Source organism: Ruegeria sp. E5, from assembly GCF_056534105.1.
This window is the reverse complement of sequence record NZ_JBQFPA010000001.1, coordinates 1522166-1579300: the sequence shown is the minus strand read 5'-3', so window position 1 is coordinate 1579300 and position 57135 is coordinate 1522166. Positions and strand designations below refer to the sequence as shown.

Below are 57135 nucleotides of genomic sequence, written 5' to 3'. Positions count from 1 at the left end.
TACTGATGATCCTGTTCAATGCACGCGCGATCTCGAACGCTATTCGTGGCGGGCGTGCTCCGGATCAGGTGTCTTGGATACTGAAGTTCATCTCTTTCGCCTGGGCGCCGGTTCTGGTGCTTTATATGGTGTTCAGCTGGTTCAAACTGGCCGTTGATCTGGTGCTTGAGGTTCAGGATTCGATCCCGATCGTGGCCAGCAGCTATGCCATCTTTATGTCCGTCGTCGTGGCCTACGGCGCGATGAACTATCTGCTTGAAAGGTATTTTGATCGCAATCGCAGAATTGAGGTGATGAATGCCGACGCAGAAGCGGCTGAGCAGATCGAGGATGAGCTGGTGGCTGATACGCCGCAGGCCGAAAAGCGCAAACACGCCATTCTGACATACGAAGACCTTGCCCGTCGTGTGGCAGGCATTCTGGCCTTTGTGGTGGGTCTCTATGCGCTGGTAGTGATCTGGAACCCGCAGGCCAATTGGTCGGATGACTTGCCGATCGAGCGGGCGCTGGATGTGATGGTGATCCTGTTTATGGGTTACATTCTGTTTCACTTCTTCCGCGTCTGGATCGATAGCAAGATCGCGGAAGAGACGGATGACGGCGGTGCTGAAGCCGAGCTGGGCGACGAAGGAGGCGAAGGTGGGCAGAGCCGTCTTGCAACTTTGTTGCCTCTGTTCCGCGGGGCCATTCTGGCTGTGGTCGTTGTGACCATCGCGCTGATTGTATTGATGGAACTGGGGATCAATGTCAGCCCGCTGTTTGCCGGTGCAGGTGTTGTGGGTCTGGCCGTTGGTTTCGGGTCGCAAACCCTGGTCCGCGACATCTTCTCGGGTGCGTTCTTCCTGATGGATGATGCTTTCCGAAAGGGTGAATACATCGACATTGGTGATGTGAAAGGGACGGTCGAAAAGATATCGGTCCGGTCCTTCCAACTGCGCCACCACCTTGGTGCGCTCAACACGATCCCATTTGGAGAGATCAAGGTTCTGACAAACTATTCCCGCGACTGGGTAATCATGAAGCTGCCGTTGCGGGTGACCTATGACACCGATGTCGAAAAGGTGCGGAAGCTGATCAAGAAGCTGGGTCAAGAGCTGCTGAGCGATCCGGTGATTGGTGATAACTTCATTCAGCCGCTGAAATCGCAGGGTGTGATCGAGATGCAGGATTCGGCGATGATTATCCGGGTCAAGTTCATGACCAAACCGGGTGATCAGTGGCTGGTGCGCAAGAAAGTCTATCAGGATATTCGTGAGCTGTTTGCCCGTGAAGGCATCCGGTTTGCGCATCGGGAAGTCACCGTGCGACTGGCGGATGACAAAGAGGCCGAGGACCTGACTCCCAAACAACGCGAGGCTGTCACAGGGGCCGTTCAGGCCGCGATTGACGAAGACTATCTGGACGATATCGGCCCCGGCGGTGGTGATGATCGCTAGGAGGGCTCCCGCCCCTTTGGTTTGCGTCTCTGGCGAGACGTCAACCAAAGCGTTGGGCCGGGCCGCGCGTCCCGCGCGGCGGCAGCTTTAAGCGGTAAGTGACGGCCAAGTGGGCTGCGAAGTTCCCAGTTTGGACGCAGGCAAAGCCCAGTGCATCTTTGCGGATCCAACGGTTAGCGCCGGCTTCAATCGATAGCCGGGCCCCCACCCGGAAGGTTCGAGCGCATCCGCATAATCGACAGGCAGCGACTCGGTAATTTCGTCACCGGGCTCGCTCTTGGCGAGGGTGCCCAGCAATTCGGCGGTGCGCGCCAGCGAGAGCCGGGCATCCATGACGGCCTGACCGGATGCGGCTTCGGCGAGCGCCGAGAGCAGGGCGGCTGCCATCAAGTAGCCAGTTGCGTGATCCAGTGCCTGAACAGGCAACGGAGTTGGCTTGTCGACCCCCGCCCAACCCATCCCTGCATGTGCGATTCCGGAACTCATCTGTACAAGGCTGTCAAAACCGCGGCGCGCTGCCCATGGTCCTTGCCAGCCATAAGCGTCGAGCGTGACTTCAACCCTGTTGGGGGCAAGCTGATCCCGCGTGTTTTTGCCCAGACCGAGTGCGTCCAAAGCGCCGGGCCGATACCCGTGGACAAATATGTCCGCTTGGGCCAGCAGCTCTTGCAGTTTTAATTTTCCATCGGGTGATTTCAGGTTCAGATAGGCGCAGTGCTTGCCGAGAGAAATGTCAGGAATGACGCCAGGTTCATCCCAGCCGGGTGGATCGATCCTCAGGACCTCGGCGCCAAAACCCGCAAGTGTTCGTGTCGAGACTGGCCCGGCCAGAATGCGGGTCAGATCGAGCACACGCAGCCCAGAAAGAGGTCGCGCGGCAGTCGCCTGAGGCCGATCACGTAGTTGAATATTGCGTGGCCCCTGCCATCCGATCAACGGCTCGCGGGCCAATATGCGTCCTTGCGGATGGTCATGCCACTCAGAGCGGCTGCGCATTGCGGCAGCGACGCCGCCCTCGGCGACAATCGCGGCTTCCAGTTCAGAGATGCTCCAATCCCGAACTGCGCGCGATACCAGCGCACGGTCCGGCGCGACTTGCAAAACATTAAGGGCGGCGGCGCGATGACTGGGCAGGTTGGTGTGCAGCCTGATCCACCCATCAGAGGCCTGATAGTCGCCAGCAATCGCGTCCCAAAGGCTGGGCATATCCCACCCTTCGGGTTTGAAGGAAAAGCCATACCACAAGGAGGCCAGTCGATGATCTACGGCCACCTCCAGAGGTGCAGGCGCCAGGTTCAAGGCTGTCACAAGGCGCGACAGCTCCTGCCCGACTGCCGCAAAACTGGCCGTCGCCAGCTCCGAAACCGCGAAGGCGCTGGGCCGCGCACCCGCCCCATTGACCCTGTAGGTGTCAGTTGAGGGGAGGGCGGACAGCAAGCTCATTGCTGATAGGGATCAAGGCTGTCGCGCAACCCGTCGCCAAGGAAGTTGAAGGCCAGCACGACGACGATGATTGGCAGCATCGGGATCGCGGTCCATGGATAGATTTCGATTGAGGCGAGGTTCTGCGCATCGTTCAGCATCACGCCCCAACTGACCGCCGGGGCGCGCAGTCCAAGGCCAAGGAAGCTGAGGGCGGTTTCGCCCAAGATCATCGCAGGGATTGATAGCGTGGCCGAGGCAATCAGATGCGACATGAAATTGGGTAGCAGGTGCTTTCGGATCACACGACCCGAACTTGCGCCCATCATCTCGGCCGCGCGTACGTATTCCTCTTCTCTAAGAGACAGGAATTTTGCGCGGACAGATCGGGCAAGGCCTGGCCAATCGAGAATACCGAGGATGATCGAGATGATGAAGAATACCGCGACCGGGCTCCAATTTGATGGCACCGCGGCGGATAAGGCCAGCCAGAGGGGAAGTTCCGGCAGCGAGCGCAGGATTTCGATCACACGGTTGATGGTCCAGTCGATGCGCCCTCCGAAATACCCGGCCATTGATCCGAACAGGATGCCGAGGAAGAAGGATACCGAAATGCCGATCAGGCCCACTGTCAGCGACAGTTGCGCGCCATATAGAATGCGGCTGAATACATCGCGGCCCAGACGGTCCGAGCCCCACAGAAACAGCGTGGCCCCTTCGGGTGCGCAAAACAGGTGCGTATCGGATTTGATCAAGCCTGCGAGTTTGTATTCTGACCCTTCGCAGAAGAACTGGATTGGGCGCGGGTCTTCCGTGTCAGCGACGAATTTCCACTGGAAAGTTTCAAGGTCTGCCTCTGCAACTATTGGATAAACGTAGGGGCCGATGAACTTCCCCTCATGAAACCAGTTGACCGACTGGGGTGGAGCATACAGGTGCTCTCCGTTCCGGTCATTGGGGCCGTAGGGGGCAATAAAGCCCGCAAAAGGCAGCATCAAGTAACAGAGCAGCAAGAAGAGGCCAGAAATCAGACCCAGCTTGTGGGTCCTGAACTTGCGCCAGACCAGCACCCAATTAGGGGCATCGAGATCTGCGCGCTCAAGCTGCTGAATAGAGGCCTGCGGGTCAAATGGTGCGTCGTCGACATAGCGATCATCTGGTTTGTCGGTCATGCTTCGCGCCCCTCATAACGAATGCGCGGATCAAGCATGACCAGCAGGATATCGGAAATCATGGTGCCGATCAGCGTCAGCAGAGCCACGAACATAAGAATGAAGGCCGACAGGAACTGGTCCTGCGTTTTCAAGGCAGTCAGCAGGGTCGGGCCGATTGTTTGCAGACCCAGAACTACCGAGACCAAAACCGACCCTGAAACCATCGAGGGCAGCAGGTTGCCAATGTCGGCGACAAACGGGTTGAAGGCCACGCGCAATGGGTATTTCGTCAGCATCCGCGATGGGGACATGCCCTTGGCGATTGCTGTTTCGACATAAGGTTTCCCTAGTTCATCCAGCATATTGGCGCGCAGGCGCTGCATCATGGCCGAAGCACCCGAGGTTCCGATGACGAAGGTTGGAACGATCAGGTGGACAAGGATGGATTTCAACTTGTCCCAGCTCATCGGTTGTCCCTCAAAGGAAGGGTCCATCAGGCCGCCGATGGGCAGGTTGAAATAGCGATGGCCATAGTAGAATAGGATCAGCGCCAACAGGAAGTTCGGGGTCGCAAGACCCAGATAGCCTACAAAGGCCGAGGTATAGTCGATCCACGTCCGTGATCTGGCCGCAGCGATGACCCCCAATGGTAGAGCAACGGCATAGACGAATAAAATGGCGGCCAGATTGACTACAACCGTCAACCAGAGCGTATCGCCCACGATCTCGCGCACGGGGCGGTCGAATTCGAAGGACCAGCCATAATTGCCCTGTAACAGGCCCTCGAACCCATGCGGTCCGGGCCAGAAGCCCATCCAGATCAGGTACTGCTCGGGCAACGACCGGTCCAATGAGTATTCCTTGCGCAGAAACTCGGCCTTGGCGACACCGGCGGACTGTCCTGAAGCCTGCAGTTCGGCGATCTGGTTGCTGAGATAGTCGCCGGGGGGCAGGTTGATGATCACGAAAATCAGAACCGACACCACCAGCAATGTCAGCAGCATCGTGAAAAAGCGATACACCGCGTAGCGCAGCATGACCATTTAGCTGCTCCTGAATTAGTCGGCGAAGAAGAACTCGTCGGGACGGTGAATGCCGAAATGTGCGCCGGGTTCCCATGCCCACATGGCCTGCTCAGGCACATTGCGCAGGCGGTTCGACACGACAATAGGCTGCGGTGCGCCGTTCAGGATGCCGATCGCATAAAGCTGGTCAGCGTGAATTTTCAGCATCTCAGACCAGACTGCGCCGCGTTCTTCATCCGTGGAGGCGATTTCCCAATCGTGGGCAAGCTTCATGAGAAGTTCGGCCTCGGGCATGTCTGGTGGTTCGCCCGACCCTCCATTTGTCTGATAGTATTGGCCCCATTTAGGCCATGCCAGAAAGACCTGATCGGTCGGGGCGAGATAGGCCGGCGATGTGTGGCTTTGCGGAATGCCGTCATCCCAGCCGAACCAGACCGACGCCATTGTATTGCCCGAGAAGACCCGGTTGCGCAGAATGTCTCGATCCAATGGTCGCATGACCAGTTCGACTCCGATCTCACGCCAGGTATCCGTGACGATCTGCAGGGCATTTTCAACCTCTTGCCGCTCACCTGCGGTTTCGATGATCAGCTCCATCGGACGCCCGTCGGGCAACAATCGGATACCATCTTTGTCACGCTCGGTCAGCCCAGCCTCATCAAGCAGAGCATTCGCCTTGTCGATGTCATACTGTGCCCAAGCCTGCGCATTCGCTTCGTCGTAGAAGGGCGATGCGGGCAGAACCGACATCGCGCCGGGTTGGGCCAGCTTGAAATAGAGCGCCTGATTGATCGTCTTGCGATCAATGGCGAGCGACAGTGCCCTGCGTACACGTACATCGCGCAGAACCTCGCGCCACGCATCGTCAGTGTAATTCAAATTGGGATAAATCGCGATCTGCGACGCGACGCCTGTTTTCCACAGAAGCGTCTTGTATCCACCTTCAGCCTCGCCCTTTTTTAAGATCGAGGCATCACGGAATGCCAATCCGCGACCTTGCAAGTCGGTTTCACCCGCATTTGCTTTGGCCGCGACCAAACCCGGTGCGACGATTTCCATTTCGACTACGTCGATATAGGGCAGCTGAACCCCATTTGAATCCACCCGATGGTAGTAAGGGTTGCGGACAAAGTTGTGCCGGATTTTCTTGCCCGAACTTGCGTTGAGCCATGGTTGCAACGTCGGAAGTTCATGATTGTCGTACTTATATAGATTGTCCAACTTGTTATGCAGCGCCGCCCAGCTTTTTACCCGCGCATCTTCGACCTTGAATGCCAGTTCTTCGGGGTCTGCAAACTTCTCGTGATATTGCTTAAGGAACTCAGACGGGCGATAGATAAAGGGCGGCCGCGCCTGAGCAAGTGATTGCAGGAAATTCGGGTTGGGGTCATCCCATTCGAATACAACCGTTGTTTCGTCGGGGAAGGTGACGGTGGGTGTTTTGCCTTCAACCAGCAGGAAATCTGGTGGGCCTGAAGGGCTGAGCAATTCGTTGTTGGCCACATCCTCCCACCAATACCGGAAGTCTTCGGATGTGAACGCGGATCCGTTTGACCATTTGTGGCCGGGTCGCAGGTTCAAAGTAAATTTGCGATTGTCTTCGTTTTCGAAAGAAGCCAGCAAATCCGGGACGATGTTGTAATCCTGATCGAAACCCACAAGCCTTGCGTAGCCATAGACCACCATTTGCCGAATATCTTTGGACCGGGTGACCATCGTGCGCAGTGTACCGCCGGGTACGCCGAATTCGCGACCTTTGGCGGCTAAGTCCACGATCAGCGGTTCTTGCGGAATACGTTCAGCAACCGGTGGCAGGTCGCCGCTTTCAACCTCGGTTTGCCAGAACGCGTTTTCCTGAAGATTAGACGGAATTTCTGCCACAGCGGGCAGCATTCCTGCGATGGCCAGCGACGCGGCCAGAATCAATCGGTGAGTGGTCTTAAACATGGCAACGTACCTTATGGCCGGGCTCCAACTCTACCAAAGAAGGTATCACGGAGTCGGAAAATCGAAAGGCGTCATCCCAACTGTCGGGTGAACCGGCACCAAGCGCAACCAGTTTCAGATCAATCGGGCGATTGATATCTGGTTCCGGCTGGGCGGCAATCAGTGCCTTGGTATAGGGATGACGTGGATTGTAGAACAGAGTTTCGGGTGGGGCTTGTTCCACCACAAGACCCCGGCGCATGACGGCGACCTCGTCGGCAATGCGCGCGACGACGGCCAGATCATGTGAGATGAACAGGTAAGACAGGTTCAGACTGTCCTGCAGTTCTTCGAGCAGGGTCAAAATTTGCTCTTGAACGGATACATCCAGCGCCGAGGTTGGCTCGTCACAAACAATCAGCGCCGGGTCCAGCATCATCGCGCGGGCGATAGATAGGCGCTGTCGTTGTCCACCAGAAAACGCATGCGGATAGCGTTTGAGCATATCGGCATTCAGCCCGACCCGCTGCAACATCGCAGCCGCTTTGTCGCGCTGCTCTGCCACGGTGCCGAGGCGGTGTATCTCCAACGGCTCGGTCATGGCATCCTGAATGCGCATACGGGGGCTAAGAGAGCTATAGGGATCCTGAAACACCATTTGCGCCTTGCGCTGAAACGCGGTGCGTTCGGTCCGTGTCATACTGTGAACCGTTATCGGTTCGGAATCCCTTGTTGTTCTGAACAGAACTTCGCCGCCCGGGTCGGGCAGTTCAGCGCCCAGAGCGATTCTGGCGGCGGTTGTTTTGCCAGACCCGCTTTCGCCAACGATTGCAAGCGTCTTGCCGCGCGCCAGCTTCATATCTACGCCCCGGCAGGCATGGATCAGTTTGTCGGCTTTCCAACCTTTGCTCGATCGCATCGTGTAGGTCTTTGAGACCCCGGTCATCTGCAGAATTAGGTCCTCGTCGGGCATCGGTATGCCGACGGCATCCTGATCGGGTATCTCAGGCGCAGCGTCGAACAGCTGCTGCGTATAGGGGTGCGCCGGATCGTTCAGAATTGGTGCTGCCGGGCCAGCTTCCATCACGCGGCCTTTGTGCATGACGACCACCCGCTCGGCCATGTTAGCAACTACACCCAGGTCATGGGTGACAAGGATCAGCGCCATACCGGTCTCGCGCTGCAGCTCTTTGATCAGCCCAAGAACCTGCGCTTGGGTGGTAACATCCAGCGCTGTTGTCGGCTCGTCCGCGATGAGCAATTCAGGCTTGGACACCATGGCCATGGCAATCATGGCACGCTGGCGCATGCCGCCGGACAGCTCGAACGGATAGCTGTCGTAGGCGCGGGCAGGGTCGGGGAAACCAACCCTCTCAAACTGGGTCAGAACTTCTTTGCGGGCCTGTGCATCGGATGCGCCGCGATGCAACCAAAGAACTTCGCTGACCTGATTTCCGATTTTGTGAAGCGGTGACAGAGATCGCATCGGTTCCTGAAAAATCATAGAAACCCGATTGCCGCGAATACCACGCATCTGTCTTTCACTCAGTTCGATCAGATTAGCGGTGCCTTTGGAATCGTTCAGCGTGATCGTTCCGCTACGGATCTGGGCGGTACGCGGCAGAATACGCAGTGCAGCGCGACAGGAAATCGTTTTGCCCGAACCGGATTCTCCAACCAATGCAAGTGTCTGCCCGGGTTCGACCTCGAAGCTGACATCTTGGACAACGGATGGACCCGTGCCAAAGCCGATGCTGAGATCCCGAACGGACAACAACGCACTCATGCGGGTTTTCCACCCGTCTGGCCGCTAGAAAACATCGGCTTTGTGAACTCCCTGTCTTTTTTGAGCAGTTTCGCGCGGTTGGGGCGGCGTAGTCAAACACCTTCTTCACCCGAATTGTCGCGGAATCGTGAAACTCGGGCCGTATGGCTACACAAAGTCTTGAGTTTTTGCCATCAAAGGCGCAATCGCCCCCCGACTGGTGTCGAATGATTTTGAAAGAGGTGCCCCGTGTCCGAGCAACAAAGCCGATTGGATCTGTTCATTGACCGAATGGTCTCGCAACGTGCTTGTCTGGACTTTGCCATCGCGCAGACCACGGGGCAGCCTGGTCCGGTTTTTGAGCTGGGATTGGGAAATGGGCGCACATATCACCACATGGTTAAGCACATTCAGGACCGTCCCGTTTATGTTTTTGAACGGGCCGTTGCGTCTCATCCCGATTCGACACCGCCCGATGATCTGGTGATTCTCGGTGATGTGCGCGAAACATTGCCTGCTTCGGTCACGCGATTTGGCGCGTCAGCCAGTCTGATCCATGCCGATCTTGGGGGACACAACCGGCAAAAGAATGATGCTTTTGCCCGCCTCGTCTCACCTTTGATCGAACCGCTTCTGGCGCGGGACGGACTGATGGTTTCCAGCGATCGTATGTATTTCGAAACACTGACCGAGGTGCCGCTGCCAGAAGGGGCGGTCGACGGGCGCTGTTTCATCTATCGGCGTTGATCTGCCGTAGGTTCACTGTGTGATCCGACTCGCGCTGTAGTACCGGGCCGGTCTAACGTCTGAGGCGTGAAGCTTTGGAGGGGACCGTCAAAAATGCTTTTCTACGATTGCTCGACCGCGCCAAGCCCGCGCCGTGCTCGGATGTTTATCGCGGAAAAGGGGCTGAAGATTGACACCCGCGATATCTCAATCGCCAAGGGTGAACAGCTTAGCGATGCTTTCCGGGCTGTGAACCCTGGTGCAACGATTCCTGTGCTTGTTACGGATCAAGGTACCACGCTTACAGAAAATCTTGGCATCGCCACCTATCTCGAGGCGCGCTTTCCGGAACCTGCCTTGATGGGGCAAACGCCGGATGAAAAAGGCGAAATTCTAATGTGGAATGCCATCGCCGAACAACAATGTGGCGCACCAATCGCGGAAACTTTGCGAAACACCCATCCTTCGTTCAAAGACCGCGCGATCACCGGGCCTGCAAACCACGCGCAAATCCCTGAACTAGCGCAGCGGGGGGCTGAGCGGGTGCGTGCCTTCTTCGATTTGCTTGAGGCCCGTCTGCAAGTGAGCGGTTTCGTTGCGGGTGACATGTTTTCACTGGCCGATATCACCACATTTGTGTTTGTCGATTTCGCACGTGTCATCAAGATGCGTATCCCAGAAGAGAACACGGCCACACGCGCCTGGTTTGATGCCGTTCAGACACGCCCGAGCGCCCGGCTTTAAGCTGATCCGGGTGCTGTCCCTCGAACTGTACAGAAATGTCTAGACAGAAGTGAACAGTGCCTCTAGCGTCCTCTGCGAGTCATGCAGGGGAGCGCAGGATGAAATCTCAGTATCGTGTCGTAGTCATCGGTGGCGGCGTTGTCGGCGCCTCGGTTCTGTACCATCTCGCCAAGTTTGGCTGGTCAGATGTGGTCATGTTGGAAAGGCGGCGTTTGGCCTCGGGGTCTTCGTGGCACGCGGCGGGCGGTATCCATGCGTTGAACGCCGATCCGAACATGGCATCACTTCAGGCCTACACGATCGATCTGCTGAGCGAGATCGAAAAAGAATCGGGCCAAAATATCGGCCTGCACATGACCGGTGGACTGACGCTGGCAGGCACACCCGAACGGTGGGAGTGGCTGCAGGCCAACTACCGCATTTTCCAGTCTATTGGCATCGACGACTGTGAGTTGTTGTCGCCAGAGGAGGCGCAGAAACGCTGCCCGATCATGTCCACCGACGGCGTGCTGGGCGCAATGTGGGCGGATCGCGAAGGTTACATCGACACCACCGGTACGGTTCAGGCTTATGCAACAGCGGCCAAGAAACGTGGCGCGGAATACTACGAAGAAACCAAGGTCGAAAGCCTGACACAGACTGCGGATGGTTGGGAAGTTGTGACCGACAAAGGCACTATCACTTGTGAACATGTGGTCAACGCTGCTGGCCTCTGGGCCAAACAGGTGGGGCGCATGGCCGGAGTGGAGCTGCCGGTTTCGCCGCTGAAACACCACTATCTGATCACCGATACGGTGCCTGAGGTGGCCGAGGCGGATTTCGAGATGCCGATGACGGTTGATCTTGAAGGCTTCACCTATATGCGACAGGACCAGAAGGGCGTTCTGGTGGGCATCTACGAGGTCGATCACGAGCACTGGGCTATGGACGGTGCGCCGTGGAACTACGGTGAAGAGTTGTTCCAGGAACAGCTCGACCGGATCGAGAACGAGCTGACGCTGGGCTTTGAACGGTACCCGTCGATCCAGAATGTTGGCATCAAAACATGGGTGAACGGCGCGTTCACCTTCTCACCCGATGGCAACCCGCTGGTCGGTCCGGTCCCAGGCAAGCGCGGTTATTGGTCAGCTTGTGCGGTGATGGCCGGATTCCTGCAGGGTGGCGGCGTTGGTAAGACGCTGGCCGAATGGATGATCCATGGCGAGCCTGAGGCCGACGCATGGCCTATGGACGTGGCGCGCTATGGCGATTTCGCTCAGAACAAACGCTACATCCGCGAAACAACCGGTCAGTTCTATTCTCGTCGTTTCGTGATGACTTACCCGAACGAGCAACTGCCCGCAGGTCGCCCGCTGAAGATGGCCCCAGCCCATGATGCAATGACCGAGGCGGGGTGCAAATGGGGCGTCAGCTGGGATCTGGAAGTACCGCTTTACTTTGCGCCCAAGGGCTTTGAAGAGACGCCGACGCTGAAACGCTCGAATGCGCACGACATCGTAGCTGAGGAGTGCAAAACCATCCGCGAAGGCGTGGGACTACTGGATATCTCGGGCTTTTCGCGCTTCGAGGTCACTGGGCCAAATGCCGAGGCTTGGCTGAACAGGATCATGGCGTCGAAACTGCCTGCACCGGGGCGTGCCAAACTGGCTCCGATGCTGGGTGAAAACGGTCGCCTCAAGGGTGATCTGACCGTGCTGAACTGGGGCGACGGGACCTGGTGGATCATGGGCAGCTACTATCTGCGCGCATGGCATTTGCGCTGGTTCAATGATCACATGATGGACGCCGTGAATATCCGCGATCTGGGCGAGGTATATTGCGGTTTTGCCGTGGTTGGGCCGAAATCGCAGGCTGTGGTCGAGAAACTGGCAGAACAGGATATCTCAGGCCTGAAATTCATGGGCTGCGGCGACTTTGATATCGGTCTGGTGCGTGCCCGTGTGGCGCGTATGTCGGTGACGGGCGAAAAAGGGTATGAGATAAACTGCCGCTATGGCGACCACATCAAACTGCGCCGGATGCTGCTTGAGGCTGGGGCCGGGGACGGTATCCGCGAATGCGGATTCAACGCGATGCTGTCGACGCGGCTTGAGAAGAGCTTTGGTATCTGGTCTGCAGAATTCACTCAGCTTTACACGCCAGGCATGACCGGAATGGATCGCTGGATCGACTGGAACAAGGATTTCGTTGGCAAAGAGGCTGCGCTGGCTGAACGCGACGGCAACGGTCCGGCGCAAGTTCAAGTGACGCTTGAGGTTGATGCGCTGGACGCAGATGCCAGTGGGTATGAACCGATCTGGGCTGGGGATGAGCGCGTTGGATTTGTGACTTCGGGTGGCTATGGCCACTACACGGGCAAGTCGCTGGCCATGGCTTTGGTCAACCGCGACAAGGCTGAACCGGGCACCGAGTTGTCGGTGCATGTGGTCGGTGTGGAACGACCCGCCCGCGTAATTGCGCCGTCGCCTTATGACCCGCTGGGCAAAGCGATGCGAGGTTGACCATGTCGGACTTGGGCCAAAGACGCCGACGGCGCGGGCGCGGGGCAGATGCCGCCCCGCAACCTAGCCGTGATGTGAATTATCGCCAGCTGCGCAATCCGTTTCCGCAGATGGAAGTGTTCCCGACGGATCAGATTGCAGATATGCACGACACCGCATTGCGCACGCTGGAAGAGTTGGGCGTGAAAGTTTTATTGCCCGAAGCGCGTCGAATCTACGCGCAGGGTGGCGCCCGCGTGGATGAAGACAGCGAAATGGTCTTCATCGGGCGGGATATGGTTGAGGCTGCGGTGGCCTCAGCTCCGAAATCCATCGCCTGCCGGGCGGGCGCTCGGCACCGGGATTTCACTTTGGAGCTGGGCTCTTTGGTGTTCCAACCCGGCGCTGGCGCTCCAAACGCGACCGATCTGGAACGCGGTCGTCGGCCAGCGAGTGGGCAGGATTATCTGGAGTTCCTAAAGCTCACTCATCACTTTGATGTCTTCCAGATGATCTCGCCGCAGGTCGAACCGCAGGACGTGCCAACCAATGTGCGGCACTATTTCACCACCCAGGCGCAGATGGAGCTGACGGATAAGTTCCCGTTCTTCTTCTCGCGGGGCACGCCGCAAGTGATGGACTGCTTCGAGATGCTCTCGACGGCGCGGGGCCTGTCTGATGAGGAGTTCCGCGCTAACGCCCATTGTTACACGATTATCAACACCAACAGCCCGCGGACGCTGGATATTCCGATGGCTCAGGGGCTGATCGACTTTGCGCGCCATGGGCAGATGTCGATCATCACACCCTTTACCCTGATGGGCGCAATGGCACCGATCACGGTGGCCGGGGCCATCACGCTGTCCCATGCAGAGGCACTTGCGGCCTTGACGCTGACCCAGCTTACCAACCCCGGTGCGCCGGTGTGCTATGGGACCTTTACCAGCAATGTCGACATGAAATCAGGGGCGCCTGCATTCGGGACACCCTCGCATTTTCAGGCGTCTTTGGCGGCGGGCCAGTTGGCCCGGCATCTGGGCCTGCCCTGGCGGTCTGCGGCGGGGTCTGCGGCAAATATCAACGACGTTCAGGCCGCCAATGAAAACCAGTTCGGCCTGTGGGGCTGCCTGATGGCCGGGGCGACGGTCATCATTCATTCGGCCGGATGGCTCGAAGGTGGCCTGACCGTATCTTTCGAGAAGATGATCTGCGATGCCGAGGTGTTGAACATGGTGGCCGAGCTTTGTGCAGGGGCACAGGCCAATGGTGTAGAGATCGGGTTTGATACTGCGCTGAGCGAGGTTGAACCCAGCGGACATTTCTTCGCCACCAGTCAGACGATGGAGCGCTATAATACCGCATTTTATGAGCCGCACCTGCATGATTACGCAAATTTTGGCACCTGGACCGAGCGTGGCGCGATCGACGCCAACCACCGCGCGACAGGCGTATGGAAGGAAATCCTGGCAAATTTCAAAGCACCGGCATCAGATACGGATCGCCTTGGTGCGTTGAAGGATTTCATAGCGCGCCGTACAGAAGAGGGCGGCGCACCGCCGGAGAGTTGAATGAACACCAAACCCATCCTGCACAGGGACGATCCCGAAGCTGAGCCACTGATTGGTAACGTCAAGGTCACGCGCGATGATTGGCTGAACGTGGCCATGGACGTCCTGATTTCGGACGGGGTCGAGCAGGTGAAAGTCATGAACCTTGCCGAGCGGATGGCGGTCTCGCGCTCATCATTCTACTGGTATTTCAAGTCGCGGCAGGAATTGCTGGATGCTCTGCTGGCGCGGTGGCAGGCGACAAATACCGCGGCCTTGATCGCTCAATCCGAATTGCCTGCTGAAACGATCACGGCTGCGGTGTGCAATGTTCAGCGCTGCGTTGTGAATACCGAACTATTTGATACGGCGCTTGATTTTGCTGTGCGGGATTGGGCACGAAGATCGGGAAAGGTGCGGCGTATGCTGGACCAGTCCGATGCCCGTCGCCTGGCCGCGCTGCGCGCGATGTTCATCCGGTTCAACTATGATGAGACCGAGGCAGAGACGCGGGCGCGGGTGCTATATTATATGCAGATCGGATATGATCTGGCGCAGTTAAACGAACCATTGGCGATCAGGCTGTCGATGGTTCCACACTACCTTTATGTTTTTACAGGGGTCGAACCGCGACCCGAGGAAATCACCGAATTCAGCGCGTATGCGAAACGTTTCTGGGAAGGGGCAGGACATGAACCAACCTGACGCAATCATCATTGGCACCGGTGTGATCGGAGCCGCCATCGCGTTCGAGATGTCCAAGGCTGGTTGGAAAATTCTGTCGTTGGATCGCAATGCGCAGGTTGGGCATGGCTCGACCGCAGGCTCTTGCGCGATAATTCGGATGCATTATTCGACCCTCGATGGAACCGCGTTCGCCTGGGAAGGCTATCACTATTGGCGTGATTGGGCGAACTATCTGGGCTTGCCCGACACAGCCGATTTGGCGCAGTTTCGTGAGACCGGGTGTTTGGTCGTCAAGACCGAGGCCAATGGGTTTCTTGAGAAACATAAGAAGTACAGCGCCGAACTGGATTGTCCGTTTGAAGAATGGACACCTGAGCGGATTACCGAACGTCTGCCGATCTATTCTCTGGACAGCTTTGCCCCGGCGCGGCGCATGGATGATCCGGAGTTCGGCCAACCGAACGGAGATCGGATTCAGGGCGCAGTATTCTGGCCGAAAGCAGGTTATGTGACCGATCCGGCCTTGTCGGCGCAAAACCTGATGGATGCCGCCAAGCTGCATGGTGCCGAAGTGCGAACAGGCGCAGACGTACGCGAAATCCTGTCGCAGCAGGGGCGCGTCGCAGGTGTCAGACTTGCCTCTGGTGAAGAAATCCACGCCAAAGTGGTGGTGAATGTTGCCGGTCCCGGGTCAGCGCTTGTCAACGAAATGGCCGGGGTTCTGGGTGACATGACCATTCAAACCCGCCCGCTGCGGCAGGAGGTGGTGCATGTACCCGCGCCCGAAGGATTTGATTTCGAAACGCAAGGAACAATTGTCTCGGATAGTGATATCGCGCTGTATTGCCGTCCAGAACATGGCAATCATATTCTGATCGGTTCCGAGGATCCGGCTTGTGATCCGCATCAATGGTGCGAAGATGATGTAAGCTATAACCACGATTTTACGGATCAATGGACCACGCAGGCCATGCGTTATGCCCAACGGGTCCCTAGCCTGGGGATACCCTCCAGAACCCGTGGGGTGGTGGATTTGTATGATGCCTCGACTGACTGGATTCCGATCTATGACAAGTCCAGCCTGCCGGGGTTTTACATGGCCTGCGGCACCAGCGGTAACCAATACAAGAACGCGCCGATTGCAGGCAAAATGATGGCTGAACTGATCGACTACGTCGAAGGCGGTGCGGATCATGACGACAAGCCGATGCAGTTTGAACTGCCTTACATTGGACGCACAATCGACACCGGTTTTTATTCCCGCAAGCGACCGGTCAATACCGATAGCAGTTTCTCGGTGCTTGGTTAACGCGCCATCGCGCGCGCGTTCTCATAGCTTTCTTCCCGTACTGGACCGAAACCGCGTATCTGGTCCGCAGCTGACAGCGCGTCCAGCCACTCGGCCTCGGAATGGGCGGAGGGGTTTGTCAGATACATGTCCAACAGCGATTGGTACCAGTTTAGGATATCTCGATGCAGTCGCGCTTCGGAGTGATAGCCGAAGGGGTTCAGGACCGAGCCGCGCAAACCACGTAGACGGGACAGTCCCCGCAGAACCGGGCGCATCCATGGGCCCAGTGCAAACTTGAGGGGGCGGCCCCGTTCGTCCTTGCGCCAGCTGAGCATTGGCGGGGCGAAGTGGTAACTTGTTTTGAAATCTCCCTCGAACTGTTGCTTCAGTTCGTTGTCGAAGTTTTGGGTCGTTTGCAGCCTGGCTACTTCGAACTCGTCCTTATAGGCCATGAAGCGGAACAGGTTACGGGCTACGGATTCTAGAATATCGTCGGATATTTTCGCGTTCGACGCGCGGATTGCTTCAATCTGTTGTGCATAGCGATCCGCATATGCGGCATCCTGATAATCTGTCAAAAACGCCACCCGACGCGCAATCACCTGATCCAAGGTGCAGTTTGCCTCTTCGGGTAGTGCCAGCCCGTGAATGCGGTCGGGGTCAGCCGCCAGACAACGCCCAAGAGCAAAGGCCAGCCGGTTTTTTTCGACGGCAACACCGTTCAGCAAGATGGCCTGAGCCAATGCAAGATGCGACACCGGAACCAGCTCGTTTTGCCATGCATAACCCAGCAAAATGACGTTGGCGAAGACGGAATCCCCCAGTAGCGCCTCAGCTATTGCATTTGCGTCAAGGCTGGCGAGATTGTCCACCCCAACCACATCTGCGATCGCCTGTTCCCGCTTATCGACCCGCAATTGGGCATCGCGACGCAGGACAAGATCGCCGGTGGGCATCTCAGCCCTGTTCAGCACAACGCGTGTCCCGCGGGCATAATGAGCTGAGGCTTTGGGGGCCGAACTCACCACCACATCACAGCCAATCACCGCATCCGCAGCGCCTTGATCTATGCGTACTTGGTTAAGCGCATCCGGAGCTGCGCCAAGGCGGATATAACTGAGTACCGTGCCGAATTTCTGCGCAAATCCGGTGAAATCCAGGACCGAGGCACCTTTGCCTTCCAGGTGCGCGGCCATAGTGATCAGGGCCCCAACCGTGACAACCCCAGTGCCACCCACGCCTGTCACAAGCAGATCAAACGGTGTGTCCAAAGACGGAAGCTTTGGGTCTGGCAGGTCTGCCTCAAGCGCGTCGAGGTCCAGATCTATGGCCCGCTTTCGCCGGGTTGCGCCTGCAACGGTCACGAAACTTGGGCAGAATCCGTTCAGGCACGAAAAATCCTTGTTGCACGAACTTAAGTTGATCTTGCGCTTGCGCCCCAGCGGGGTTTCTCGCGGCTCAACGCTCAGGCAATTCGATGCGACCGAACAATCGCCGCAACCTTCGCAGACAAGATCATTGATCCAGACGAAGGTCGAGGGGTCCTCCATCGTACCGCGCTTGCGGCGGCGGCGTTTCTCGGTGGCGCAGGTCTGTTCGTAAATCAGGACCGTAACACCGGGAATGTCGCGCAATTCGCGTTGCAGGCTGTCCATCTTTGCCCGGTCGTGGAACGTAGTGCCAGCCGGGAAATCGGATCGGTGAAACTTGGCAATGTTGTCCGAGACCAGCGCGATCCGCTCAACCCCCTCGGCCCGGCAGGTTTGCGCAATGCCTGCAACGCTGACAGGTCCATCCACTGGTTGCCCTCCGGTCATTGCGACCGCATCATTGTAGAGTATTTTATACGTGATATTTGTCCCGGCCGCGACCGCCTGACGGATCGCGAGCGAACCCGAATGGTACCACGTTCCTTCGCCAAGGTTCTGGAAGATATGCTTGCCGCCATTGAATTGTGAGGCCACCACATGGGGTACGCCTTCGCCTCCCATCTGTGCATAGCCGACCGTCTCGCGATCCATCCAAGATGCCATTACATGACAACCAATGCCGCTGGCAGCGGTGGAGCCTTCGGGCACCTTGGTTGAGGTATTGTGCGGACAGCCCGAACAGAAATAGGGCGTTCGCGTTGCGCCCGGGACATTGATCACGGGAGGTTCCGTCTCGGTCAGCGCGCGCGCTTTGGCAGGCAGGTTTTCTTCAGGGAAGAACGTGTTAAGTCGGGCGGCAACAATAGGGGCCAGCATCAAAGGGCTGAGTTCCCCGGTCCATGGGATCAGCGGTTCGCCATGGCTGTCATATTTACCTACCATCTTATGGGGTTTGTCGCCGGGCCAGTCATAGAAGTATTCTTTGAACTGGCTTTCGATGATGCCGCGCTTTTCCTCGACGACCAGAACCTCGGCCTTGCCTTTCACAAAGCGCAACGCGTTGCGACGGGCCAGCGGCCAGACCATGCCAACCTTGTAGATGTCGATCCCCAAGCGGCGGCAAGCGGCTTCATCAAGGTCCAGCAAACGCAGCGCCTCCATCAGATCGAGGTGCCCCTTGCCGGTGGTCACGAAGCCGAACTTCGCGTTGTCGATGTCATAAATACGCCGGTCGATGGGGTTTTCTTCGGCAAAGGCCCGAACGGCGCGCAACTTGTGCTGGATGCGGGTCTCGATCTCGGGCGAGGGCAAATCGGCAGTGCGGACGTGCAAGCCGCGTTCGGGCAAGTCGATCTGCGGCAGGGAAAAGCTGCGATCCGGGTGCAGATCGACGGACCGCGCGCTTTCGACCGTTTCCGAGACCGCCTTGAACCCGACCCACGTGCCTGAGAAACGGGACAGAGCGAACCCGTACTCGCCGAATTCCAAATATTCCTCGACCGAGGCTGGGTTCAATGTCGGCATGAACCACGACATGAAGGCCACATCCGACTGATGGGGCATCGAAGAACTGACGCAACCATGATCATCGCCTGCCACGACCAGCACGCCACCTTTTGGCGCAGACCCATATGCATTCCCATGTTTCAATGCATCGCCTGATCGGTCGACACCGGGGCCTTTACCGTACCACATCGAAAAGATGCCCTCGACCTCGCAATGCGGGTCCAAAATGGCCTGTTGCGCACCCAGAACCGCCGTTGCGCCGAGGTCTTCGTTTACGGCGGGCATGAACGTGATGCGATCCGTCTTCAGCCGGTCCTTTGCGCGCCATAGCTCAAGATCCAGCCCGCCCAGTGGCGATCCGCGATAGCCCGAGACAAACCCCGCCGTGTTCAGCCCGGCCTGACGATCGCGTCGGGCCTGGTCCATCATAATCCGCGCCAAGGCTTGCGTGCCTGTTAGAAAAACCCGGCCCTGCGTCAGGGTATAGCGGTCTTCAAGCCGATAGGTGCGGGGGGAGGGTTCGTGGTGGCTCATTGCTACGCGTCCATGGGTTTTTGTCTTTGGTGTTCGGTTATTTTAACCCCCCGCAGGTGAATTTCTGTTTCAGAGTTTGTGCGAGCTCTGCAAATTATGATAGAATTCACCAGATTTAGTTAAAATTACGGATTAATCTTCCTAAGATGGGCATACTTGATGATCGGGACCGCCGCATTCTGACGCTGCTTCAAAATGACAGCCGGGTTTCAAACGCCGAATTGGCAGATGCTGTCGGCATGTCAGCCTCAGCCCTGTGGCGCAGGGTGCGCGCGCTGGAAGAGGCTGGGGTGATCGAACGGTACGGCGCTTTGGTGAACCCTGCCGAGATGGGGTTGACGTTCGAAGCAATCGTGCATGTTCACCTGACCCGGCATGACCCGGACAAGATTGTCGACTTCATCCGGGCCGTCGAGATCAGCCCCGAAGTGCAGGAATGCTACGCCACGACTGGTCAGGCCGATTATCATCTGCGTGTCTTGTGCAGGAATCTGTCTGCTTACAACACGTTTCTGGAAGATTTCTTGTTTCGATTGCCCGCCGTCGCCAGCGCGCAAACGAATGTCGTGCTGCGGACGATCAAGCGGAACCGACCGGTGGTACCCTGAAGCTTAAGCCGCGAAAGCCACCCAAGCCCAGGCCATGCCAATATAAGTAAGGTTGTGAAATAACTGATCCAGACCAGCGGCACGCCAAAAAGCGGCCTGATTGGGTTGCAACTGTTTGCGGTCAGAATAGTTGGCTTTGGCAAAGTCGATGTGGAAATGCACGATCCATTCCAACGCAGCGATGATCAGTATGAATTCAATCGGGGCGCGAAAGAGCGCGAAAATCACGACCGAACCCACAACATGCACAGCAGCATGTTGCGCGCGCCCCATGTGGAAATACGTGCCTCGCCCGGAAAGCATCTTGGGCGTCTGTAAATAATAGTCGGCGAACATGTGTTTGATCTGAAGCAGGCACAGCAACAGAAACACAGCGCCAAAGCTGGCAGGCAAATGAATCCTCCCGATATCGTCCTGAATCAGGAGATTAGGGGGTAAACGCGAAACGCGCAAATGAACTTGTTCACACAACGCAAATTAGGCGCAAATCGGAAATTCATTTGCTTCCGAGGATACGATTGCGGTAAATTCGGCCCGTTGTATTCACGCCAAAATCAGTGATTTGAGCGGCGGATCGTTAGTAGGGGCGGGTTCAATAGAACGATCGATCTTTCAGTTCATCTGGAAATACTCGAAGCGCGACCAGTTGATTTTGCTGGCCGTGACGTCGACCTTGTTTCCTTTGCTTTACCTGACGTTGGAGCTGCCCAAGCGCATCATCAATGACGCAATCGGCGCGACAAGTCAGATTGTCGATGTCTGGGGTTATAGCCTGACGCAGACCACTTTTCTGATGATCCTGTGCTTTGCCTTTCTGGCTGCGGTGCTGGCGCACGGGCTGATGAAGATGCGTATCAACACCATGAAGGGTGTTCTGAGCGAGCGTATGCTGCGTCGCTTTCGCTATCAGTTGATCAACCGCGCGCTTCGCTTCCCACAACCATATTTTGAGCGGGTCAGTCAGGGCGAAATGGTCTCGATGATAACCGCTGAAAGCGAACCGATGGGTGGGCTGATGGGGGATGCGATCAGTCAGCCCGTGCTGCAGGCCGGACAAATGATCACGATCCTGTCCTTTCTGTTCCTCCAAAGCGTTTGGTTCGGACTGGCCGCGGTGGCGTTGATCCCGCTGCAGGCCTGGCTGATCCCGCGATTGCAACGCCAGATCAATCTTCTGAACAAGAAGCGCATTCAAGAGGTCCGCGTTTTGGCTGCCCAGATCGGCGAGAACGCTGCCGGTGCTTCGACCCTGCGCGCCAATGGCGGTTGGCGTTATCGGCGGGCGATGATCTCGGATCAGCTGGGGCGCCTGTTCGCCATCCGCTTTGAGATCTATCAGAAGAAGTTCTTTATGAAGTTCATCAACAACTTCATATCGCAGCTGACGCCATTCATGTTCTACCTTGTCGGTGGCCTGCTGGTGTTGCAGGGGTCTGTTTCGCTGGGTGCTCTGGTGGCTGCGCTGGCGGCTTACAAAGACTTGAGCTCACCCTGGAAAGAACTGCTGACCTATTATAATCAAACGCAGGACATGTCGCTGCGATGGGATGTTGTGATTGATCGTTTCGCACCGGATGGAATGATTGATGAGGCCCTGTTTGACGGAGAGCCAGCGGATCGTCCACAACTGAATGGCGATATCGTACTGAATCAAGTCTCGGTTCGTGATATCGACGGCAATCAGGTTTTGGATGATCTGGACCTGACGTTCCCAGCAGGTAAAACGGTCGGCATTTCGGCCACCAGCGAGGAAGATCGCCATGCGCTGACCGAGTTGCTGACCCGCGAGATACTGCCAACCTCTGGCCGTATTGAAATCGGCGGCATCAATATGGCTGGCCTGCATCAAAGCGTTGTTGCCCAACGAATAGGTCTAGCAACCTCGCGCCCCATAATGTTTCAGGGCACGTTGGGTGAAAATGTGATGATGCCGATGCGGTCACATCCATTGTCCAAGTCCACCGAGGATCCGGATTTCCCCGAGACGCTGAGGGCAGGCAATAGTGCTGATCCATTCAACGCCGAATGGCTTGACCCCGGAATGGCGGGTTTTGACGATACGGCGCGGCTGCGCGATTGGTGGCTGAAACTGATCGATGGCATGGGCTCGGGCGCGGCGTTGTTTCAGCGCGGTGCCGAGCAGGTGTTTGATGCGAATGAGCGCCCGGAACTGGCAGCAAAGCTGGTCGAATTGCGCCCTCGGGTTCAGAAGGCGGTGCGCGAGGCCGGGCTTGATCAGCAGGCGCTGATTTTCGATCGCTGCGCGTATAACCCTGCGCTACCCGTTGCTGAGAACCTGTTGTTTGCCACCCCCTGCGTTCCGGTGACGCGACAATTGCTGGCACAGCAGACCGTGTTTCTGGGCCAGTTGCGCGAGTTGGGGTTGGATGAAACCCTGATCAGCCTGACACGCGACGTAATTGAGATGCTGCGCCAGATATTTGGGCTTGATGGAACAGATCATCCTTTGTTTCGCAAGCTGGGGCTTGAGGCCCAGACCTACGAGGCCGCGGTTGAATTGGTCGAGCAAACCCGGAAGGAAGGCGCAAACGGGCTGGATGACGAACAATTGGCTAGCTTGCTTTCGGTGCCATTTGTGATCTCGGCCGAGCAGATTGGCCCGGCGTTTTCGGATGAGCTGAAGAACCGCATTCTTGAGCTTCGCCACAGCCATTCGGCCAAATTGCTGGAACCCTTGCACGATGTATTCGTCCCGTTGGATGAAGATGCCTTTGCACCCGGTTTGACGGTCATGGAAAACGCACTGTTTGGCAAGGTCAGCCAGATCGGCGGTGCGCGGACCGACGAGGCGCGCAAACTGATCGTCGATGTTCTGGCCGAGAACGGGGCGCGACCGATGGTGGTGGAACTGATCTATGATGTTCCGGTCTCGATTGGCGGCCAGAACTTGCCTGCGGTATTTGCCGAACCGCTGGCCTTTACCCGCGCTGCGATCAAAAAGCCGGATATTCTGATCCTGGAAACCGCGCTTGCCAGCTATGATATGGAGACACAGGTCGCAGTTTATAAAAATCTGCGTGAATTGCTGCCCGAAACTACTGTAATCTATCTAAATGATGCGTTCGAAAATCCAGATGTTTTCGACATGTATGTTGAAATCCGTCAGGGCCGGGTCGTGACGGGTGAAGGCCCAACCGACGTCGACGGCGACGGTGCGGCGTCTGCCGATCTGGTACGCAAATTGCGTGCGCTTGAGCAGACCCCGTTGTTCTCTGGGCTCGACCGTCGCCAGCTTCGACTGCTGGCCTTTGGTGCGCGCTGGTTCGAAGCGAAACCTGGCCAGGTGGTGTTTCTGAAGGATGATCAGCCAACCGATGGCGCCTATGTCATCCTTGAGGGCGAGGCAGGATTGTACCTGCCGCATTCGGGCGAGGCCGATCAACTGATCACAACGGTTGGTGCGGGCGCGTTGGTGGGAGAGCTGGGGTTGATCCGAAAAGAGCCTCGGGCGTTGAGCATGGTGGCTGAAACGGAACTGTCCTGCCTACGGATCGGTGAGGAGGAATTTCTGGCGGTCGTCGAGAACGATGCAGCCACAGCCTTTAAACTGTTGCAGGTCATCGCGGGGTATGTCTCGAACTGATCGGCCTGCTCGCCAGTCGATTGTTACCCTTCGGTTGCGGGTGCCCCGCCTTGAAACGCATTCCCATTTGCATAGTCACATGGTGTTTCCTGCATCTGTAAGTGCAGCCCGTCACCTTTGTAGGGATGGGCTCGGGCAAGGCCTTCATCGACCTCGATACCAAGGCCGGGCTCGATCGGAGGAGTGACGAACCCCTTCTCGACGCGGATGCTTCCCTTTATCAGTTGATCGTGGAATGGGGTCTCGATGCTTTCAAGCAGCAGCAGGTTCGGGATCGACGCCGCAAGATGAATATTCGCCGCCCACTCGATCGGTCCCGCATACAGATGGGGTGCCATCTGGGCGTTGAAAACCTCGGCCATTGCGGCGACTTTCTTCATCTCCCATATACCACCAGCGCGACCCAGCGCAGGCTGAAGGATTTCGGCGGCCTTGGCGCGCAGGACCGCGCCAAATTCCGCCTTGGTTGTCATCCGTTCACCGGTTGCGATAGGGATACGGACAGTGCGCGCCACACGGGCCATATCCTCGATCATGTCGGGGGGTGTGGGTTCTTCGAACCACAGTGGTGAAAAGGGTTCCAGCGCTTGGCCCAGACGTATAGCTCCGGCTGTGTTGAACTGACCATGAGTACCGAACAGCAGATCGGCCTTGTCTCCAACTGCCTCACGGATCGCTTTGCAAAACGCTATCGACATTGAGATATCGGACATAGCGGGCATGTGCCCACCGCGGATCGTATAAGGCCCGGCAGGATCAAACTTGACGGCGGTATAGCCGCGCCGGACCATTTCAGCAGCACTTTCTCCGGCCTGCTCAGGTGAAGTCCAGAAGTCCGTCAGGTTATGCTGAGGAAGTGGGTAGAGATAGGTATACGCCCGGATACGGTCGTTCATCCGCCCACCCAGCAGCGCATAGACCGGACGATCACGATCCTTGCCCAAAATGTCCCAGCAGGCGATTTCGAGCCCCGAGAACGCACCCATGACGGTCAGGTCTGGTCGCTGAGTGAAGCCGCTGGAATAGGCGCGGCGGAACATCAACTCGATATTCTCGGGGTTTTCGCCCTGCATGTGCCGTTCGAATACATCGCGAATGACATGGGTCATGGCTTCGGGACCAACCGAGGACGCGTAGCATTCCCCCCAACCGATCACGCCCGTATCCGTGGTGACCTTGACCAAAATCCAATAGCGCCCACCCCAACCCGGTGCCGGAGGCGCGGTGACAATAACATCGAGATCTTGCAGTTTCATCGGGTGTTCCTTTTGCGGGGTTCAGTCGCGATCAAACGAGATTACATTGCGTTTAGCCGCACCGGACTTGGTGTCTTCGATGGCCTCATTGATCTGCGACAGGGTCCAGCGACCCGAGATCAACTCGTCCAGTTTCAGCCGCCCCTGTTCATACAGATCGATCATCCACGGGATGTCGCGCTGGATCACTACATCGCCCATTTTTGAGCCCACCATGCCCTGGCCAAGCGCGGCCAGCACGACGGGTTCGTAGCTGGACATGTCACCAGAATGGGGCATCCCGATCATGATCGCCTTGCCGCCCCGACCAAGGTAACGCGGGGCCTGATCATAGGCCGGGATTGCACCAACAGTAATCAAGACGGCGTCTGCGCCACGTCCGCCCAGCGCCTTGTAGGCGGCTTTCCACGGCTCTTTCTGGCTGGCCAAAACACCATGGGTCGCGCCGAACTCCATTGCGATATCCAGCTTATCCTGTGTCATATCGACCGCAACGATACGGCGAGCTCCGGCAATACGTGCGCCTTGGATTGCGTTCAAGCCGACGCCCCCGGCGCCGATGACAACCACGTCCTGCCCGGGGCGAAGCTGGGCGGCGTTGACCGCTGCGCCAACACCGGTGATCACCCCGCAAGACAGCAGGCTGGCAAGGTCCTTGGGCAGGGTCTCAGGTATGCGGACGATCTGTCGGTGGCTGACAACTACCTTTTCGGCAAAGGCCCCGCATGCCATGGCCTGTTCCAGCGCATCACCGTCGGCAGTCTGCAGCGGACCTTTCACCGTGTCATAAGGTGTTTCACAAATGGTGGGCATGCCACCGGCACAGGACGGGCAGGACCCGCAGGCGCGGATCAAGGTTACCACAACGGGATCACCAAGTTTGAAATCCCCTGCGCCTTCACCAACAGCAGAAACGATGCCAGCCGCTTCGTGCCCGTAAACCGCGGGCAAGTGGCCGCCCCATGCGCCGCTTGCAAAGGAAATGTCCGAATGGCAAATCGCCACTGCATCCAGCGTGACCTCGACCTCGCCCATGCCGGGTGGTGCAATCAGGATGTCTTCGATGACCAGAGGTTCGCCGAAGGCCCGGCATACGGCTGCTTTGATGGTTTGCATGTGTTTTCCCGCTCCCTAACGGGATCACGGTGACCCGTCCCGGCGGGACCTGCAAGGTGGAAACCGTCACGGATGTGTCGTTGTTCTGCCAAAGTGGGGTAGACGCAAAAGAATCCACCTATTGATAAGCATTGTGTGGGTCATCGGTTCAGTGTGCGACAACCAAACAGATCGGCGCACGGCGTATCGGGGTCGGGACATCGACGGTGGCTGGCTACATTCGTTGCGAGATCTGGTGCATCAACCCGGCAAGATGCTCAGGATGCGAAAAAAACGGCGAATGAGAGCTGTCTATCGTAAGGTGCATATCAGGGTCCGCGCAGCCCGCCATCTCGGCCTGATATTCGGTCGGAACGATTCGGTCATCGGTAGTTCTGATGTACCCTTTTGGAACGCGCGCGAAGTTATCGCCGACGTCTAGGGGGGTAGTCTGCGGTGCAATCGCCTGGGGGCACAGGCGCGCGAATGCATAGGCAACCACCTCGCGCGCGCAGTCGTGATAAAGCAGGTCGTGCACCTGATCCGGTACCACCGAATACGACAACCCGTCGCCGGATACTTCGACGGCATTTCCGATCAGTTGGCGTGGGGCTCGTTTGCGCATTTCGACCATAGATAGCCCGGATTTCGGAACATAGGCACTTAGATAAATCACACCTCGCATGGCGTTCGGGTCGGTCTCGGCAGCCGCACTTACGGGATATCCACCCCACGAGTGCCCTAAGATGATAGTCTTTGGTGTCGAAGCCTTCAGCACGGCATCTCTGCACGTTCCAAGGGTTACATCGCGGATAGGCGTCGGGTCCGAGCCGTGGCTTGGCATATCGATGGCGCGGGCGGTATGTCCGAATGTGGTCAATTCTGGGATCATATCGCGCCAGCACCAGGCACCGTGCCAAGAGCCATGTACAAGCAAGAAATCTGCCAACAATCCCTCCTTCAAATATGTCCGATCTCGGTCAGAAAATCACCAATCAATTGGGCAAAGTCCTGAGGGCGCTCGACGCAGGGCAGGTGGCCTGCCTTTCGGATCAGCGCAAAGCGCGAGCCAGGGATCAGATCGACCGTTTCGCGCACCAGATCGGGCGGGGTTGAGCCGTCTTCGCTGCCCGCAATCCCCAAGGTCGGCAGGCGCAATCCGCTGGTTGGCGTATAGAAATCGGTGCCAGAGATTGCAGCGCAACAGCCCAGATAGCCATCGACCGGTTGTCGGACCATCATGTTGCGCCAAAGCGTCATCTCGGCGCTGGTCCGGAATGATTTCGAGAACCACCGATCCATGGTGGCATCCGCCAGTGCCTCGATCCCGCCTTTACGGACAGCATTCATACGCTGCTGCCACATCATGGGAGTGCCGATCTTGGCGGCCGTATTCGACAGCACCAGCGCGCGGATCTGATCCATACGCTTGACCGCCAGACCCTGCGCAATCATGCCACCGACGGACAGACCCACGAATACGCAATCCTTGACCTCTAGATAATCCAGCAATTGCTCGGCGTCGCGCACCAGATTTCCCATGGAATAGGGCGCTGAAGGTGCTGATGACAATCCGTGCCCGCGTTTGTCGTACCTAATGATGCGCAGGCCTTTGGGCAGTAGCGGCAATATCGGGTCCCACAGCCGCATATCTGTGCCCAGTGAATTAGCAAACACGATGGGGGCGCCAGCGTCGTCGCCATCAATTCGGTAATGTATCCGAACATCTTTGAGGTCAGCGATATGCATGTTTAGCGTCCCCGTCTGCTCAGGGTGTCGGTTAAAACGACTACAACCGGATTTTGCACCGGCTGTAAGCGATTGTCAGGTAAGGAATTCCAACGCCCGTTCAAAGATCTGCGGATCCACGTTGCCGCCCGAGGCGACTACGATCACCGCATTCCCATCAATCTGATCCTTGCGAAACAGGGCAGAGGCCAGCGAAACCGCTCCTCCGGGTTCCAGCACGATCTTCAGACGCAGAAACGCAAAGGCCATGGCGCGTAGGGATTCCTGTTCAGATACCGACAGACCAGGGCCGCAAAGCCGCTGCAGGATGGGAAAGGTTATCTGCCCCGGCTGTGGTGTCAGGATTGCGTCGCAGATGTTTCCCGAAGTAGCGTCGTTGCTTTGGATCGTCCCGCTTGCCAGCGAGCGTTTCACGTCTTCGAACCCTTCAGGCTCGCATGGACGAGGGCGCAGACCGGGCGCGTGACGCTCTAACGCCAGCGCGATACCAGATGTCAGCCCGCCGCCGCCACAGCAGATCAGAACGTCACCTTCGGTCACGCCCAGCGCCCGTGCCTGACGTGCCAGCTCCAGTCCCGTTGTTCCCTGGCCAGCGATCACTTGCGGTTCGTCATAAGGCCGGATCAAGGTCAAACCGCGCTCGGCAGCCAATGCCTCGCCGATGTCTTCGCGGCTTTCGCTGGCGCGGTCATAAAGGACGACCTCACCGCCCAGCGCGCGGGTGTTTTCAATCTTCAGCTTCGGCGCATCCGAGGGCATGACGATGACGGACGAGATTCCATGTTGAGCCGCTGCATAGGCAACACCCTGTGCGTGATTGCCCGAGGAATAGGCGATGACGCCCCGGTTGCGCGCCGCCTCATCCAATGCCGAAATAGCTGACCACGCGCCGCGAAATTTGAAGCTGCCGGTGTGTTGCAGGCATTCGGGTTTGATCAGCACGCGGCGACCCGCGATTTCATCCAGGAAAGGCGATGACAGAAGCGGCGTCTCGCGCACGTGACCTTTCAGCCGCTCGGCGGCGGCTTCGATCATGTCTATGTTGCTCATTTGGCGTCCAGTATCTTGCGGATCAGGTCTAGGGATTGGGGCTCGTTCAGGAACGGGACATGTCCTCGGTCCGGCACTTCGGTCGAGATCAATTCGGGGTGGTGTGCGTGCGTCATTTGCACTGTGGCCGCGCTTAAAAGGTCAGAGTTTGCGCCGCGGATCACACCGGTGGGGATCGTACGCAGGGCGTCGAACAAAGGCCACAGGTCCGGTGCCGGGGTGATGGCAGCCTGCTCGATCAACGCTTGTCTTAGCGCCGGGTCATAACGCAGTTCTAACCCGGTATCCGTCTGGATGTACTGATGTTCTACCTGCTGTCTCCAGACATCTTGAGCGACGCCGGGGAACTGTGGTGCCATCATCGCGTGCAGGACCTGCGCAGCCTCATCATAGGTTTGTGAACTTGGGGAATTGCCGACATAGTCCATGATCTTGGCAATGCCGGCGGGTTCGATTACCGGACCAACGTCATTTAATATAACACCTGCCAGACGGTCAGGATGGCTGGCGGCCAAGGCCATCGCGACCAGCCCTCCGCGTGACGTGCCCAACAGGGTCACCTTTTCCAAGCCCAGATGATCCAGCAGTTCAATCGCATCCAGCCCCTCGCGCAGGATGTTGTAATTCATGTAGTTCGCATCAAAATCGGACTTGCCGCGCCCGCGATAATCCATCGCAATCATACGAAGATCACTCATATGTGGCGCAAGAAATGAAAAGTCGCGGCAGTTGCGCGTCAAGCCAGCCAAGCAAAGCAGAGGATGGCCCGTGCCGGTATCTTCATAGTACAGGCGTTTGCCGTCCGAGGTGGTGAAATATGCCATCAAAGCCCTGCCAATTGAGGGATCGTCGTCAGGTCTGGCAGCACATGTGCAGGTTTCCACGGCAGACGGTCCATTGGTTCGCCAGCGCGGTTGACCCAAGCTGTGACAAATCCATAGCCACTGGCCCCGGCAGCGTCCCACCCGTTTGAGCTGACGAACAGCACTTCATCGCGCGCGCAGCCGAAGCGGTTCTGCACGAGATCGTATACGCTGGCATGGGGTTTGAAGACCCCCACGCTTTCGACCGACAGAACATCATCCAGCACATCACCGATCGCGGCAGACTGCACCGCCCCGTTCAGCATCGGGGGTGAACCGTTGGACAGGATGGCGGTCTGCAACCCACCGGCCTTCAGCGCCTTCAGCATATCGGGGACCTCGGGATAGGCCTGCAACTCCCAATACAAATCGAGCAGACGCTGCCGAAGGGTGTTATCCCCCTGAAGGCCTACCGCTTCCAAGGCCCAATCCAGCCCATCTTGCGTGACATCCCAAAAGTCACAATGCGCATCAGCGACAGCACGCAACCATGTATATTGCAGTTGCTTCAGACGCCAGTGATTGGCCAACTCGGGCCATTTGCTAGCCAACGCTTCAAATCCGGGCTCTGTTGCGGCCTGCCTGGCGGCGGCGGCCACGTCAAACAGAGTACCATAAGCGTCGAATACACACGTGGTGATAGCCATCCGATCCTCCCCTGATCGGGCGCAGGTAATCACAACCGGTTCCGGGGTTAAAGAGGGCAGGGTTTACAATGCTATGTCAGCCTCTAGGCTGCGCCGTTCATTTCTTTTCAGGCCGGAGGCCATCATGACCGCAATCAAACAAGGCGACACGGTTCGCATCCACTACACCGGAACTCTGCTGGACGGCAAAGTCTTCGACAGTTCCGAGGGGCGCGATCCGTTGGAGTTTGCGGTTGGTTCCGGGCAGATCATACCCGGTCTGGACGCTGCCCTGCCGGGCATGGAGATTGGCGAGAAGAAGCGTGTCGAGATCGATTGCGTTGACGCCTATGGCCCGATCAATCCGGGCATGCGGCGGCAGATCCCGCGTGAAGGCATCCCGGATGACATTCCGCTTGAACCCGGCACGCAGTTACAGATGCAAACTCCTGACGGTCAGGCATTGCCAGTGACTGTCGTCGAGGTAGATGAGGCGACAGTGACCTTGGATGCAAATCATCCACTAGCGGGGCAAGATCTGGTCTTCGATATCGAAATCGTTTCGATCAACTGATGCTGATTGGATCAAAGGCCCGGGATATGTGACAACAACGGCTCAATCGCATCGCGCACGGGCGGTTGGGTCAGAAACACAAAGGCAATCAGCAGCGATGTGAGAATCAGCAGCAAAAGACGCGCACGTCCGCTTCCTGATTTGCGTTTCAAAGCTGGCGAGCGCGTGTTGCTCGCAAGGATTTGTTCAAGTTTGCTCATATCGTAATCCCTGCGGGGCAAAGATGTTCAAATCTTGGCACCCGCAGGGAAAGATATAGTCACATGGCCTCTGGCTGGGGCATGCCCAGAATATGATACCCGCCATCGACGCGGATGATCTCACCCGAAGTATAGCTGCCGGCGTCGGACGCAAGATAAACGGCGGTGCCTCCGACGGCCTCCAGCGTGGCATTCGAACGCATCGGTGCGTTCTGGTCGCAGAACTTGTAGGTCTTGCGTGCACCACCAATAGCTGCACCCGCCAATGTTTTCATCGGGCCGGGCGAGATGGCGTTCACGCGAATACCCTCAGGGCCCAGATCGTTCGCCAGATAGCGCGTCGCCGATTCCAGCGCAGCCTTGGCGACGCCCATGACATTGTAGTTTGGTACAACCTTGTTCGATCCCTGATAGGTCAGTGTCAACAATGTGCCGCCATTGTCCTTCATCAGCGGATAGGCGCGACGGGCAACTTCGATGAACGAATAGGCCGACACATCCAGCGAGTGTTTGAAGTTTGCCCGCGTGGTGTTCAAGAATCGACCGGTCAGTTCGGACTTGTCCGAATAAGCGATAGCGTGGACAACAAAATCTATTGTTGGCCAGCGGGCGGACAACTCGCCAAACGCGCGATCCAGTGAATCATCATCGGTCACATCCGCGTCGACCATGAAGTCGCTGCCCAAGCTTTGGGCCAGCGGTTCGAGCCGTTTGCCAAATGCCTCGCCCTGATAGGTGAAAGCCAGCTCAGCGCCCGCTTCGTGCATGGCTTTGGCGATGCCCCACGCGATAGAGCGGTCATTAGCCACGCCCATGATCAGGCCGCGTTTACCCTTGAGAATATCCGACATCTTGTTCACCCGTTATACTTCGACAGAACCATGGATCCGTTGGTGCCGCCAAAGCCGAAGCTATTGGTCATCACGCTGTCCAAGCCTGCGTTTTCAACCACTTGAGTTGCAATTTCACCGGGCAGGATGCCGTCGGCAAGTGTGTCGACATTGATCGACGGAGTAATGAAATCATGTTCCAGCATGAGCAGGCAGAAGATCGCCTCAAGCGCCCCCGCTGCGCCTTGCGCGTGACCGGTCATCGATTTTGTCGATGAAATCGGAGGCACACTGCCTTCACCAAAGATACGGCGTACGGCTTCGACTTCTCCGACGTCGCCCACTGGGGTCGAGGTGCCGTGGGCATTGATATAGCCGACCTTGCGGCCTTCGGGCACGGTCGACAGCGCCAGACGCATCGCGCGCTCGCCGCCTTCGCCGGATGGTGCCACCATGTCGTGCCCATCAGATGTCGCGGCATAGCCGGTTACTTCGGCATAGATTTTCGCACCGCGCGCCAGCGCATGCTCGAGGTCTTCCAGAACCACGATGCCGCCACCGCCGGAAATCACAAATCCGTCGCGGTTCTGATCGAATGCGCGCGAGGCTTTATCAGGTGTGTCGTTGTACTTGGACGACATCGCACCCATCGCGTCGAACAGGCAGGACAGGGTCCAGTCCAGCTCTTCTCCTCCACCTGCGAACATCACATCCTGCTTTCCCAGCATGATCTGTTCAGCCGCATTGCCGATGCAGTGCAGCGAGGTCGAGCAGGCCGAAGTGATCGAGTAGTTGATACCTTTGATTTTGAACGCGGTCGCCAAGTTCGCAGAAATCGTCGAACACATGCACTTTGGCACTGCAAACGGGCCGATCCGTTTGGTTGCGCCGGTTTTCAGCACGGTTTGGTGCGCAGTCAACATCGCGCTGGTCGATGGTCCACCCGAACCTGCCACCAGACCTGTGCGCGGATTGACCACCTGATCTTCGGTCAGCCCGGCGTCCGCGATGGCCTGATTCATCGCGATATGGGCATAGGCAGCACCCGGACCCATGAACCGCAGGGTCCGCTTGTCCACGTGATCGGCCACATCGATTTTCAGCGAACCGGCGATCTGGCTGCGAAAGCCGTGCTCGACCATCTGTTCGCTTGCTACGATGCCGGATTTGCCTGCTTTGAGCGAGGCGAGCACCTCTTCGGCATTGTTCCCGATCGAGGACACAACCCCCAGACCGGTGACGACTACTCGACGCATGTGCGTACTCCTTATTGCGGCCGGTCAGGCTCAGGCGTCTGACAGAACGACCTTCATATCCTTGACGTCGTATATCAATTCGCCATCGGCTTCGACGATGCCATCTGCCACACCCATGGTCAGGCGGCGCGTCTGGATCGCCTTTTTGAAATCAATCTTATAGGTCAGCATCTTCCGGTCCGGGCGCACCATGCCGGTCAACTTGACCTCTCCGACGCCAACGGCCATGCCACGTCCTTGCCAGCCGCGCCAGCCGAGGTTGAAGCCGGTCAGTTGCCACAAACCGTCCAGGCCCAGACAGCCGGGCATGATCGGATTGCCAGGGAAATGGCAGTCAAAGAACCAAAGCTCAGGTGTGATATCGAATTCGGCCAGCACATGACCCTTGCCATGCGCTCCACCGTCGCCGGAAATCTCGGTAATGCGGTCCATCATCAACATCGGCGGAGCCGGCAACTGCGCGTTGCCAGGGCCAAATAGTTCGCCGCGGGCGCATTTCAGCAGATCGTCCTTGTCAAAACTGCTCGGGAATTGGGCCATTCTGCCGCCTCTCCTGCCTGGGTCCGTTTATTACATCTGGCCTCGTCTATCACCCGTATGCAAGGTCCTGCAAGACCAGCACTCCATATCTTGTTGTGACTACAATATTCTTTGCGAATGAATTTCATTTGAAATTGCAGGCAGGGCGCACTTATATTAAGGGCAGCAAAACACAGGTATCGGATTCATGACACCTCAGAGCCGTGAGATCGCTGCAAATTGGTTGGTTGACGCAGGTTTGCGCCCCACGCGCCAAAGGGTTGCTTTGGCCGAATTGCTTGTGGGCGACGGTCTGCATCGTCATGTGACAGCGGAAAGCCTGTTTGAATCCGCAAAAGCCAAAGGTGACGCGGTTTCGCTGGCGACCGTATACAACACATTGCGGGCGTTTTGCGATGCCGGGGTGCTTCAAGAGATCACTGTTGACGGGTCCAAAAGCTATTTCGACACCAACACGCATGACCATCCGCATTTCTATTGGGAAGACGAAAGCCGTCTGAGCGATGCACCATCCGATCAATTGGTAATCCAACAATTGCCGGAAGCTCCTGAAGGCGTCGAAATCGCATCGGTCGATGTGGTGATCCGCCTGCGGAAGAAGTAACCTCTAATCCTTAAATAACAACGTAACCAACGCATGCTCAGCCTGCGTGATCAGCGGATCAGTCGGCCCCGTGCCATGCCGTGCCAATACAACAGATTCGGTTGCATCTGGATCGGTGATCGGCAGGCTTATCACGCGGACCTGATCATAACTGAAGCCGTTTTTAGGGCTGGTATAGCTTATCCCGATGCCTTCCCCATGAGCGGCCAGACTGCGCGAAAGCTCCAATGATTCCGCTCGGTGCGAGATTGTGGGGTTCAAACCTTTGCGTCTGAAAAGCGCGAGTACATGCTGTGCAGACAAACCCTCTTTAGACAGAATCAGTGGATATGACGCTAGCTCGGTCAGGGTGAGCTGATTGGCCGCCGCCAGTGTATGATCAGGTGAAAGCAGTGCGTGTGGGGTGCTGTCGAACAACTTCTTGCAGGAAAAACCGGCATCCATGCCGAGGTCATAGGTGAGTGCAAAATCGTATCTGCCATCGATCAAGCCGGAAGTCAGGCCTTCGAACGTCTCAACCCCGTGTGTCAGGGCGACGTCGGGCAAAGCTTCTTGCAGGCGGTGCAGAGATTGGGCCAGAAGAAAGGGTGCCAGATCGACAAAGCATCCCAGGCGCAATCGGCGTTCGCCGGTTATCGGCTGCTTTGACTGTTCCAAAAGCGCAGCTCGCTTCAACAAGGCCTCAGCCTCTACGATGAATTTGCGGCCCTGCGGGGTCAGCGCCATCGCGGCACCCCGTCTTCGCGCAAACAGTGGATATCCCAAACGTGATTCGACCCGGGTCAGCGCATTGGACAAGGCAGGTTGCGAGACATTTAGGCGTTGTGCCGCAGCAGACAGGCTGCCATGCCGACCGATGGCGCAAACATATTCGTATTGGCGCAGAGTGAGGTATAACATAGAGTTAATACCTAAATTGAAAGATATGATTTGAACAGATGTCTTATTCATGCGCAGATCGGGCGACAAATCTAAGGAGACCGCAATGACTCACCCTCTTGTTTCTCAGGCCATGATCGACAACTTCCAGACGGACGGCGTTGTGTTGATTAAAGGCCTGTTCGCCGATCATATTGAAACCCTACGGGCCGGGGTTGCCGCGAATATGGCCGAGCCGGGTCCTTATGCTTCGGAGAACAGGAAAGATGGCGAAACCGGCCGTTTTTTTGACGACTATTGCAACTGGTCCCGTATCCCGCAGTTTCGTGAAGTGATCGAAAAATCTCCTGCTGCTGAAGTAGCGGCCGACCTCATGCAGTCGCAATCTGTGCAGATGTTCCATGACCATGTTCTGGTGAAGGAACCCGGAACCTCGATGGCAACGCCGTGGCATCAGGATGGGCCATACTATTTTGTGGATGGTCAACAGAATATCAGCTTCTGGTCACCGTTGGATCCGGTGAAACAAGCGACCTTGCGCTGCGTTGCCGGTTCGCACCGCTGGGAAAAAGAAGTGCTACCTACCCGCTGGGTCTCGGAAGAAGGTTTCTTCCCTGACGAGGGCCAGTACATGCCGATTCCGGACCCAGATGCCGAAAGGATGAAGATTGTAGAATTTGAAATGGAGCCCGGTGATGCAGTGGCCTTCAACTATCGCACGCTACACGGGGCCCGAGGCAATACTTCCGATAGCCGACGCAGGGCATTTTCGCTGCGATTGGTTGGTGATGATGCACGTTATGTCGAGCGTCCAGGCCGGACTTCGCCGCCATTTCCGGGACATGAAATGGTGCCTGGGCAAAGGCTGCGCGAGGACTGGTTCCCAGTTCTGCTACAGCGTTAGAACCTAGAACCACTGGCCCGATTCGATCAGGCCCAGATCCAGCAATTGGCGCGAATCCCACTCGAACGGAGTTGAGTGGTTCCAGCAGAAGTTGGAGATATCAAACGTCGATCCGGCGTTCGTCTTCAATGCTTTGGCCGCCCGGAACGAACAGATCGCGGCGGTCAGGTTGTTGTGCCACGGGCAGGCATAGGTGTTGTATTCCGGCTCATTGAAAGTGTGATCAGGCAGAAGTTTCAGATCGGCTTTTGCTTTGAACAGCGAAATCCGATCGATACGGCGTCGTTCATACGGGATATGATCTTCGAACCGCCAACGCAGACCACCGGACATATCCAGTTGCCGCTCTAGCGGCTTGCCAGATGCGTCATGCCGCGTGTGGGCGTAGTATCCGGTCTTGTCCAGCATTGCGTGGTCGGGGGCCACTCCGTTTGGATAGGCCGTCAGATCATTCGCATAAAGATCGATCACATGGGTCAGCATGGCCTGGCGCCGTTCTTCAGAATGGAAGGCCAGCAACTCTCCGACCGAGCGGGTCTCGCAGAAAGGGTAGAACAGATATTCAGAGTTGTAGCAGTAGTATACCCACGTGCCTTGAGCCGCCTGAATGATCCGATTGACGGCCTCAAATACGACGGTTCTGGGCGCGCAGGTCATCGTCACTCGATGAACCCTTTCCCCCAGCGCTTCATCCAGCGTGAATTCCTGGGGCAGGAATGTGATCACGGATTTGAACCCCAGCTTCAAATGATGGTGCAGCGTCCCTTCTAGCTCGACATCATCTTCGGCAAATATCAGTGCCACGGGTCCCTTGCTCAGGATCGACCGATCGGATTTCAGAAGGTGATCAAGGGATTCGTACTGCATCGTTGGTTTCGTTGCCGCCTTGCTGGAAATTCCCGCCAAATTCGGGTAATTGCGCCAGCATTGCAAGCGGCGTTCGATACGTATAGACGACGCCGACCCAGCGACTGCAAAGGCCAACCCATGTCTGAACCGAAAAAGCTGTTTATCAAGACCTATGGCTGTCAGATGAACGTCTATGACAGCGAACGCATGGCCGAAGCGCTGGGCGGACAGGGCTATGTCGAGACCAAATCGCCCGATGATGCGGATATGATCCTGCTCAATACCTGCCACATACGAGAAAAGGCAGCTGAGAAAGTCTATTCCGAACTGGGCCGTTTCAAGGGCCTCAAGGCGGAAAAGCCGGAACTTAAAATCGGTGTCGCAGGTTGCGTCGCTCAGGCCGAAGGCGAGGAAATCATCCGCCGCCAGCCGCTTGTCGATCTGGTGGTGGGGCCGCAAAGCTATCATCGCCTGCCCGAGATGGAGGCGAAGACGCGCGCGGGTGAAAAGGCGCTGGATACCGAGTTCCCCGAAGAAGACAAATTCGAAAAGCTCGAGAACCGCCCCAAGGCCAAGCGCGGACCGACGGCATTCCTGACCGTGCAGGAGGGGTGTGACAAGTTCTGTGCCTTCTGCGTTGTGCCCTATACACGCGGGGCCGAGGTCAGCCGCCCGGCAGATCGCATCCTGCGTGAGGCCCGCGATCTGGTTGAACGCGGTGTGCGTGAGATCACGCTGCTGGGGCAGAACGTAAATGCCTATCACGGGGCTGGACCGGACGGAGACATGACCCTTGCCGGTCTGATCTGGGAATTGAACAAGGTCGACGGGCTAGAGCGCATACGCTTTACCACCTCGCACCCGAACGACATGGATGATGCGCTGATCGAAGCGCATGGCACCTGTGAGAAGTTGATGCCATATCTGCATTTGCCGGTGCAGTCGGGGTCGGACAAAATTCTGAAGCGGATGAACCGCAGCCATACGGCTGAAAGCTATCTGCGATTGATCGAGCGTATCCGAGAAGCGCGCCCCGATATTCTGATGTCCGGCGATTTCATCGTGGGCTTCCCGGAAGAAACGGAAGAGGATTTTCAGGCTACTCTGGATTTGGTCGAAGAGGTCAAATACGGCTACGCCTATTCCTTCAAATACTCGACGCGACCCGGCACACCTGCAGCAGAACGGCCACAGGTCGAGGCCGAAGTGGCGGATGAACGCCTGCAGCGCTTGCAAGGGTTGATCACGCGCCACCAGCGCAAGATTCAGGACTCGATGGTCGAAAGGACTGTTAATGTCCTGTTTGAAAAGCCTGGGCGGCAACCGGGCCAGATGGTTGGAAAATCCGAGTATCTGCATGCGGTTCACGTCGCGGACGCTGATATCGCGAGCGGCGACTTACGTAAGGTAAGGATAAAATCGTCTGGCGCGAACTCGCTGGGTGGTGAGTTGGTCTGATCCCTTGTGGCTGGCCCGCAAAGGGTTTTCGCCTTGAAATTTAACCCTTGATTTATGGCTTGGAACTATGTTCCGAGGAAGGCTAGATTTTTCTGGGCCAAATTTTGGGTGTCGACAAACTCATCGACCCCGCCTGAAGGCCCGCCTTTGCGGAGGGTACGAGTAGTGAGCTGGATACGTTTTCCGAGTGTAAACCTTTCCCGTGTTTTGTCGGCGACTGTCGTGTTGCTATCTTGCGCTGCCCCGACTTTGGCCGGCGATGTCGTCGGGGAACTCACTGAGCCCGACGTAATCTCGTCTCAGCGTTTCGCGCGCGACGTCAATGCGTTCTATCTGGGGGTCAGCGCCGGACATGCCTCGGGCGGTTCGGACGAGTTTGGCCTGCGCGTGAACGACGGAGACACGTTTGCTGCGGGCGACCTTAAGCCAAGCGGAAATTTCGCAGGTTTTCGCGGTGGCTGGCGCGGTATTCTGCCAGCCAGAGGTGGGCGCGACTATGTGTATGGGCTGGAAGTCGGCTATGACTTTGGCACGCTCGATGACATCACCTCGTCCCGATCCGGCGGGGCAGAGGTCAGCGGCAGATCCGCGATATCGGATGTTTTGTCCATCCGCTTGCGGAACGGGCTGACGAACCGCAGCGGCAGTGTCCTCTATTTCGTGACTGTGGGTTATGTCCGCGGCGATATCACCACGTCAGGTTCACTAACTGATGCAAGCGGGACAAGCCGATTTGAGAGCGAGGACCGCCGACAAGGTTTCTCGGCCAGCTTGGGCGCTGAACACAAACTGAACGAAAATTGGTCGATCACCGGCGAGATCGAGTATCTGCAGTTCGAATCAAAAACGGTCGAACTGGGTCCGTCATTCTCGACCAAATCGACGCCAAGCTATCGCGGACTACGGATCGGGTTGAATTATACATTCTGATACCCGTGCGATTGGCGTTCATAGATGGCTGTTTCAGCGTTCATCGGCGCATTTGTCATGCGGTGTGCAAATTTTGAAACTGCCGCTTGCGTCTACCTCTACAGTTTGTCTACGCTCAAGATGAAACGCCAAGACAGGAGAACGGATTGGCCATCGGTGCCCTGACCCCACCGCAAGATGACATGCCCCAGCGTGAGGCGCTTGTTGAATTCCCCGACAACAGATTATTGATCGATTTATGCGGTGAATATGACCGCAACCTGACCGATATCGAACAGAAGCTCTCGGTGCAGATTGTGCGACGCGGCAATCAGCTTGTCGTGCTAGGCGACGAGGATTCGCAAAAGCAGGCGATTGAGGTTCTACAGGCCCTCTATACACGGCTCGAAGGTGGGCGTGATGTGGAAGCCGCAGATGTCGACCGCGAGTTGCGCATGGGCAATTCCGAGGTCGGAACTGGCACGCGCGATGGTGACCAGCTTGAGATGTTCAAGGGTGGCACGGTCGAGATCAAGACACGCAAAAAACTGGTCGAGCCGCGCACCGAAGCCCAGAAGGCATATGTGCAGTCGCTGTTCAACAACGAACTGGCCTTTGGCATTGGTCCCGCGGGCACCGGCAAAACCTATCTGGCCGTTGCGGCCGGGGTGTCCATGTTCATTGGCGGGCACGTTGACCGCATCATTCTCAGCCGTCCGGCGGTCGAGGCCGGTGAAAAGCTCGGTTACCTGCCCGGTGACATGAAGGATAAGGTCGATCCCTACATGCAGCCGCTTTATGACGCGCTGAATGATTTCCTGCCCGGAAAACAACTTGCCAAGCTGATCGAAGAAAAGCGGATCGAGATTGCTCCGCTTGCCTTCATGCGCGGTCGTACGCTGGCAAATGCATTTGTGGTGCTGGACGAGGCGCAGAATGCCACAACGATGCAGATGAAGATGTTCCTGACCCGGCTTGGTGAAGGTAGTCGGATGGTTATCACCGGCGACCGGTCTCAGGTTGACCTGCCGCGCGGTGTGCAATCGGGTCTCAAGGATGCCGAACGGTTGCTGAAAACGATCCCGAATATCAGCTTCAACTATTTCACCTCGAAAGATGTCGTCCGCCATCCGCTTGTCGCCGCCATTATCGAGGCGTATGAGGCCGATGCGGGGCGCGAAACCGGATAACTTTCAAGGCGCCGATTGAAGCTGGGCTCGGAGCCAAAGGTATGAATCTGGAAATCACGCTTGAGGATGATCGCTGGCGCGGGCTGGAGCCTTTGGCCACGCGCGCAATTGCTGCTGTTCTGGAGTATTGCGATCTTGAGGCGGATCAATGCGAAATCAGCTTGCTGGGCTGCGATGATGCACGGATCGCTGAATTGAATGCTGAATTTCGTGAAAAATCCACGCCGACCAACGTCCTCAGCTGGCCTGCCGAAGAACTGGCCCCGGATCGGGCGGGAGACACTCCGCCGGCTCCGCAACCTGACTTTACTGGCGAAATCGTGCTGGGCGACATTGCGATCTCGTATGACACCTGCGCGCGCGAAGCAGCTGAAGCCGGCAAAAGCACCGACGATCACGTGACGCATCTGATCGTTCACGGTACACTACATTTGCTGGGGTATGATCACATTCGTGACCTCGACGCCACTTTGATGGAAAGGGTCGAGGTCGAGATACTTGGCAAACTGGGTATAGATGACCCATATAATGTATGACATGGGCACCTTTGCCCGATCATTTGGAACAGGATAATGGGCGAAACAGACGGCAGTTCTAGGGCGGCGCATGGCGCGCATTCTCAGAACAGCAGCAATGACAGCGACGAGAGAGGCGGGCTTTTTTCTCGACTCATCGACGTATTTTCTTCTCAGGGCGAAGAGACCAGCCAGCTAAACGGGGCAGAGGTCGTCAGCGCTCAGCCAAGGGGCATGATCAACCTGCGCAGAATGCGGGTCGAAGATGTTGCGATCCCAACAGCCGAAATCGTATCGGTCCCCTCGACAACCCCGAAAGACGAACTTGTCCAGATTTTCCGCGACAGCGGCTTGTCACGCATTCCGGTTTACGATGGCACTTTGGATACGCCCTTGGGGTTTGTGCATCTCAGGGACTTTGCGCTGACTCATGGCTTTAACGGCAACTCCTCCGAGTTCGATCTGAGGTCGATGCTGCGGACATTGCTGTTCGTGCCACCATCGATGCCAATTGGCGTTTTGCTGACTAAGATGCAGACAGAACGTCGCCATATGGCTCTGGTGATCGATGAATACGGTGGAGTCGATGGTTTGCTGACTATCGAAGATCTGATTGAACAGGTTGTCGGAGAAATCGCCGACGAACATGATGCCGACGAAGATCAGCTATGGATACAAGAGAAACCCGGCTGCTACGTGGTTCAGGCGCGTGTACCACTTGAAGAGTTCGAGGCCGAGATTGGCCGCTCTCTGACCAGCCACGAAGATGTAGACGAAGAAGAGATCGACACATTGGGCGGTTTGGTCTTCATGCTCTCGGGGCGGGTTCCGGCGCGTGGTGAGGTTGTATGCCACCCCGAAGGTCCCGAGTTCGAGGTCATTGACGCAGACCCGCGCCGCATAAAACGGTTGCGTGTCATGCTGCCGGATATTGTTGCATGAACCCTGCCGAGGGGTGGCCCTTTTGGCTGCGGTTGGTGCTGGCGGCGCTGTTGGGTGTCGCAGCGGCCAGTGGTCAGGCACCATTGGGATATTGGCCAATAAGCTTGCTGTCGCTGGTGCTGATAGCTCCGTTGTATCTGAGCACTGAGACAAATCGCCGAGCGGTTTTGCTGGGTTGGGTCTTCGCAACGGGCTATTTTGCGCACGCATTAAGCTGGATTATCGAGCCGTTTCTGGTTGATGTCCAACGCCATGCGTGGATGGCCCCTTTTGCTCTGATCTTCTTGTCGGGCGGGTTGGCCTTGTTCTGGGCGTTGGCCTTCGGAGTTTCGAAACGTATCGGTGGAGCGCCCGTCTTGCAGGGGGCTTTGCTGTCTGTAACGCTGACGCTGGTCGAGTTTGCGCGTGGCTACATTCTGACCGGATTTCCTTGGGCAGGCATCGCGCAGATTTGGGTGGATACGCCATTTGCCCAGACTCTGTCACTTGTCGGCCCTTATGGATTGGGAGCGCTGACACTGCTTGCCACAGTGCCATTGGGCGCAGCCTTGTTCAGCAATCGTACCCGAAGCGGCATCGTTGTACCGATCGCGTTGACCGCAGGCTGTGCGGTATTGGCTTTGATCTATGCAGCGAACCGACCTCCTGTCATGCCCTCTGGTCATATCGTGCGGCTGATTCAACCCAATGCACCCCAGGACCAGAAATGGGATCCTGCCTATGCGTCAGTGTTTTTCGCACGCCAACTTGAATTCACAGCGGCCGAGCCCCGCCCGGACCTAATCGTCTGGCCAGAAACCTCGGTCCCGGCATGGTTGGGCAGCGCGCAGCCCTATCTTTCAGCAATTGGCGAAGCGGCACAGGGCGCCCCGGTAGTCCTGGGCATTCAGCGTGCCGATGGGCAGCAGATCTATAACTCGATGATCTATCTAAATGAGGAGGGTCAGCAAGACGGGCTATACGATAAACATCACCTGGTGCCCTTTGGGGAATATGTGCCATTTGGTGAAGTGATGGCACGGTTCGGTATCTACGGGATGGCCGCAACCACAGGGAATGGCTTTAGCGCGGGGCCAGGTGCCGCATTGATGGATGTAGGCGTGCTTGGCAAGGCGCTGCCGCTGATCTGCTACGAGGCGGTATTCACGCAGGATATTTTATCCGCGCCGGATCGTGCGGATTTTCTTTTGCAGATTACAAACGACGCTTGGTTCGGAACGCGTTCCGGCCCGTATCAGCACCTCGCCCAGGCGCAGATGCGTGCAATCGAACAAGGCCTACCGATGTTGCGCTCGGCCAATACCGGAGTTTCGGCAATGATTGGCCCATTGGGGCGGATCACCGAGGCGCTGGCGCTTGGGCAGGCGGGGTTTATCGACGCCGAATTGCCGCGTCCTCATGCCCCTACCGTTTATTCTCGAATTGGAGACAGTCCGGTATTTTTAGCTTTGTTGGTGCTATTTGCGCTGCTATGTCGGCACGCCCGGCGCGTAAACGACCAATTTCCGATTGACCCTGTCAAACGCTAAGCGTATTCGATCACACGCCTGCCACAACGGCTTCCTGACGTGGTGGGGAAATCTTAATGGAGCACTTTCATGTCCCGACAGAATTATATTTTTACTTCGGAATCCGTTTCCGAAGGGCACCCGGATAAGGTCTGCGATCGTATTTCCGATGCAGTACTAGACGCATTCCTGCGCGAAGAACCCGAGGCCCGCGTGGCCTGTGAAACATTTGCCACTACCGATCGTGTGGTTATTGGCGGTGAAGTGGGTCTGTCGGATCAGGACAAGCTGCATGATTATATGGCGCATATCGACGATATCGCGCGGGCATGTATCAAAGATATCGGCTACGAGCAGGACAAGTTTCACCACGAAACCGTCGAAGTGACGAACCTGTTGCACGAGCAGTCGGCCCATATCGCGCAAGGCGTGGATGCTGCCGATAACAAAGACGAAGGTGCAGGCGATCAGGGCATCATGTTCGGCTATGCCACGACCGAGACGCCAGCGCTTATGCCTGCGCCGATCCAATACTCGCATGCTATCCTTCGCCGTCTCGCTGAAGTTCGCAAAAATGGCAGTGAACCCGCCCTTGGCCCGGATGCAAAATCACAGTTGTCTGTTATCTATCGCGACGGCACGCCAGTCGGTGTCAGCTCTATCGTGCTGTCGACGCAGCACATGGATGAGGCGCTGACCTCGGGTGATATTCGCGCCATTGTCGAGCCCTATATCCGTGAAACCCTCCCTGACGGCTGGCTGACCGCCGAAACCGAATGGCACGTGAATCCCACCGGCAAGTTCGTCATCGGCGGTCCGGATGGTGATGCGGGTCTGACCGGTCGCAAGATCATCGTCGACACTTATGGCGGTGCAGCACCTCACGGTGGTGGCGCATTCTCGGGCAAAGACCCAACCAAAGTGGACCGCTCGGCGGCTTATGCGGCGCGGTATCTGGCTAAAAATGTTGTGGCCGCAGGCATGGCTGAGCGCTGCACCATCCAGCTGAGCTATGCGATTGGTGTATCCAAACCGTTGTCGATCTACGCCGACACGCACGGAACCGGCCAGATTGCAGATGCAGTGATCGAAAAGGCGGTTGGGCAGGTGATGGACCTGACTCCGCGCGGAATTCGCCAACATCTGCAACTCAACAAGCCGATTTATCAGAGGACCGCTGCTTATGGCCACTTTGGTCGTGAACCCGATGCGGACGGCGGATTTAGCTGGGAGCGCACCGATCTGGTGGACGCGCTGAAACAGGCGGTCTGATCAACAATTAGAAAAACGCGCTGGTTTCGGCGCGTTTTTTGCAAGTCGGCGACCACTTGCAACAATTTCAGCCCCGCAGTAAGGGCTGCGCCATGAGTACAAAGACCCCACAACGCCCGCGCAGAAATTTTTATGGCCGCTTTAAGGGCAAAACCCTGAAGCCCAGTCAAAAGACTTATCTGTCGGAAGATCTTGCTGCCTTGTCCCCCGGTGCGGTGGATTGGGACGGTAATCCTGAACGCGATCCGCTCGATCTCGACGGTCTATTCAGAGGCAAGCCTGTCTGGCTTGAGGTCGGCTTTGGCGGCGGCGAGCATCTGGTGCATCAGGCTCAGCAAAACCCAGATATCGGCATCATCGGAGCCGAACCCTATATCAATGGTGTTGCGATGCTGTTGGGTAAAATCCGTCAGGCCGGTGTTGAAAACCTTGCGGTACATCCCGGGGACGCGCGAGACTTGTTCGACGTTTTGCCAGAAGCCAGCATATCGCGCGCTTTTCTGCTCTATCCCGATCCCTGGCCTAAGACCCGGCATCACCGACGCCGGTTCGTGACACCCGAACATCTGGAGCCTTTGGCACGCGCGTTAAAGCCGGGCGCAATTTTTCGCGTTGCAACAGACATCCCTGACTATGTGCGCCAAACGCTGGAAGAGGTGCCGCGGGCGGGCTTCGAATGGCTGGCCGAGCGCCCCGCCGACTGGCGTGAGCCGTGGGATGACTGGATTTCCACGCGCTACGAACAGAAGGCGCTGCGCGAAGGCCGTACACCCCATTACCTGACCTTCCGCCGCAAAGACTGATTGTTGCTGGACCTACTGGCCCCAATTCGCTAATCGGCCTGAGGACTGATAGCGAAAACAGGAGCCCCCATGTCCGGACACGGCACGCCCACCCCGATGACGTCGCAGCCTTGCGGCCCGCTGACAGGCACCGCAGAGGTGCCCGGGGACAAGTCGATCTCGCACCGGTCCCTGATCCTGGGGGCAATGGCTGTGGGAGAAACCAAGATATCGGGCCTGCTGGAAGGCGAGGACGTATTGGACACCGCTAAGGCCATGCGTGCCTTTGGAGCCGAAGTAACGGATCATGGCGGTGGCGAATGGTCGGTGCATGGCGTAGGCGTTGGTGGTTTTTCCGAACCAGATCAGGTAATCGATTGTGGCAATTCGGGCACTGGCGTGCGCCTGATCATGGGGGCGATGGCGACTTCTCCGATCACAGCGACCTTCACCGGAGATGCGAGCCTGAACAAACGTCCGATGGCGCGGGTCACCGATCCGCTGGCGCTGTTCGGAACGCAATCTGTCGGCCGAGACGGTGGACGTCTGCCGATGACCATTGTCGGAGCTGCGGACCCCACCCCGGTGCGCTATGAGGTGCCTGTGCCGTCGGCGCAGGTGAAATCCGCCGTTCTGCTGGCAGGGCTTAACGCCCCCGGCAAGACCATCGTGATTGAGAAAGAAGCGACTCGCGATCATTCCGAACGGATGCTTGCGGGCTTTGGTGCCGAAATCACGGTCGAGGACACGGATGAAGGGCGCGTTATCACGCTGACCGGTCGGCCCGAGCTGAAGCCACAAGTCATCGCCGTGCCGCGCGACCCGTCCAGTGCGGCCTTCCCCGTCTGTGCCGCACTGATCACACCGGGCTCGGACGTGTTGGTCCCCCGTATCGGCCTGAACCCGACCCGCGCAGGCCTGTTCACCACGCTGCGCGAAATGGGTGCCGATCTGAACTACGAAAACGAGCGCGAAGAAGGGGGTGAGCCGGTTGCCGATCTGCGTGCAAAATACTCGCCCAACATGAAGGGGATCAACGTCCCGCCCGAGCGCGCGGCGTCGATGATCGATGAATACCCGGTGCTGTCTGTTGTGGCCGCAAATGCGACGGGCACAACAATGATGGGCGGCGTGAAAGAACTGCGCGTCAAGGAAAGTGATCGGATCGACGCGATGGCGCGTGGCCTGCGCGCCAACGGTGTGACCGTGGACGAGGGTGACGAATGGTGGTCAGTCGACGGTCTCGGCATCGGCGGTGTGCCCGGTGGTGGGACCTGCGAAAGCTTTTTGGACCACCGCATTGCCATGTCGTTCATGGTCATGGGGATGGGGGCTAAAAAGGCGGTTTCGGTGGATGACGGCGGACCGATCGCAACGTCGTTCCCGATTTTTGCGCCTTTGATGGCCGCGCTCGGTGCCAAGGTCGAGCGTACATGAGATTCACCGTAGCTATCGACGGCCCTGCGGCGGCGGGCAAGGGGACGATTTCCAAGGGCGTTGCTGCGCATTTCGGGTTTGCGCATCTGGATACCGGTCTTCTCTATCGCGCAGTGGGGCGTCGTATGCTGCAAGGTGACGAACCGGTTGCAGCGGCTGGGTCCCTGACAGCAGAAGAATTGCAGCAGGGCGATCTGCGTACGGCTGAGATCGCACAAGCGGCCTCGAAAGTTGCGGTCATTCCTGAAGTCCGAAGCGCACTCGTTGATTTTCAGCGGGCGTTTGCCCGTCGCGCCGGAGGCGCCGTGCTGGACGGGCGCGATATTGGAACCGTGATTTGCCCAAACGCTGAGGTCAAACTGTTTGTCACCGCCAGTCCCGAAGTCCGGGCGGAACGGCGATATCTTGAGCTTTCGGCCAAAGGTTCGGACGTGTCACGCGAACAGGTGCTTGCGGATGTCAAAGAGCGTGACTCACGTGACGCGGATCGCAACACTGCGCCGATGAAACCTGCAGATGACGCCGTGCAGCTTGATACGTCAAACCTGAGCATCGAGGCCGCTTTGGCACGGGCGCTCGAAACGATAGAACAGAACCTGCCCGCAGCCTGAAGTGGCTGCGGACAAGGGTCCGTCAGTTACAATTCACCAACTGCGATGCTCTTGATATTGGTCCACTGGTCATCTGCGGTTTTAGCGGTGCCGGTGACGTCTTTCAGGAAAGCAGCGCGGGTATCAGCATTCAGGAACAGATACAGCTTGCCGTCTGCGATCAGGTACTGATCCGGATCGCCGTCGAACTTTTTGCCAACAGACACCCCGAACGAACAATAGCCACCGTGCTGGGGCAAGTAAGCCGCCGGATTGGCCTCGAACGCTTCAAGGTTTTCCGCGCTGGTGAAGTAATAGGATGCGCCGTCATAAGTCGCCGAATGATTGGCGAAGCCTTCGACCGGATTGCCATTGTTGACAAGCGCGACCAGATCGACGCCATGGGCTGCCAGGGGTGCACCAGCCGCCGACAGGCCTTTGGAGACGTTGATTTCGTCTGCGGCAAAAGCCGGAGCTGCCAGGGCCAGAGTTGCGGCTAATGCAGTAAGTGCGAGCGATTTCATAGTAGGGGTCCTTTCCCTTTTTGGTTCAAGGCTCGGGTCCGCCCCAAGCCGATGTAACTAAGTTAGAAAAGGTTATTCGGACGGGTAATCGCAGATAGGTCATGAGATTTTGCAGATCGTCCAAAGATCAGAGCGTTTTGCAAAAACTGTTCACATAGCTTTGTTTGGCCACCTGTCCGATGGCCGCCTAAGCTTGTTGGACAACCGTAGGAGTTGCCCATGATCAGACTAGCCCTGTTTTTGTTCTTTCTTGCAGGTAGCGTAGCTGCGCAGCAATCAGACGCGCCGGTGCCCGAGGCCGAACCTCCAATGACTTACGAGCGTCTGGGAAAAATCATCTTTGCGCTAGATCCCGAGGCGCAACCGATCGGGCCGGGGTTTGAGTTGACGATATCTGATGTGACGGTGCTGGTTGTCACCGATACCAATGCTGACCGCATGCGGGCGATGGTCGCGATCGGCAGTGCTGCGGATTTGTCGCCAGCCGATTTGCAACGGATGATGCAGGCAAATTTCGACAGCACGCTGGATGCGCGTTATGCGATCGCAAATGGCACCTTATGGGCTGCGTTCATTCACCCGCTTTCGCTGTTGCAAAGGGATCAGTTGATCTCGGGGCTGGCCCAGACTGTGAATATCGCCAACACCTATGGCACATTGTACACCGGTGGCGCGGCGGAATTCGGAGGGGGCGACAGCCATGATCTGCAGCGTGAGTTGATCGAAGAACTACTTAAAAAGGGTGAGGAAATCTAACACTCCGCTAAAACAGGTGCGCAGCCAGAAATCTGACGATGAATGTGCCTGCGGTCCTTGGCGTCATAGGCTCTAGCTGGATGCTGGAAAGCTGTTATAGTCCTTCCACAGCTAAATAAGGGAAAGCTGCTACGAAATCCCCAACACTCAAAAAAGGGGGAAGCAGCTAATAATTCCCAAGCCAACAGGGACAAAAAAATATGAATAATCGTTTGCGTAAGATCACCATCGTGGGTGGTGGTACGGCAGGTTGGATGACTGCGCTCATCCTGGACATGGTGTTCTCCCGCACGTCAGCACCCAAGGATCGCCCACGCATTTGCTTGATCGAAAGCCCCAACATCTCGACTGTGGGTGTCGGTGAAGCGACGGTGCCGCGTATGCCAGTCACGCTCCGTCAGGCGGGCATATCAGAGCGGGATTTCTTCCGCGAAACCAACGCATCGTTCAAGTTGGGAGTTAAGTTCTGCAATTGGAACAACGACGCCAAGGGCAATCGGATCGACTACGTAAACCCGTTTGCCCATGGTCAATTGCTGGAGGGATTGGAGGCTGCCGAGTATTTTCTGCGTTTTGGTAACGGGGATCGGGATTTCACGCAGTCAATCTCACCGCATGATGATCTGGCCCGGTTGTGCAAGGGTGCGCGCCCGTTGGGTGCACCTGAGTTCGAACAGCGGTTTGGCTATGCCTATCATCTGGATGCCGTGAAATTTGCGGGCATGCTGACAAAGGTCTGCGCCAAGCGCGGCGTCGAGCATATTCAGGATGAGGTGCAATCGGTCGAACTGGACGAGCAGGGCAATGTCAGCCACCTGATGTTAGAGCGCAAGGGACGCCATGACATTGAGATGGTCATAGATTGCACCGGTTTCCGGGGGTTGATCATCAATCAAGCGTTGGGCGAGCCGTTCATGGATTACTCGGACTACTTGCCCAACGACCGTGCCATGGCCTTGCAGATCGAGCACCCTAACCCCGAAAAGATCGAAAGCGTTACACGCTCGACCGCGCTTGGTGCGGGTTGGACGTGGCGTGTGCCGCTCTACAATCGTGTAGGTACGGGATATGTGTATTCATCCGCGCATCGGACCGATGATCAGGCGGCGGACGAATATCTTGAGTGGTTGGGCGACAGCGGCAAGGGGCTGACACCGCGCGTGATCCCCATGCGTGTTGGTCGTGTCCGCAATGCCTGGGTTAAGAACTGCTTGGCGATCGGTTTGTCTGGTGGATTTATCGAACCGCTTGAAAGTACCGCGATCCACATGATCGATCACGCGATCCGCTGGTTTGCCGAGCATCTGCCGACCCGCGATATCGAGCCCGCGCTGCGCAACCGATATAACCGGCAGATGAACAAGCTTTATGACGAGGTACTGGATTTTATCTGCCTGCACTACCGATTGGGTAACCGCACCGATGATCAATATTGGATCGACGCCCGCACCGAGATGAAGATTCCGGATCGGTTGGCCGAGAACCTTGAGCTGTGGCAGCATCGTCTGCCGATGGAACACGATATCGAGTTTGCGACGCTGTTCAATTTCCGCGTCTATCAGACGGTTCTTCTGGGCAAACAGGTGTATGATACGGGGTATGGCGAAGGTATCCGTGATCGTCTGCGACCGCTGAAGAAACCGATTTGGTTCCAGTGGTGGAAGGGGGCAAAAATGGACCTTGCGCAGATCCTCAAGACCATGCCGGATCACAAAACCCTGCTGAGAGATATCCGGGGTGAGTTGGAGAAGCCTGCCTTTGGCAAGGCCGCAATGGGGCAGCCGACTGTCGCAATGCCGGGCGCGAAACCGGCACCCGTGGTGATCGAGAACATGCCAAACCTCGCTGAGATTCAAAGCGGCAAGAAGGATCTGCAACTGTTCTAGCGCCGCATGGTATCATTCGGCAGAACTGACAAAGAAGGCCGGGGATCGGATCGCGTTTGCTTCGATGCCCGGACCTGATGTTCGGATTTTGTGGGATTGGCCAGTGTTTAAGGGCTTTGCTCTTGCACATGACACGGAATCCGCCTATACGCGCGCTGTCTGAACAAGGGCGGTTAACGTCCGGATGACGTATCTGAGCAGGGCCGGGAAACCTCGGCCCTTTGTGTTTGTTAGCTCGGGCGCGTTCTGGATCACGCATTCAGGCATCATGAAACAAGACCGGCGGAGACAACCGCTCGGCCAGCAAAAACGTTATGTAAAGGAAAACAACGCCACATGGCTAACGCATCCATGGAGGAATTCGAAGCCCTCCTGAATGAAAGCTTCGAAATGGACACGCCCGAAGAGGGTTCTGTTGTCAAAGGCAAGGTTCTGGCGATCGAAGCCGGCCAAGCCATCATCGACGTAGGCTACAAAATGGAAGGCCGCGTTGATCTGAAAGAATTCGCAAATCCCGGCGAAGCCCCTGAAATCGCTGTAGGCGACGAGGTCGAAGTGTACCTGCGCGCCGCAGAAAACGCCCGTGGCGAAGCCGTCATCTCGCGCGAGATGGCCCGCCGTGAAGAGGCATGGGACCGTCTGGAAAAAGCATATGCCGACGACCAGCGCGTCGAAGGTGCAATCTTTGGTCGCGTCAAAGGTGGCTTCACCGTCGATCTGGGTGGCGCAGTTGCCTTCCTGCCCGGCTCGCAGGTTGACGTTCGCCCCGTGCGCGACGCTGGCCCGCTGATGGGTCTGAAGCAGCCGTTCCAGATTCTGAAAATGGACCGCCGCCGTGGCAACATCGTTGTTTCGCGTCGCGCCATCCTGGAAGAATCGCGTGCCGAACAGCGTGCCGAAGTCATCGGCAACCTGTCCGAAGGTCAGACCGTCGAGGGTGTCGTCAAAAACATCACCGAATACGGTGCATTCGTTGATCTGGGCGGCGTTGACGGCCTGCTGCACGTCACCGACATGGCATGGCGCCGTGTGAACCACCCGTCCGAGATCCTGACGATCGGCGAAACCATCAAGGTTCAGGTCATCAAGATCAACAAAGAGACCCACCGCATCAGCCTGGGCATGAAGCAGCTGCAGGAAGATCCGTGGGATCTGGTTGCTGCGAAATACCCGCTGGGCTCGGTCCATCAGGGTCGCGTCACCAACATCACCGACTACGGCGCGTTCGTCGAGCTGGAAGCCGGTGTCGAAGGTCTGGTGCACGTGTCCGAGATGTCCTGGACCAAGAAAAACGTCCACCCCGGCAAGATCGTTTCGACCAGCCAGGAAGTCGACGTCATGGTTCTGGAAATCGACGGCGCCAAGCGTCGCGTGTCTCTGGGCCTGAAGCAGACTCAGCGCAACCCATGGGAAGTGTTTGCAGAAACACACCCCGAGGGCACCGAGGTCGAAGGCGAAGTCAAGAACATCACCGAATTTGGTCTGTTCATTGGCCTCGAAGGCGACATCGACGGCATGGTTCACCTGTCCGATCTGTCCTGGGACGAGCGTGGCGAAGATGCGATCCAGAACTACCGCAAAGGCGACATGGTTTCGGCCGTCGTCTCGGAAGTTGACGTTGAGAAAGAGCGTATCTCGCTGTCGATCAAAGCCCTGGGCGGTGACAAGTTCGCCGAAGCCGTGGGCGGCGTGAAGCGTGGTTCGGTCATCACCGTCGAAGTGACCGCGATCGAAGATGGCGGCATCGAGGTCGAGTACGAAGGCATGAAGTCGTTCATCCGTCGTTCGGACCTGTCGCGTGACCGTGCTGAGCAGCGCCCCGAGCGTTTCTCGGTCGGCGACAAGGTCGACGTCCGCGTCACCAACGTCGACAGCAAGACCCGCCGTCTGGGCCTGTCGATCAAGGCACGCGAGATCGCCGAAGAGAAAGAGGCCGTGGAACAGTACGGTTCTTCCGACTCGGGCGCGTCGCTGGGCGATATCCTGGGTGCAGCACTGAAGTCGGGCGACTAAGTCCGGGGCGTATCCCAAACATGAAATTCGGCCTCGCACCATGGTGCGGGGCCGTTTTTGTTGCGAATCAATATCTTCCAAATAGTCGGCTTAATTTGCCTATCGTTCGCGCATGAAGTGTGGAAATCAGGCCAACGGGCAAAAATTCGCGTGAGATTGTCGCAAAATGCCGCCTTTGCTGGCAGAGTATCCGTTCCCCCGATCCGGGTTTTTTCCTATACTGTCAGAACTATAGGCTTGTCACATCGTCCGCCTGGGAGGGTATTGCGTATGATCCGTTCAGAATTGATTCAGAAAATTGCCGACGAAAACCCGCATCTCTATCAACGCGACGTCGAGCGGATCGTGAATACCGTTTTTGAAGAAGTGACCGACGCCATGGCACGCGGCGACCGCGTAGAGCTGCGCGGTTTCGGCGCGTTTTCGGTGAAAAAGCGTGACGCACGTGTAGGCCGCAATCCCCGCACCGGTGAAACTGTGCAGGTTGAAGAAAAATGTGTTCCATTTTTCAAAACTGGCAAGTTGCTAAGGGACCGTTTGAACGGTAAAGCCTAGCCTCATGATGCGCTACATTCGTTATGCTTTTCTGGCAGCATTGGGGATCGTTCTGGTCTCGGTTTCGCTGGCCAATCGCCAAATTGTTGAACTTAAGCTTATGCCGGATGCTTTGTCCGAGTTGCTGGGGTTCAACCTGTCAACCTCCTTGCCGCTGTTTCTGGTCGTGCTGGGTGGGGTTGTTGCCGGCCTGGTCATCGGCTTCCTGTGGGAATGGCTGCGCGAGCATAAGCACCGCAAGGATGTGACCGTGAAGCAAGGCGAAGTGCGCAAACTTGAGCGTGAAGTTAAGAAGCTCAAGAAAAAGCAGAATGAAGGTCAGGATGATGTGCTGGCCATTCTGGATGAGGCAAGCTGAGGCCCTACGATGCCCGCTGATATCCGAGTTAAAATCTGCGGCCTGACCGCCCCTGACCACGTGCGCGCTGCTGTGGATGCGGGCGCGGGTTATGTTGGTTTTGTGTTTTTCCCCAAATCCCCGCGGCATGTTGAGCCCCAGACAGCTGCGACATTGGCACAGGAGGTGCCTGCGGGCGTCGCCAAGGTGGCGCTGACAGTGAATGCGACGGACGAGGATTTGGATCACATTCTTTCGATCGTGCCTCTGGATATGTTGCAACTGCATGGCAAAGAAAGTCCTGAGCGTGTGCAGCAAGTGCGAGACCACTTCGGCCTGCCAGTAATGAAGGCCATTGGTGTGGCCGAGGCCGAAGACCTCGCGGCCGTCGATCTCTATTCAGATGTGGCGGATCAGCTGTTGATCGACGCAAAGCCACCGCGAAACGCGGAGCTGCCTGGTGGTAACGGTTTGTCTTTTGATTGGCGCCTGCTGGCAGGTCGTAAATACTGGCGTAGGCCATGGATGCTGGCCGGAGGTCTGACCCCTGACAATGTCGCAGAAGCGGTGCGAATGACCGGCGCACAGCAGGTGGATGTCTCATCCGGCGTCGAAAGCTCTCCGGGTGTAAAGGATGCCGGGCTGATCCGCGCCTTTATCGACGCGGCAAGTTGATCTGATCTGCACGAACCTGCGTATCTCCTCAAAATGGGGGAGAGCATGCTGGCAGTGATCGGCGGAGTTTCACTTAAACGATGGTATCACGGGCCCGAGTTCTTCTGGCGCGCTCATCAATCCTTGCGGCAGGCACGCGGTGACGCGCTGTGCCTGCATGCCGAGGTATTTGTGCGTCAAGGCTGTTATTTTTCATACACAGTCTGGCATGATGTCGAAGCTATGCTGACATTCGCATATTCCGGCCCTCATCGCCGTGTAGTACGCGCGTCGACCCGTCTGGCCGATATCAATGTGTTCTGTCAATTTCCCTGCATTGCTGTTCCAAGTCGAGTTCAGGCACTTCAGGTGTGGGAACAGCGCGCTCAGGCGGCGGAATGATACGTTTTGCGATGGCAAATCACTCCATCACCTCCTATGAACATCGGGTACGACGAGGGAGACTTCCATGGCCAACGATCTTTTTAATTCCTTCATGTCCGGCCCCGATGAACAAGGCCGCTTTGGCATCTTCGGCGGGCGCTTTGTCAGCGAAACGCTGATGCCGCTGATCCTGTCACTGGAAGAGGAATATGACAAAGCCAAGGATGACCCCACATTTTGGGCCGAGATGGACGATCTGTGGGCAAACTACGTGGGTCGCCCTTCGCCGCTCTACTACGCGGAACGCCTGACCGAACATCTGGGCGGCGCAAAGATTTACTTGAAGCGTGACGAACTGAACCACACCGGCGCGCATAAGATCAACAATGTGCTGGGCCAGATCATTCTGGCGCGGCGCATGGGAAAGACCCGGATCATCGCTGAGACCGGGGCAGGGCAGCACGGCGTGGCCACAGCCACCGTCTGCGCCAAATTCGGCCTGAAGTGCATTGTCTACATGGGTGCCCATGACGTTCAGCGTCAGGCCCCGAACGTGTTCCGTATGCGCCTGCTGGGAGCCGAAGTGATCCCGGTGACATCCGGCAGGGGTACGCTGAAAGATGCGATGAACGACGCTCTGCGCGACTGGGTGACCAATGTGCGCGATACCTTTTACTGCATCGGCACCGTTGCTGGCCCGCATCCTTACCCGGCGATGGTACGCGACTTCCAGTCGATCATCGGCAAGGAAGCCAAGGAACAGATGCAAAAGGCCGAGGGCCGTTTGCCCGACACCATCATCGCCGCCATCGGAGGTGGTTCGAATGCGATGGGCCTGTTCTACCCGTTTCTCGACGACAAGGATGTGAATATCATCGGTGTTGAAGCGGGCGGCAAGGGGGTTAACGAGAAGATGGAGCATTGCGCCTCATTGACCGGAGGTCGTCCGGGCGTGCTGCACGGCAACCGCACTTATCTGCTGCAGGATGATGATGGGCAGATTCTCGAAGGCTATTCGATCTCGGCCGGTCTGGACTATCCGGGCATTGGCCCCGAGCATTCCTGGCTGCACGACATCGGTCGCGCTAACTATGTCTCGATCACGGATAAAGAAGCGCTTGAAGCGTTCCAGTTGTGCTGCGCCACCGAAGGTATCATCCCTGCGCTGGAGCCCTGCCATGCGCTGGCGCATGTTATGAAAATCGCGCCGGAATTGCCCAAGGACCACCTGATCTGCATGAATATGTGTGGCCGGGGGGATAAAGATGTGCAGACCGTCGCACGGTACCTGAACTTTGATATGTCGGATACCGAAGGTCGCGCAGCGGACTGATTAGGCCTAACAGGCTTTGCGCCTTTGAGGAACTGTGCCAGTTTGCATTGCATGTGCAGTGTTTCCTCAAAGGCCGGACCCGACCGACTTGACCAGAAATACGATCAGGCCGCCCCGAGCTGGGCAGACAAGATGCGTCTGCTGGGGTATTTCGATGCCTATCTGGGTTTTCTGTCCTCGGACCCGCAGGTCGAATTGGGCCGTAACGCACTGGATATCGGGTGCGGTACGGGAGCCTTTGCCGAAGCACGCGCCGTGATCCGGCGCGAAGGGCATGTGACGCTTTTGGAACCTTCGGCCCGAATGCTGCAACTGGCAGGGTCAGCGTTGCAACGGCGCGGTGGAAACGCCGAGACTGTCCAATCGCGCTTGGAAGAGTTCCATCCGGCATCCCGTTTTGACTGCCTGTTGGCTGCGCATGTTCTGGAGCATTGCGTTGATCCGACAGATGCTTTGCGCCGCATGCGCGATCTGGCTGAACCGGGTGCAACGCTTTGGTTGGTTGTCAGCAAGCCACATTGGTGTAATGCGATCATCTGGTTCCAATGGCGGCACCGAACCTATCGACCGGATATTGTGGCGGAGATGCTCGCGCGTTCGGGCTGGGACCTGCAGGCCGAGCATGGCTTTCCAACCGGGCCGCCGTCGCGCACGTCTCGCGGATATCGGGCGATCGCCATCTAGTGCTCGTCTTCAGCGCGTTGCATTTTTAGAATATGGAGAGGTACGATATCCAGCGCCCTCTGGTGCGTGGCTTCAAGGTGCACCTTGGGCGCGCATCCCTCGTCATGGGCTTGCAAAAAGCGCCCCGCACACAAGCACCAGCGATCACCAGGCTTGAGCCCAGGAAAATCGAATTCAGGCCGGGGTGTGCTCAGGTCATTTCCGACATATTTCGAATATGCCAGAAACTCTGCCGTCATCACGGCGCAGACCGTATGGCTTCCCTGATCCTCGGGGCAGGTGTTGCAGGCACCGTCGCGAAAGAAA

General features: G+C 57.2%; 53 protein-coding genes and 1 riboswitch (2 of these 54 only partly in view). Of the genes, 31 read left to right on the top strand and 22 right to left on the bottom strand.

What is annotated here, in order from left to right:
• Nucleotides 1–1436 carry the 3' portion of a mechanosensitive ion channel family protein gene (locus tag ACR0BI_RS07935; protein ID WP_480561088.1) on the top strand. Its footprint begins 961 nt before the window's first position, so the window shows 1436 of its 2397 coding nt (coding positions 962–2397); its start codon lies beyond the left edge, outside the window; the stop codon is at nucleotides 1434–1436.
• A gap of 87 nt (nucleotides 1437–1523) precedes the next feature.
• Here ACR0BI_RS07935 and ACR0BI_RS07930 read toward each other — a convergent pair whose 3' ends face one another.
• The 5 genes from ACR0BI_RS07930 to ACR0BI_RS07910 are packed head-to-tail and all read right to left on the bottom strand — an operon-like array spanning nucleotide 1524 to nucleotide 8749.
• Entirely contained in the window at nucleotides 1524–2879 is a 1356-nt protein-coding gene (locus tag ACR0BI_RS07930; protein WP_480561090.1) for a CoA transferase, read from the bottom strand.
• Nucleotides 2876–4030, bottom strand: coding sequence for an ABC transporter permease (locus ACR0BI_RS07925; protein WP_480561092.1), 1155 nt, complete (start codon nucleotides 4028–4030; stop codon nucleotides 2876–2878). The genes ACR0BI_RS07930 and ACR0BI_RS07925 overlap by 4 nt, the downstream gene beginning before the upstream one ends.
• The gene (locus ACR0BI_RS07920; protein WP_170397654.1) at nucleotides 4027–5055 is read right to left on the bottom strand and encodes an ABC transporter permease; all 1029 of its coding nucleotides are present in this window, start codon (nucleotides 5053–5055) and stop codon (nucleotides 4027–4029) included. The genes ACR0BI_RS07925 and ACR0BI_RS07920 overlap by 4 nt, the downstream gene beginning before the upstream one ends.
• Before the next feature lie 15 nt (nucleotides 5056–5070).
• Complete coding sequence (locus tag ACR0BI_RS07915) at nucleotides 5071–6984, bottom strand: ABC transporter substrate-binding protein (protein ID WP_480561094.1); 1914 nt, start codon at nucleotides 6982–6984, stop codon at nucleotides 5071–5073.
• The gene (locus tag ACR0BI_RS07910) at nucleotides 6977–8749 is read right to left on the bottom strand and encodes an ABC transporter ATP-binding protein (RefSeq protein WP_170397648.1); all 1773 of its coding nucleotides are present in this window, start codon (nucleotides 8747–8749) and stop codon (nucleotides 6977–6979) included. Before ACR0BI_RS07910 ends, ACR0BI_RS07915 begins: the two co-directional genes overlap by 8 nt.
• A gap of 228 nt (nucleotides 8750–8977) precedes the next feature.
• Here ACR0BI_RS07910 and ACR0BI_RS07905 point away from each other — a divergent pair, with 228 nt between their 5' ends.
• The 6 genes from ACR0BI_RS07905 (at nucleotide 8978) to ACR0BI_RS07880 (ending at nucleotide 16221) form a co-directional block, all read left to right on the top strand.
• Nucleotides 8978–9475, top strand: coding sequence for a class I SAM-dependent methyltransferase (locus ACR0BI_RS07905; RefSeq protein ID WP_170564502.1), 498 nt, complete (start codon nucleotides 8978–8980; stop codon nucleotides 9473–9475).
• A 93-nt stretch (nucleotides 9476–9568) separates the two neighbouring features.
• A complete protein-coding gene (locus ACR0BI_RS07900) occupies nucleotides 9569–10198 on the top strand; it encodes a glutathione S-transferase (protein WP_170663921.1) in 630 nt (209 codons plus the stop codon).
• 98 nt (nucleotides 10199–10296) lie between these two features.
• Nucleotides 10297–12699 carry a GcvT family protein gene (locus tag ACR0BI_RS07895; RefSeq protein WP_480561097.1) on the top strand — a complete coding sequence of 801 codons (2403 nt, stop codon included), beginning with the start codon at nucleotides 10297–10299 and terminating at the stop codon, nucleotides 12697–12699.
• A 2-nt stretch (nucleotides 12700–12701) separates the two neighbouring features.
• On the top strand, nucleotides 12702–14246 hold the full coding sequence (locus ACR0BI_RS07890; RefSeq protein WP_480561099.1) for a trimethylamine methyltransferase family protein: 1545 nt from the start codon (nucleotides 12702–12704) through the stop codon (nucleotides 14244–14246).
• The gene (locus tag ACR0BI_RS07885; RefSeq protein ID WP_170397633.1) at nucleotides 14247–14930 is read left to right on the top strand and encodes a TetR/AcrR family transcriptional regulator; all 684 of its coding nucleotides are present in this window, start codon (nucleotides 14247–14249) and stop codon (nucleotides 14928–14930) included.
• Complete coding sequence (locus ACR0BI_RS07880; protein ID WP_480561101.1) at nucleotides 14917–16221, top strand: NAD(P)/FAD-dependent oxidoreductase; 1305 nt, start codon at nucleotides 14917–14919, stop codon at nucleotides 16219–16221. The genes ACR0BI_RS07885 and ACR0BI_RS07880 overlap by 14 nt, the downstream gene beginning before the upstream one ends.
• On the opposite strand, the gene ACR0BI_RS07875 is transcribed toward ACR0BI_RS07880, so the two are convergent.
• Nucleotides 16218–19613 (bottom strand): indolepyruvate ferredoxin oxidoreductase family protein, encoded by a 3396-nt coding sequence (locus ACR0BI_RS07875; RefSeq protein ID WP_480561103.1) that lies wholly within the window; start codon nucleotides 19611–19613, stop codon nucleotides 16218–16220. The two genes, ACR0BI_RS07880 and ACR0BI_RS07875, sit on opposite strands and share 4 nt — an antisense overlap.
• A gap of 146 nt (nucleotides 19614–19759) precedes the next feature.
• Here ACR0BI_RS07875 and ACR0BI_RS07870 point away from each other — a divergent pair, with 146 nt between their 5' ends.
• A complete protein-coding gene (locus ACR0BI_RS07870; protein ID WP_170736576.1) occupies nucleotides 19760–20221 on the top strand; it encodes an Lrp/AsnC family transcriptional regulator in 462 nt (153 codons plus the stop codon).
• Nucleotides 20222–20224: 3 nt separating this feature from the next.
• Here ACR0BI_RS07870 and ACR0BI_RS07865 read toward each other — a convergent pair whose 3' ends face one another.
• On the bottom strand, nucleotides 20225–20614 hold the full coding sequence (locus tag ACR0BI_RS07865; RefSeq protein WP_170397621.1) for a DUF3307 domain-containing protein: 390 nt from the start codon (nucleotides 20612–20614) through the stop codon (nucleotides 20225–20227).
• Nucleotides 20615–20783: 169 nt separating this feature from the next.
• Here ACR0BI_RS07865 and ACR0BI_RS07860 point away from each other — a divergent pair, with 169 nt between their 5' ends.
• Nucleotides 20784–23825 (top strand): ABC transporter transmembrane domain-containing protein, encoded by a 3042-nt coding sequence (locus ACR0BI_RS07860; protein WP_480561105.1) that lies wholly within the window; start codon nucleotides 20784–20786, stop codon nucleotides 23823–23825.
• 23 nt (nucleotides 23826–23848) lie between these two features.
• Here the strand turns inward: ACR0BI_RS07860 and ACR0BI_RS07855 are convergent, their stop codons facing one another.
• The 7 genes from ACR0BI_RS07855 to ACR0BI_RS07825 form a co-directional block, all read right to left on the bottom strand.
• Nucleotides 23849–25081, bottom strand: a complete 1233-nt coding sequence (locus ACR0BI_RS07855; protein WP_480561107.1) for a mandelate racemase/muconate lactonizing enzyme family protein — start codon at nucleotides 25079–25081, stop codon at nucleotides 23849–23851.
• A 21-nt stretch (nucleotides 25082–25102) separates the two neighbouring features.
• A complete protein-coding gene (locus tag ACR0BI_RS07850) occupies nucleotides 25103–26197 on the bottom strand; it encodes a Zn-dependent alcohol dehydrogenase (RefSeq protein ID WP_480561109.1) in 1095 nt (364 codons plus the stop codon).
• 214 nt (nucleotides 26198–26411) lie between these two features.
• Nucleotides 26412–27125 (bottom strand): alpha/beta fold hydrolase, encoded by a 714-nt coding sequence (locus tag ACR0BI_RS07845; RefSeq protein ID WP_170636465.1) that lies wholly within the window; start codon nucleotides 27123–27125, stop codon nucleotides 26412–26414.
• Between the two features lie 11 nt (nucleotides 27126–27136).
• On the bottom strand, nucleotides 27137–27925 hold the full coding sequence (gene pcaD / locus ACR0BI_RS07840) for a 3-oxoadipate enol-lactonase (protein ID WP_480561111.1): 789 nt from the start codon (nucleotides 27923–27925) through the stop codon (nucleotides 27137–27139).
• A gap of 75 nt (nucleotides 27926–28000) precedes the next feature.
• Nucleotides 28001–28975 carry a threonine/serine dehydratase family protein gene (locus ACR0BI_RS07835; RefSeq protein WP_170424423.1) on the bottom strand — a complete coding sequence of 325 codons (975 nt, stop codon included), beginning with the start codon at nucleotides 28973–28975 and terminating at the stop codon, nucleotides 28001–28003.
• Nucleotides 28972–29799 carry an alpha/beta fold hydrolase gene (locus tag ACR0BI_RS07830; RefSeq protein WP_480561113.1) on the bottom strand — a complete coding sequence of 276 codons (828 nt, stop codon included), beginning with the start codon at nucleotides 29797–29799 and terminating at the stop codon, nucleotides 28972–28974. Before ACR0BI_RS07830 ends, ACR0BI_RS07835 begins: the two co-directional genes overlap by 4 nt.
• Nucleotides 29799–30485, bottom strand: coding sequence for a haloacid dehalogenase type II (locus ACR0BI_RS07825; protein WP_170612029.1), 687 nt, complete (start codon nucleotides 30483–30485; stop codon nucleotides 29799–29801). Before ACR0BI_RS07825 ends, ACR0BI_RS07830 begins: the two co-directional genes overlap by 1 nt.
• A gap of 124 nt (nucleotides 30486–30609) precedes the next feature.
• Here ACR0BI_RS07825 and ACR0BI_RS07820 point away from each other — a divergent pair, with 124 nt between their 5' ends.
• Entirely contained in the window at nucleotides 30610–31038 is a 429-nt protein-coding gene (locus ACR0BI_RS07820) for an FKBP-type peptidyl-prolyl cis-trans isomerase (protein ID WP_480561115.1), read from the top strand.
• 11 nt (nucleotides 31039–31049) lie between these two features.
• Here ACR0BI_RS07820 and ACR0BI_RS07815 read toward each other — a convergent pair whose 3' ends face one another.
• From ACR0BI_RS07815 to fabA, 4 genes are read right to left on the bottom strand one after another with little or no spacing between them, the layout of a single operon-like run.
• A complete protein-coding gene (locus ACR0BI_RS07815; protein WP_170397589.1) occupies nucleotides 31050–31238 on the bottom strand; it encodes a hypothetical protein in 189 nt (62 codons plus the stop codon).
• Nucleotides 31239–31297: 59 nt separating this feature from the next.
• The gene (locus tag ACR0BI_RS07810; RefSeq protein WP_170397587.1) at nucleotides 31298–32089 is read right to left on the bottom strand and encodes an enoyl-ACP reductase FabI; all 792 of its coding nucleotides are present in this window, start codon (nucleotides 32087–32089) and stop codon (nucleotides 31298–31300) included.
• Between the two features lie 5 nt (nucleotides 32090–32094).
• Nucleotides 32095–33324, bottom strand: a complete 1230-nt coding sequence (gene fabB / locus ACR0BI_RS07805) for a beta-ketoacyl-ACP synthase I (protein ID WP_170397584.1) — start codon at nucleotides 33322–33324, stop codon at nucleotides 32095–32097.
• 30 nt (nucleotides 33325–33354) lie between these two features.
• Entirely contained in the window at nucleotides 33355–33864 is a 510-nt protein-coding gene (gene fabA / locus ACR0BI_RS07800) for a bifunctional 3-hydroxydecanoyl-ACP dehydratase/trans-2-decenoyl-ACP isomerase (RefSeq protein ID WP_170397581.1), read from the bottom strand.
• Nucleotides 33865–34051: 187 nt separating this feature from the next.
• On the opposite strand from fabA, the gene irrA reads away from it, so the two are divergent.
• A complete protein-coding gene (gene irrA, locus ACR0BI_RS07795; protein WP_170397577.1) occupies nucleotides 34052–34468 on the top strand; it encodes an iron response transcriptional regulator IrrA in 417 nt (138 codons plus the stop codon).
• Between the two features lie 3 nt (nucleotides 34469–34471).
• On the opposite strand, the gene ACR0BI_RS07790 is transcribed toward irrA, so the two are convergent.
• Complete coding sequence (locus ACR0BI_RS07790) at nucleotides 34472–35368, bottom strand: LysR family transcriptional regulator (RefSeq protein WP_480561117.1); 897 nt, start codon at nucleotides 35366–35368, stop codon at nucleotides 34472–34474.
• Between the two features lie 85 nt (nucleotides 35369–35453).
• Here ACR0BI_RS07790 and ACR0BI_RS07785 point away from each other — a divergent pair, with 85 nt between their 5' ends.
• Nucleotides 35454–36251 carry a phytanoyl-CoA dioxygenase family protein gene (locus tag ACR0BI_RS07785; protein ID WP_480561119.1) on the top strand — a complete coding sequence of 266 codons (798 nt, stop codon included), beginning with the start codon at nucleotides 35454–35456 and terminating at the stop codon, nucleotides 36249–36251.
• Nucleotides 36252–36254: 3 nt separating this feature from the next.
• Here ACR0BI_RS07785 and ACR0BI_RS07780 read toward each other — a convergent pair whose 3' ends face one another.
• On the bottom strand, nucleotides 36255–37118 hold the full coding sequence (locus ACR0BI_RS07780; protein WP_170397568.1) for a hypothetical protein: 864 nt from the start codon (nucleotides 37116–37118) through the stop codon (nucleotides 36255–36257).
• A 120-nt stretch (nucleotides 37119–37238) separates the two neighbouring features.
• Between ACR0BI_RS07780 and miaB the strand changes: the two genes are divergently transcribed.
• The 10 genes from miaB (at nucleotide 37239) to cmk (ending at nucleotide 47724) form a co-directional block, all read left to right on the top strand.
• Nucleotides 37239–38558, top strand: coding sequence for a tRNA (N6-isopentenyl adenosine(37)-C2)-methylthiotransferase MiaB (gene miaB / locus ACR0BI_RS07775; RefSeq protein ID WP_170397564.1), 1320 nt, complete (start codon nucleotides 37239–37241; stop codon nucleotides 38556–38558).
• A 165-nt stretch (nucleotides 38559–38723) separates the two neighbouring features.
• Nucleotides 38724–39488 (top strand): outer membrane protein, encoded by a 765-nt coding sequence (locus ACR0BI_RS07770; protein ID WP_480561121.1) that lies wholly within the window; start codon nucleotides 38724–38726, stop codon nucleotides 39486–39488.
• Nucleotides 39489–39634: 146 nt separating this feature from the next.
• Nucleotides 39635–40657 (top strand): PhoH family protein, encoded by a 1023-nt coding sequence (locus tag ACR0BI_RS07765; protein ID WP_480561123.1) that lies wholly within the window; start codon nucleotides 39635–39637, stop codon nucleotides 40655–40657.
• A 41-nt stretch (nucleotides 40658–40698) separates the two neighbouring features.
• Complete coding sequence (ybeY, locus tag ACR0BI_RS07760; protein WP_170404552.1) at nucleotides 40699–41193, top strand: rRNA maturation RNase YbeY; 495 nt, start codon at nucleotides 40699–40701, stop codon at nucleotides 41191–41193.
• Nucleotides 41194–41229: 36 nt separating this feature from the next.
• Entirely contained in the window at nucleotides 41230–42114 is an 885-nt protein-coding gene (locus tag ACR0BI_RS07755; RefSeq protein WP_170397541.1) for a hemolysin family protein, read from the top strand.
• Nucleotides 42111–43643 (top strand): apolipoprotein N-acyltransferase, encoded by a 1533-nt coding sequence (gene lnt, locus ACR0BI_RS07750; RefSeq protein ID WP_480561125.1) that lies wholly within the window; start codon nucleotides 42111–42113, stop codon nucleotides 43641–43643. Before ACR0BI_RS07755 ends, lnt begins: the two co-directional genes overlap by 4 nt.
• Nucleotides 43644–43658: 15 nt before the next feature.
• Nucleotides 43659–43707, top strand: a riboswitch (SAM-SAH riboswitch).
• Nucleotides 43708–43712: 5 nt separating this feature from the next.
• Nucleotides 43713–44894: a methionine adenosyltransferase gene (metK, locus tag ACR0BI_RS07745; RefSeq protein WP_480561127.1), complete on the top strand. Its 1182-nt coding sequence runs from the start codon at nucleotides 43713–43715 to the stop codon at nucleotides 44892–44894.
• A 92-nt stretch (nucleotides 44895–44986) separates the two neighbouring features.
• A complete protein-coding gene (trmB, locus tag ACR0BI_RS07740; RefSeq protein WP_170511316.1) occupies nucleotides 44987–45697 on the top strand; it encodes a tRNA (guanosine(46)-N7)-methyltransferase TrmB in 711 nt (236 codons plus the stop codon).
• A 69-nt stretch (nucleotides 45698–45766) separates the two neighbouring features.
• Nucleotides 45767–47113, top strand: coding sequence for a 3-phosphoshikimate 1-carboxyvinyltransferase (gene aroA / locus ACR0BI_RS07735; protein WP_480561129.1), 1347 nt, complete (start codon nucleotides 45767–45769; stop codon nucleotides 47111–47113).
• Nucleotides 47110–47724 carry a (d)CMP kinase gene (gene cmk / locus ACR0BI_RS07730; protein ID WP_170397526.1) on the top strand — a complete coding sequence of 205 codons (615 nt, stop codon included), beginning with the start codon at nucleotides 47110–47112 and terminating at the stop codon, nucleotides 47722–47724. Before aroA ends, cmk begins: the two co-directional genes overlap by 4 nt.
• A 26-nt stretch (nucleotides 47725–47750) precedes the next feature.
• Here the strand turns inward: cmk and ACR0BI_RS07725 are convergent, their stop codons facing one another.
• On the bottom strand, nucleotides 47751–48227 hold the full coding sequence (locus ACR0BI_RS07725) for a YHS domain-containing (seleno)protein (protein ID WP_170424393.1): 477 nt from the start codon (nucleotides 48225–48227) through the stop codon (nucleotides 47751–47753).
• Between the two features lie 219 nt (nucleotides 48228–48446).
• Between ACR0BI_RS07725 and ACR0BI_RS07720 the strand changes: the two genes are divergently transcribed.
• From ACR0BI_RS07720 to ACR0BI_RS07680, 9 genes are all read left to right on the top strand, one after another.
• Complete coding sequence (locus ACR0BI_RS07720) at nucleotides 48447–48983, top strand: hypothetical protein (RefSeq protein ID WP_170397520.1); 537 nt, start codon at nucleotides 48447–48449, stop codon at nucleotides 48981–48983.
• Between the two features lie 200 nt (nucleotides 48984–49183).
• A complete protein-coding gene (locus ACR0BI_RS07715) occupies nucleotides 49184–50869 on the top strand; it encodes a tryptophan halogenase family protein (RefSeq protein WP_170404526.1) in 1686 nt (561 codons plus the stop codon).
• Between the two features lie 336 nt (nucleotides 50870–51205).
• A complete protein-coding gene (gene rpsA, locus ACR0BI_RS07710; protein ID WP_039532111.1) occupies nucleotides 51206–52882 on the top strand; it encodes a 30S ribosomal protein S1 in 1677 nt (558 codons plus the stop codon).
• A 270-nt stretch (nucleotides 52883–53152) separates the two neighbouring features.
• Nucleotides 53153–53437, top strand: a complete 285-nt coding sequence (gene ihfB, locus ACR0BI_RS07705; RefSeq protein ID WP_050603110.1) for an integration host factor subunit beta — start codon at nucleotides 53153–53155, stop codon at nucleotides 53435–53437.
• A gap of 7 nt (nucleotides 53438–53444) precedes the next feature.
• A complete protein-coding gene (locus ACR0BI_RS07700) occupies nucleotides 53445–53795 on the top strand; it encodes a LapA family protein (RefSeq protein WP_170397774.1) in 351 nt (116 codons plus the stop codon).
• A 9-nt stretch (nucleotides 53796–53804) separates the two neighbouring features.
• Entirely contained in the window at nucleotides 53805–54449 is a 645-nt protein-coding gene (locus tag ACR0BI_RS07695; protein ID WP_480561132.1) for a phosphoribosylanthranilate isomerase, read from the top strand.
• A 45-nt stretch (nucleotides 54450–54494) separates the two neighbouring features.
• Nucleotides 54495–54830 (top strand): hypothetical protein, encoded by a 336-nt coding sequence (locus ACR0BI_RS07690; RefSeq protein WP_170424385.1) that lies wholly within the window; start codon nucleotides 54495–54497, stop codon nucleotides 54828–54830.
• A gap of 67 nt (nucleotides 54831–54897) precedes the next feature.
• Nucleotides 54898–56145 (top strand): tryptophan synthase subunit beta, encoded by a 1248-nt coding sequence (gene trpB, locus ACR0BI_RS07685; protein WP_170397508.1) that lies wholly within the window; start codon nucleotides 54898–54900, stop codon nucleotides 56143–56145.
• A 51-nt stretch (nucleotides 56146–56196) separates the two neighbouring features.
• Complete coding sequence (locus tag ACR0BI_RS07680) at nucleotides 56197–56829, top strand: class I SAM-dependent methyltransferase (protein WP_170663901.1); 633 nt, start codon at nucleotides 56197–56199, stop codon at nucleotides 56827–56829.
• Here ACR0BI_RS07680 and ACR0BI_RS07675 read toward each other — a convergent pair.
• A protein-coding gene (locus tag ACR0BI_RS07675; RefSeq protein ID WP_170397502.1) for a DUF2237 family protein crosses the window boundary here: on the bottom strand, nucleotides 56826–57135 show its 3' portion. The gene runs 71 nt beyond the window's last position; only the last 310 of its 381 coding nucleotides appear in the window; its start codon lies beyond the right edge, outside the window; it ends in the stop codon at nucleotides 56826–56828. The genes ACR0BI_RS07680 and ACR0BI_RS07675 overlap by 4 nt on opposite strands.

What these genes read in the sequence shown, in the direction of transcription:
- ACR0BI_RS07930 (WP_480561090.1), bottom strand. Translation starts at nt 2,879, where the DNA reads ATGAGCTTGCTGTCCGCCCTCCCCTCAACTGACACCTACAGGGTCAAT.
- ACR0BI_RS07925 (WP_480561092.1), bottom strand. Translation starts at nt 4,030, where the DNA reads ATGACCGACAAACCAGATGATCGCTATGTCGACGACGCACCATTTGAC.
- ACR0BI_RS07920 (WP_170397654.1), bottom strand. Translation starts at nt 5,055, where the DNA reads ATGGTCATGCTGCGCTACGCGGTGTATCGCTTTTTCACGATGCTGCTG.
- ACR0BI_RS07915 (WP_480561094.1), bottom strand. Translation starts at nt 6,984, where the DNA reads ATGTTTAAGACCACTCACCGATTGATTCTGGCCGCGTCGCTGGCCATC.
- ACR0BI_RS07910 (WP_170397648.1), bottom strand. Translation starts at nt 8,749, where the DNA reads ATGAGTGCGTTGTTGTCCGTTCGGGATCTCAGCATCGGCTTTGGCACG.
- ACR0BI_RS07900 (WP_170663921.1), top strand. Translation starts at nt 9,569, where the DNA reads ATGCTTTTCTACGATTGCTCGACCGCGCCAAGCCCGCGCCGTGCTCGG.
- ACR0BI_RS07895 (WP_480561097.1), top strand. Translation starts at nt 10,297, where the DNA reads ATGAAATCTCAGTATCGTGTCGTAGTCATCGGTGGCGGCGTTGTCGGC.
- ACR0BI_RS07890 (WP_480561099.1), top strand. Translation starts at nt 12,702, where the DNA reads ATGTCGGACTTGGGCCAAAGACGCCGACGGCGCGGGCGCGGGGCAGAT.
- ACR0BI_RS07885 (WP_170397633.1), top strand. Translation starts at nt 14,247, where the DNA reads ATGAACACCAAACCCATCCTGCACAGGGACGATCCCGAAGCTGAGCCA.
- ACR0BI_RS07880 (WP_480561101.1), top strand. Translation starts at nt 14,917, where the DNA reads ATGAACCAACCTGACGCAATCATCATTGGCACCGGTGTGATCGGAGCC.
- ACR0BI_RS07875 (WP_480561103.1), bottom strand. Translation starts at nt 19,613, where the DNA reads ATGAGCCACCACGAACCCTCCCCCCGCACCTATCGGCTTGAAGACCGC.
- ACR0BI_RS07870 (WP_170736576.1), top strand. Translation starts at nt 19,760, where the DNA reads ATGGGCATACTTGATGATCGGGACCGCCGCATTCTGACGCTGCTTCAA.
- ACR0BI_RS07855 (WP_480561107.1), bottom strand. Translation starts at nt 25,081, where the DNA reads ATGAAACTGCAAGATCTCGATGTTATTGTCACCGCGCCTCCGGCACCG.
- ACR0BI_RS07850 (WP_480561109.1), bottom strand. Translation starts at nt 26,197, where the DNA reads ATGCAAACCATCAAAGCAGCCGTATGCCGGGCCTTCGGCGAACCTCTG.
- pcaD (WP_480561111.1), bottom strand. Translation starts at nt 27,925, where the DNA reads ATGCATATCGCTGACCTCAAAGATGTTCGGATACATTACCGAATTGAT.
- ACR0BI_RS07835 (WP_170424423.1), bottom strand. Translation starts at nt 28,975, where the DNA reads ATGAGCAACATAGACATGATCGAAGCCGCCGCCGAGCGGCTGAAAGGT.
- ACR0BI_RS07830 (WP_480561113.1), bottom strand. Translation starts at nt 29,799, where the DNA reads ATGGCATATTTCACCACCTCGGACGGCAAACGCCTGTACTATGAAGAT.
- ACR0BI_RS07825 (WP_170612029.1), bottom strand. Translation starts at nt 30,485, where the DNA reads ATGGCTATCACCACGTGTGTATTCGACGCTTATGGTACTCTGTTTGAC.
- ACR0BI_RS07820 (WP_480561115.1), top strand. Translation starts at nt 30,610, where the DNA reads ATGACCGCAATCAAACAAGGCGACACGGTTCGCATCCACTACACCGGA.
- ACR0BI_RS07815 (WP_170397589.1), bottom strand. Translation starts at nt 31,238, where the DNA reads ATGAGCAAACTTGAACAAATCCTTGCGAGCAACACGCGCTCGCCAGCT.
- ACR0BI_RS07810 (WP_170397587.1), bottom strand. Translation starts at nt 32,089, where the DNA reads ATGTCGGATATTCTCAAGGGTAAACGCGGCCTGATCATGGGCGTGGCT.
- fabB (WP_170397584.1), bottom strand. Translation starts at nt 33,324, where the DNA reads ATGCGTCGAGTAGTCGTCACCGGTCTGGGGGTTGTGTCCTCGATCGGG.
- fabA (WP_170397581.1), bottom strand. Translation starts at nt 33,864, where the DNA reads ATGGCCCAATTCCCGAGCAGTTTTGACAAGGACGATCTGCTGAAATGC.
- irrA (WP_170397577.1), top strand. Translation starts at nt 34,052, where the DNA reads ATGACACCTCAGAGCCGTGAGATCGCTGCAAATTGGTTGGTTGACGCA.
- ACR0BI_RS07790 (WP_480561117.1), bottom strand. Translation starts at nt 35,368, where the DNA reads ATGTTATACCTCACTCTGCGCCAATACGAATATGTTTGCGCCATCGGT.
- ACR0BI_RS07785 (WP_480561119.1), top strand. Translation starts at nt 35,454, where the DNA reads ATGACTCACCCTCTTGTTTCTCAGGCCATGATCGACAACTTCCAGACG.
- ACR0BI_RS07780 (WP_170397568.1), bottom strand. Translation starts at nt 37,118, where the DNA reads ATGCAGTACGAATCCCTTGATCACCTTCTGAAATCCGATCGGTCGATC.
- miaB (WP_170397564.1), top strand. Translation starts at nt 37,239, where the DNA reads ATGTCTGAACCGAAAAAGCTGTTTATCAAGACCTATGGCTGTCAGATG.
- ybeY (WP_170404552.1), top strand. Translation starts at nt 40,699, where the DNA reads ATGAATCTGGAAATCACGCTTGAGGATGATCGCTGGCGCGGGCTGGAG.
- ACR0BI_RS07755 (WP_170397541.1), top strand. Translation starts at nt 41,230, where the DNA reads ATGGGCGAAACAGACGGCAGTTCTAGGGCGGCGCATGGCGCGCATTCT.
- lnt (WP_480561125.1), top strand. Translation starts at nt 42,111, where the DNA reads ATGAACCCTGCCGAGGGGTGGCCCTTTTGGCTGCGGTTGGTGCTGGCG.
- metK (WP_480561127.1), top strand. Translation starts at nt 43,713, where the DNA reads ATGTCCCGACAGAATTATATTTTTACTTCGGAATCCGTTTCCGAAGGG.
- trmB (WP_170511316.1), top strand. Translation starts at nt 44,987, where the DNA reads ATGAGTACAAAGACCCCACAACGCCCGCGCAGAAATTTTTATGGCCGC.
- aroA (WP_480561129.1), top strand. Translation starts at nt 45,767, where the DNA reads ATGTCCGGACACGGCACGCCCACCCCGATGACGTCGCAGCCTTGCGGC.
- cmk (WP_170397526.1), top strand. Translation starts at nt 47,110, where the DNA reads ATGAGATTCACCGTAGCTATCGACGGCCCTGCGGCGGCGGGCAAGGGG.
- ACR0BI_RS07725 (WP_170424393.1), bottom strand. Translation starts at nt 48,227, where the DNA reads ATGAAATCGCTCGCACTTACTGCATTAGCCGCAACTCTGGCCCTGGCA.
- ACR0BI_RS07720 (WP_170397520.1), top strand. Translation starts at nt 48,447, where the DNA reads ATGATCAGACTAGCCCTGTTTTTGTTCTTTCTTGCAGGTAGCGTAGCT.
- ACR0BI_RS07715 (WP_170404526.1), top strand. Translation starts at nt 49,184, where the DNA reads ATGAATAATCGTTTGCGTAAGATCACCATCGTGGGTGGTGGTACGGCA.
- rpsA (WP_039532111.1), top strand. Translation starts at nt 51,206, where the DNA reads ATGGCTAACGCATCCATGGAGGAATTCGAAGCCCTCCTGAATGAAAGC.
- ihfB (WP_050603110.1), top strand. Translation starts at nt 53,153, where the DNA reads ATGATCCGTTCAGAATTGATTCAGAAAATTGCCGACGAAAACCCGCAT.
- ACR0BI_RS07700 (WP_170397774.1), top strand. Translation starts at nt 53,445, where the DNA reads ATGCGCTACATTCGTTATGCTTTTCTGGCAGCATTGGGGATCGTTCTG.
- ACR0BI_RS07695 (WP_480561132.1), top strand. Translation starts at nt 53,805, where the DNA reads ATGCCCGCTGATATCCGAGTTAAAATCTGCGGCCTGACCGCCCCTGAC.
- ACR0BI_RS07690 (WP_170424385.1), top strand. Translation starts at nt 54,495, where the DNA reads ATGCTGGCAGTGATCGGCGGAGTTTCACTTAAACGATGGTATCACGGG.
- trpB (WP_170397508.1), top strand. Translation starts at nt 54,898, where the DNA reads ATGGCCAACGATCTTTTTAATTCCTTCATGTCCGGCCCCGATGAACAA.
- ACR0BI_RS07680 (WP_170663901.1), top strand. Translation starts at nt 56,197, where the DNA reads ATGTGCAGTGTTTCCTCAAAGGCCGGACCCGACCGACTTGACCAGAAA.